Below are 57,671 nucleotides of genomic sequence, written 5' to 3' on the forward strand. Positions count from 1 at the left end.
GGAAGCGATTGCGTTGTGTGAGCAGATTTCGGGCAACAAGATGAACTACCAGTACTCGGAGACCAACCGGAGCGGGGACCACATCTGGTACATCTCGGACCTGAGCAAGTTCAAGGCGCACTATCCGGGCTGGGACTGGACTTTCGACTTGAAGGAGACCATGACCCAGATTCACGACAGCATGGTAGCCCGCTTAGCCGTTATCAGCTAGTCGCTATTCCGTTTATTGCGTGTGATGCCAAGTTCGCAAATCCGGCATCACACGCCTTACCATAGAACCCATAAAGTCGCCCGCTTTTTGGTGCTGAATGCCTGTCTGGCCATTTAGCACCGAAAAGCGGGCGACTTCTTTTTTACCTGGCCCTGTGCATCACATACGACTCACAATCAGTTTTTTATTGATAACCTGATTATCTTTTTTCAGCTGGAGAATGTATTCGCCGGTGCTCAGGGAAGAAACAGAAAGTGTAGACGAATCAACCGCGCAATCGGTGATCAGTTTTATTCGGCCGAGTGCATCAAAAACGGTTACGGCAGCCCCTTTTGCGCCATCGATGGTTACGAAATCGACGGATGGATTAGGGTAGATAGCCACTTTTACGTCCGAACTCTCACCGAAAGAATCGACAACTTTGGGCTTTATATCTACCGCAGCTACTTTGGTAAATAGAAACTTCTGATTATTTCCGTCACCGCAGGCACTTTGCTGTAGCAGTGCGCCATCGGCTGTTGAATTCGCCTGTACCTCAAGGCATCTGGTACTATTGCTGTTTACAACCTTGAAGTAGCCGTCTCCCGCATCAATCAACTTGAATTTCTGGTTAGCCTGCCCACTCAATGTCCACTGGCTGGCCGTAGCGCCATCGCTGGTCGAAGCACCTTCTATATCCAGTAATTTATTGCTGTGCACCGCGCTGATGGTGTATTCGTCATTGTCTACGGCGGTTAGCATCCACTGCTGGCTGGTACCGCTGGTGTAGGCCGTTTGAATGACAGAAGACCCATCCGCCCTTGATTGAGAAGCCACATCCAGGTACTTACCGCTGTGTTTTGCCTGCACATAATATTTCGTTCCGTTCATAACGCTGGCCGTTGTGGGCAGCGGGGTGGTGTCGGTATAGAACCGCAGGCTTTGAATATCAATTGTACGCTCGTAATTGATCCCGTTCGACCAGAAGAACAGCCGGACATACTTCGGACTTCTGAGGCTTGCGGTCTTGTCGTAGGCTGTAGACGAAACAGGAGCGAAGTTTCGGTATTTAATAGTCACAATGTCATTCGTCATCGATATTTCGAAAGGATCAGATGCGGTTACCGGCAGGGATGATGCGTTGAAATACTGCCCCTGCGCAATGACTTTATCATTGCCATACAGTTTAACTGGCGCATTGGTCTGTTCGAAGAAAACCTGTTGTTTAATACGGGCAATTACTTTTCCGTTGATGTCGATAATATCGAAGTAACAGCCACCGGTATTTGCCACACCAGATACCCCGTTGTTGGGATTGGTACCGTCGAATGTCATCGTTCCTTTTAAACTCCAGGAGGTTTTACCGACATTATTACCCAGATCACGGGCAACTGTATACGAGCTATTGGCTTTCGAAAAATTGACGTATAAATCCGGGCTTGCAAAACGGTCGTACGCCAGAACGCTCATCTTCGCAATCCATTTATCGTTGTAGGCGTTATCAAAATTAGTTGTCGGATTCCGGATCCATCCATAAGCTCCGTTTTGTAGCACACTTTTGCGAGCCAGCCCCTGCATAAGATCAACTCCACCAAGATCGGACGGGTCGGTGCTAATGGCATAGGTAGACAGGCTTTGCAAGGGTATAATCTGCTCCTGAATGGTATTGAGCCCATTGATTTTCCAACGGTGTATACCCGACCATCCCGCTTCTTCGGCGTGGTAGAGGTAGACGTTACCGTCCGTTCCTTTCACTACCGTACCATAGTAAACGTTTCCGGCCATGCCAGGAACAGGTCCGCCATCAACCGACTCCTGACGAGCCTCAGGGCCAGTTTTGCCAAAGCCCCCCACCAGCAGACCATTGTCATAAACATGCTGCCATTTGTTGGTCTGACTACCTTTCCAGAACTCACCATGGTAATTCCAGAAAATATTACGGTCGTAGACACTAACCCCGCCCCCGCCGTACACGACTCCGTTGCCTACATCGTAGGCACCATCCGATGGGTAAGGGCCTTTGTAGTCGACCAGGGTGGCACGGGCTGTTTTCCACAACCATTTGTTGGTATTGACTTTGATACCACCCAGGTGGTATCCTGCGCCCATGGCGCCATTTACTTTCCCGTCGTCGAACGTAATCATAACACCCGATGCGCTTGTTTCACCCGTTCGTCCCTGCCCGCCGTACCAGGTAACGGGCTCTTCACCCGTGCTGATCGGTGCCGAAGCGTAGTTAACGGGCGTTCCCCAGATCGGGTTATTACTGGCATCGAATCCGTTCAACGGCCGGCTTTCCCAGTCAATGGTACCCGTTGTTCCTGAGTAGTTATTGGCGGATTGTTTGAGCGACCCATCTGGAGTAATGTGGTAAGTATAGCGATTCTGGGCATCAAAGGTCTGATTAGTAATGCGTAAAGGGCCGCTGGCGGGCAGTTCTACCACAACCAGTTTATTATCGCTGAACCGTTTCAGGAAGCCGTAAACGCGCCCGTTGGGCATGGTCAGCACATCCCGGAATATGTTGGTGATGTACGTATGATTGATCGATAAAACCTCAAAATAATTGGCTGGGAGCGTAGCGCGCCAGTTTTTGACCAGCGTCCAGGAGCCGTTGTTGGCAGCCAGCGGTTTCGAATAATCAACCGAAAACTCTAGAAATTGGGCAAACACCCGGCTGGGGTTATTCTGGTCCACATAGCAGCTGTAGTTGTTCTGCATGTACTGAATCCGATCGATGAAGGTGCGGCTGGCCGAATAGTGCTGCGCCCGGTAGTTGCCCGAATCGCCCACCCAGAACGACCCATCAGCCTGAAAGGCCACGAACGTATCGTTGATCGTCCCGCTTATGTCCGAAAAGTAGAACTTATCGTTACTCACCGTAGGGTCCGTCATGTAGCCGCCCCGTTGGCCAAACGTCCACAGCGGCATTCCGGCTACATTACTGTACGCTTTTAGCTGCTGGCTTCCTCCGCCATCGGCCACGAGCACGGTGCCGTTGTCGGGCGAGACGGCCAGCGCCATCGGGCGTTCCAGACCGGAAAGAGCCATACCGGCATCAAGCAGGGTACCATCTGCCTGTACGGCATATTTACGGACGGTTACCCCGTTAATAACCCATAGCCGATCCTGCCCGTCTATGGCTAAACCGGCCGCATCGTTGAAGGCCAGTGTTTGAGCCAGCGCACCGGTTGTCTTGTTATAGACCCGAATCTGATGGAGGGCTTTATGTGATACGAACAGGTAGTTGCCGTTTTTTTGAACGGCAAGGCCCGTAACGGTGCCATCCGCTTGCGGAATTACGTCCAGACAGGAGGCATACGTTTTGCCGAGAGTCATTCTCAGCGACTGCCCGTTAGGGAAAACCTGTTCGGTATTATCGCTCGTTTTTGTACCGAAGACAAACCAGCTGTTGCCATTGCTGTAGCCATCGTATCCGGCCCAGTAAACGGTGGTTCCGTCGGTAGCCGTAAACAGCGTGGCCTGTGCCGTTTCACCTTTTGGAAAAAATTCGATCCGAGCCTGCGGGCTGCCTACAACGAACTTAGCCTGAGAGGGGTGCCCTTCGGCGTACCCTACGCCATAATAAGCGTTCGTACCACTAATGGCTAAACTTTGCATGCGCAGAAAAGCCCGCTGAACATTGTTATTCTGGCTAATGCCATAGGAAGAGTTACCAATTACACCCTCCCAGGTGTAGTTTACGTTGTTCGATAACACCCGTATGTCGTAGCTGTCAGTAGCGGTCGTCTGACCATCATCGTTAAGGCCATCCCAGCTCCTTGAATGCGAGCCTGCCGGCAAATTAACTCCGCTCCACAAGGTTCTAATTAGTGTACCGTCCTTTGCAAATACACCTGCGCTGGTACGTGCACCAGCCGCCAGATTGAATGAGAACGAAACAACACGTTTTGTTTGAGCAACTACAAGCTTAGGTAAACAAAAGCACAGCAATGCCATTAAGATTGGTAGAAATCTTCTGTAGATCATATTATGGTTCGTTACGATGGATAATCTTTTGCCGCTTTACCGAATCAAGTTTATCTATTAAGACGACAATACAAATAAACAATAAAGAATTATAATACACTTCATGTTTACTTTTTTTATTTATTATAAACTTATATGGTAATACTCATACCTGCCCAAGCCATAGGGCTTGACTATCAAGGACAAATTATAAAGTTGTAAAACCGGGAATAGTCGAAAGGTTGTGCAGACAGACAGGATCATGTAGCGGCCTGGATGAGCCTATTAGGATGAGCAAATACACCTTAAGCATAAATCCTCTTATCCGATAGACAAACGATTTACAAAACTCAACAGAAACACTGAGTGTTGTGCATCCTTAAAATAAATATATGTATATGAAATAATATATTTGAATCCAAAATAGAAGTTAAATGAATAATTTTATAACTAATTAATGCTATTAGATTTACGATATTTAAAATTTACATACATATATCTACTACTAAACTACCCACGTGATAACGGCAGTAATCGTCCACTATAGTGAATACCTAACGTGAATTCCAAATCCACGCTGCATAATACGCCCTTGCGTACTACCACTAGTTGGCATAATACGTTCAAAACAGCAATTGTTGGCCCTGAACTGGCTGCTAACGCATAAACCAGTTCAGGGCCAACAATTGCTATACATAAATAGCTTAAACGGCTTTTACAGTGGTTACTGACTAACCCTTCCCGGCTCGCGCACGTTAGCACCCATACGCTTTTGTAATTCATCACCCAGATCGGTGCGGGCTTCTTCAGCAATCTTTTCGAGTCGGGCTACAACCTCCGGATGCTGCTCCCGAACGTCGTAACGCTCACCGGGGTCGCGACGGAGATCATACAATCCGGCGGTAATCGGATGCGTTTCGGTGCTTGGTCCCGGCTTACCACCCTGCCCCGGCAAAAATCCTTCGTAGGTCCGGCCGGGGTGTGCGAATACAAGTTTCCAGTCGCCCTGCCGCACGGCCTCCAGACTATTTTTTCGATAGTAATAGTAAAACTTGTCGCGGGGGGTTACCGAGTCATCGCCTTTGAGCAGCGCCACCCAATCGACGCCGTCAATTCGTTGTTTGGGCAGTCGGGCACCGCAAACGTTGGCAACCGTTGGCAGAATATCCAGCGCGGTCAGCAGTTTGTTACTCACCCGACCAGCCGGTACGACACCCGGCCAGCGCACCAGGCAGGGCACCCGGTGGCCCCCTTCAAACGACGTCCCTTTCCCTTCCCGAAATCCGCCCGACGAACCGGCATGGTCGCCGTAGTTCAACCAGGGGCCGTTATCGCTGATGAAAATTACGAGGGTGTTCCTGTCAAGTCCCTGCTGCTTCAACTCGTTCATGATCTGCCCAACGGACCAGTCCAGTTCGGTCAGCACATCGCCAAAAATACCCCGGGCACTTTGTCCTTTGAACCGGGCCGATGTCGCCAGTGGCACGTGTGGCAGCGGGTGCGGTACATATAGGAAGAAGGGTTTCTTTTTGTGATTACGAATGAATGAAACGGCCTTTTCGGTAATGGTCCCGGTAATTTTTCCGGCATCGTTCAAATCTTTTATTTCCGGGCCGGGCTCGTTGCCGTCAATCCAGCGCAGGGGCGGGTACTTTGCCTGTGCCTGAGCGGGGTGCAGCGGCCACATATCGTGCGAGTACGGTACGCCATAATACTCATCGAAACCCTGCTGCATGGGCAGAAACTGCTTGTTATCGCCCAGATGCCATTTGCCGAACATACCGGTGGCATAGCCCCGTTCTTTCAGCAACTCGGCCAGGGTTTCTTCGTTCGGATTCAGGCCGATGGGCGAGTTTGGCCCCAAGGCACCGTACAAACCCAGCCGGTTAGGATAGCAACCCGTGAGCAGAGCCGCCCGCGACGCACTGCACACGGCCTGAGCCGCCAGGAAGTTGGTGAAACGGGTGCCTTCAGCCGCCATTTTATCCAGGTTCGGCGTAGTATAGTCCAGCGCACCGGTCACAGACAGATCGCCATAACCCAGGTCGTCCATAAAGAACAGAACAACGTTGGGCGGGGTTGCCGGAGCGGGTTTCTCGACCCAGGCACTAATGGATAACCCAAGCGCAATGAGTGTGATGGCACTTAGCACAAGGCGTGATAGTCGGATAGGTATGTGTTTCATAGTGGTTAGTCCCCGGATTGCATACGGGGTTATCTATAGTCAACCCCTTCGGGGTTGGGGAGTTGTTAGTTTGCTGGTTTGATTTTAGGGTTTATTATCTCCCACTCGTTGATGTGCGTAGGGACGTGCTCGCGGGCTACGATGGCGTTGGCCTGACGGATTATATCCGGGTGCTGAGCAGCCAGGTTGGTCGTTTCACTCACATCTTTGTTTAGGTTATATAGCTCCCAGGGTCCGCTTCGGACTTTCCGCACGTTGGTTTTGACGGCTTTCCAGTCTCCCATCCGAATGGCCAGTTGTCCGCCCTTTTCGGGGTATTCCCAATACAGGAACGGGTGCTGTTTCTGGCGGGAAGGCTGGTTCAGTAAAATCGGGAGGAATGAGATGCCGTCTGTCACGAAGGGTCGTTTATAGCCCACCAGCTCGGCCAGCGTAGCCAGCAGATCATACTGAACGGATACGTGATCGGTGGTCTGGTTCGGCTTGATCACGCCGGGCCATCGGGCCAGCATCGGCTCCCGAATGCCACCCTCGTACACATCCATTTTCAGACCGCGCAACTTGCCCACACTATTGAAATAAGCAGCTTCTACCCCACCGTTGAATGTAGCCCCGTTATCGCTGGAAAACATGACCAGGGTATTTTTATCAATCTTCAGCTCTTTCAGCAGTTGCATCAGTTGCCCGACCTGCGCGTCCATGTGCGTAATCATAGCCGCGTAGGTAGCGCGTGGATAAGGCGTCGACGCGTATCCCTGCTCCCCCAGATACGGCCGCTCGGCGGTCTGATTGTCAGCAAATTTGCCGATATACTCCTTTACGGCAGCTTCGGGTGCCTGCAACGACACGTGTGGCGCGGTGAACGGCAGGTATAGGAAAAACGGGCCGCTTTTATGCTGACGGATAAAGGCCTGTGCTTTCTGCGTCATCTTGTCAATAGCATAGTCGTTGCCGCGGTAATAAGCAAAAGCTTCGGGCGTGGCCGTTTCGGGAGTTAGCCGCCGATGTACGTCGATGACAGGATTATCGAGTTTGTCGGGTTTTCCGTTTTCCCAGAGGTGCGTCGGGTAGTAGTTATGCGCCTGTTTCTGATCGAGGTATCCGTAGAAATAATCGAAGCCCTGCTCGTTCGGGTTGCCGGTGGTATTGGCCATACCCATGCCCCATTTACCAACACAAGCCGTTCTGTAGCCCTGCTGCTGCAATAGCCGACCAATGGTGAAGGCGCCCGGATAAAGCGGCATCTGACCGCCTTCCAGCGAGTCAGGGAAGCCGCCCATCTCATAGTTACCCCGGATGTATGAATGGCCGCTGTGTTTGCCGGTCAGGAGCATACAGCGGGCAGGGGCGCAAACGGGCATGCTCGTGTAGTGCTGCGTAAAACGAATGCCTTCGCGGGCCAGCTTGTCCAGGTTCGGCGTGCGGATTTTCTGCTGGCCGTAGCATCCTAGTTCGGCATAACCCAAATCATCGGCATAGATATAGATAATATTGGGTGGTCCGGCGCCCCGGCCCGACGGCTCACGTAGAGTAAAGGAGCTGAATAACCCTGCCGCCAGTAGCAGAATCACTAGGCTGGGTATGATTAAACCTGACTTCATGCCTTCGTCATTAGATTATGACACAGAGATACACACAGATCACGAGAGATGCACAGAGATAAGCAAAGGTCTCAGCGTATCTCTGTGTCATTCCATTATTACCAGCCCGGATTTTGCGTGAGCGTGGGGGTTAGGTTTCGTTCTTTCTGCGGGATGGGCCAGAGGTAATGCCGCGACTTATCGAAGGTGCGGTTTACGGCTACCACCTGAATGGTTGTTAAGGCACCGTTAGCCGCTTTGTAGGTAATCCCGTAAATAGGGCCGGGCAGTACTGTTTCGGCGGTTTTCCAGCGCCGGATATCGAACAGGTGCTGCCCTTCGAACGCCAGCTCAACGATCCGTTCCCGACGTACAATACCCCGTAGCTCTGACTGACTGGCGGTGCTGCTGATAGACGGCTGTTTCACATCGGAACGGCCATTACGAACAGCATTTATGGCCAAAATAACACTGGCGTCCAATTGATTCAACTCTATTTTCGCTTCGGCATAGGTCAGTAAAACTTCGGCATATCGGAGCAGAATGATGTTGATGCCGTTGTTTCCAGGGTTGGCGTAATCCTCGGCGTTGATGTACTTCTTAATGTTAAAACCCGTTGTCGACGCAATGTAGGTGTTCCCCACAGCATCGGCCGTACCGCTGGTTGGCTCGGGGCGGAAGGTGATCCCGCTCGGCAGCACATCGCCCGTCAGAAATACCGAGAACTTAAGCCGAGGGTCACGATTGGCGTAGGGGTTCGCGGGGTCGTAGCCGCTGGTCGCATCGGTAATCAGCTTCCCGGCGGTTGTTTCGTACATATCGACCAGTGCTTTGGTGGGTACGTAGTTGCTGTTCGCACTCTTCTGGCTATAAGGAGCCATCAGCGCAAACACATTGACTGGATAGGTATCTTTAATGAACTGCCGGTCCAGCAACACTTCTTTGTTGTTCTCGGCGGCATAACTGAAAAGCTTTTCGTAACTGTCATTCAGTCCATAAACACCCAGTTTGATCACCTGATCGGCGGCATCGGCAGCCTGCTGGTAGCGCCCCGCCATCAGGTTGGCCCGCGCCCGAAGCCCCAGGGCTGCCCCTTTGGTAAACCGGCCTTTGTCGGCAGCAGCGTAGGTGGCAGGCAACAGGCCAGCGGCTTCGTTCAGCTCCTTGTCGACAAAATCCCAGACCTGAGCAATGGGTGCACGGGCCAGATTGCGACTTTCGTCCAGCGAAATAGCCGTTGTTACTAGTGGAACGTCGCCAAACAGACTCGCCAGTTTCAGGTATTGATACGCCCGGAGTGCTCTGGCTTCACCTTTGAACTGATTGATCAAAGCCGTATTCGTAGACGGCACTTTACTCACGTTTTCCAGAAAGTAATTACACGCCCGGATACCCTTGTACGCTTTGGCCCACTCAGCGAACACCTTGGCGCTGGTGGCGTCGTACTGCCCCTGTTCGACATACGATTGAATATCGAACGGCTGATTTACGTGGGCAATGTCCGTTAGCGCATCCCAGCTAAAAATGTTGGTACTGTCGAGGTCCGTGTAGAGGGAGTTGACAGCCAGTTTAGCATCATTCTCCGTTCTCCAGAAAAGGCTCTCCGACAGGCGGTCGTTGGGAACTGTATCAAGCAACTCCCGATCGCAGGCGGTAAATAACACCCCCGACACAGCCAGCAGAAAAGGCAGCAGTATATACGTTATTCGTTTCATGATCTTTGACAGATAAATGGGTGAATGCGCTTAGAATTGCAGGTTAAGACCGAGTGTATACAACGACGTTTGCGGATAATACACCCCCCGGCCGGAGCCTGCTTCGGGGTCGAGATTCCACTCATTCAATTTCGAGAAGGTAAGCACGTTGGTAGCCGACACGTACGTTCGAATCCGGCTCAGCCGCACTTTCGACGCCACAGCCGCTGGTAATGAATACGCCAGTTGGATGTTTTTCAACCGCACGTACGATCCGTCGATCACTAGCCGGTCGGAGGTGGCTACGTTACGTAAGTCGAACTTGATCGGGCGGGGGAAGCGGGCGCCGGTGTTGTCGGGCGTCCAGTAATTATTGGTATAGATCGAGTGTGTAAAACCCTCCTGATTACCCATTTCCGACAACGCCCCGGCCAGGCGGGTACTTACTTTAGCTGCTCCCTGAAAGAGCAGGTTCAGCTCGAAGTTGCGGTACGAGACATTCGAGTTAAGCCCAAACGTGAACTTGGGAAACGTATTACCGATGTTCGTCATGTCGTTGGCGTCGATCTTGCCGTCGCCATTGGCATCAATGTATTTCACGTCGCCCGGTTTGGTATTGGCAGCATAAGTGGCCTTGTATTCGGTGATCTGCTGCTGCGTCTGGAAAAGGCCATCTGTTTTATAGCCCCAGAGCGCATTGATGGGCAGGCCAACCGCAATGATGTAGCGGGGGTCAATATCAGACCCAATAATGTACGGGCCGGTGCCTTTCAGGTCGACGACTTTGTTCTCGTTGATGCTGAAGTTGGCTCCCAGGTTATACTGAAAACCCGATGGATTTTTGGCACCCCGGTAGTTCAGACTAAACTCCCAGCCTTTGTTCTCGACTGAGCCCGCATTTTGCGGAGGAGCAATCAACCCGATGGTGGCCGGAATATCCAGATTCAGCAAAATGTCGTTCGTGAGCTTTCGGTAGTAGTCGACCGTCAGGTTCAGGCGGCTCCGAAAAAAAGACGCATCCAATCCTAAATCCAGCTGGGTGGTCGACTCCCAACCCAGATCGGTATTAGCCAGCGTCGTTTGCCGATAGCCCTGCACGGCGGCCCCGTTGAAATTGTAACCACTACCGGTCAGGGAAGCGTAATAACTGTACAGATTCACCGACTGGTTACCGGTTATACCCCACGACCCACGCAGTTTGAAGTCGTTGACCGTTTTCTGCAAACCCTGCCAGAAGTTTTCTTTCGAAAGCCGCCAGCCCGCCGAGAAAGACGGGAAGAAACTGTACTGTTTCTGGCCCGTAAACTTCGAAGAGCCGTCGTACCGTCCGTTTACTTCAACCAGGTATTTGCCATCGTAGTCGTAATTTACCCGACCGAAGTACGACCGCAACCCGTAATCGGCATCATTACCATCATTGCTCTTTGTCCCGTCGTTAGCTCCCTGACCAATCGACTGAATGTCGTTGTTATAGAACCGTTCGCGGTAGGCCCTCAGGAACGTTTGCGTGTTGCCAATCTGCGAATAACCCAGTAAGCCTTTCAGATTGTGGCTACTGAACTTTCGTTCGTACGTCAGCAGGTTGATCAGCGTATATTCGCGAAGCGTGTTTCGAATTTCGCTCAGGGTGTTATTCGCGACCGTCTTGGTAATGTTGGTATTCTTGTCGACGTTCACGTAGGAGTTTGCGTAATTCTTGTCCTGGGTAAAAAAGCCTCGTCCGGCCAGTTGTGTCGAGAATGTCAGCCCGTCGAGGATCTCCCAGTCGGCTTTTACGTAGCCCGCCAGATAATCGGTCGAGCGTTTAGAGTTGCCCCCAATTTCGGCATACATCAGCGGGTTGTTGCCCTGCGTACTCAGTCCGTAGGTACCATCGGCATATTTTGGTACCGCCCAGAGGGTCCCGTGAAAAAGGAAATTGACGGGATCGATCGTTGGGGCCTGCGAATAGTTGTACCGGTAATTGATATCGCCACTAACGCGCAGTTTGGGCGAAATGGTGTAATCGGTATTCAGGCGAATCTCTCCGATTTTACTGTTATAGTTCGTGATGATACCGGCCTGATCCTGATAGCGAAGGCTCAACCGGGTTCGCAGGGATTCGGTGCCCCCCGCAACAGCAAGCGTGTGATTTTGCTGGGGGGCCGACTGAAGCATCGTTTGAAACCAGGTGTTTGGCATCGGGTACTTCTCGCGGTCGGTGGCCGTTACATAGGCCTGAATAGATGACTCTGTGAACCGGGCGGGCAGGGCCGCCCCTGCATTGGTATAAGCCACCACCTGTAACCGCATGTAGTCTTCGAGGCCCATCATGGTCGGTTTGTTAATGGAGTTCTGGATGGCGTAATAGCCGTTATACTCCACCTGTACCTTGCTGCCTTTAGCTCGTTTGGTCGTAACGAGCACTACGCCATTGGTTGCTCTCGACCCGTAGATGGCCGTTGAAGCCGCATCTTTCAGAATCGAAATGGTCTCAATATCGTCCGGGTTAATGTCTGAAAGCCGTTGCTCAATCCCATCCACGATCACCAGCGCATCATTCTTGCCCATGTCGTAGCCTCCGGTGCCGTTATTGGTACCGGCGGTGTTGCTGATGCCATTAATGTTAAATGTGGTAATTCCCCGAACGCGAATGGCGGTGTTGGAACGTCCCGGCGAGCCCCCCTGATCGAGCACCGTAACGCCCGGCAATTGGCCCTGCAACGACTGCTGGATGTTGGAAACCGGTCGGCGCGCAATTTCTTCGGCACCGATCTGCGCCACAGAATTGGTTAGGCTGTTGCGTTTTTGCGTGCCATAACCCACAACGACGACCTCCTCAAGTTGCTTGTTATCCGTTATTAACGACAGGTCGATGCGGGTACGTCCGTTGACGGCTACCTCCTGCGTAGCGAAGCCAATTCCTGAGAAAACAAGCGTGGCATTGGCGGGTGCCTCCAGGGTGAACCGACCGTTGGCATCCGTAGTGGTTCCTCTCGTTGTGTTCTTGATCACGACATTGACGCCGGGCAGCGTTTCGCCGGTTTCACTCCTGACGGTGCCAGTAATGGGCTGATCGGCGGCCAGCCGGGTATCCGTTCTGGCGGCCCATAAAGCCACTAAAGCTGGGCTTTTTACGGTAGATTCACTTTCCGAGACCGGGTTCTGATTAAGTATCTGAACCGGAAGCTGGGCCGATACAGGCGCTACTTTTTTTACTTTTCTGGCGGCAAGAATGAGATACGAGTTACGGTTTACTTTTTTGAACCGAAGCCCCAGCGGCTGTAAAATCGTTTCCAGGTTCCTATCCAGCGTAGCTTTCGCGTTCAGGGTCTCTGCTGCCACAGAAAGTCCCTCTACTGTCCGCATTTCAAACATAATATCGACGCTGTACTGGTTTTTAAGATCAGTGAGCACGTCTTTGAGCTGTCGCTTCACCATCGCTTCAACCGAGGCTACCCGCTTCTGCTGAACACTACTGGCCAGCACGACCGACTGCGACCAGCCGGGCTGAAACCCGACCAGTACTAACAAGGAAAGAATGCCTGCGCCACAGGCCCTTCGTAAATGATTTGCCATAAAAGAGAGGGGATTAAGGGTTAGTTGTCTGAAACTCACGACCAGTCAGCAAGTGCATGAACACGGGGCCGGGCAATAGAAAGCATACATCAGCATGAAAGAGAATCCGTCTGAAAATAGATTAGTCTTGTTAATTGGTGGGCAAAGTTGAATTGCTCAGATCTGTTTTCCAAGAAAAAACTAAAAATTTGATTATCAGTCAATTACCTAATAGTCTATCGAGAATTACTGTTATTCATGTCCGCAAAAATGGACTCAACCGCATTCCTGTGAGTATGAAACGATTATCCGTTACGTCGCTTAGTTATCCGTAATCTGAACACGCTGCCCCTGCCGAACCACGCTAACATCCAGAAGTTCAGAAATAGACTGAAGAAGCTGGTCGACGTTATCGGCCCGGAACGATCCCATGAGTACGCGCTCGGCCAGTTCGTGGTTTTTTATCTCCACCTGCAACCCATAGTTATCTTCGAGCAGGTACGCCACTTCTTCGAGGGTTGTCTCTTCAAAAACAAACCGCTTTTCTTCACTTACGGATCGAAACCGGGACTGCTTCACCGGATTCAGAGCTATGTGATTGCGGGTGTCGAGCGTAACCAGATCGCCGGGCTTCATCAGCACCTGCCTGGCCGTTTTGCCTTCCTGATATTGAAGCTGTACTTTTCCTTTGTTGAGGACTACACGCGCTCCACGTTTCCGCGCAAAAACAGTGAATTCTGTACCCAATACTATTATGTCCAGCTTTTTCGCCGTTCTGACGATAAACTTCCGGTCGTCGGGGGTGTGCGTTACGGAGAAGCTGGCTTCTCCGGCCAGAAACACTTCGCGGTTTGATTTACCAAACCCCCAGCGCGGCACCCGCAGGCTAGAGTTAGCATTGAGCGTAACCCGACTGCCATCGGCTAGGGTCAGGGCTTGCATTTCGCCAAATGCGGTTGTGTAGTTCTTGTATAAAATCTGGTTGCGAAACAGCCCTACGGCCGCTCCTAGGAGTAGTATGACAGAAGCGGCTGCCAGCCACTGCCCCCAGCGATTTGGCCGGACAATAGCGGGCTGAGGAATGGTGGCTTCCGTATCCGGCAGGTGTGGGTTGTCGGTTAAAAAAGCAGCGAATTGCTGAATGGCGCTATCCGTTTGCGTGCGGTATTGCGGGTTTCGATTCTCCCACTCTTCCAGCCATTCGTAATATTTCTCTTCATTGGCTTTGTCCTGGAGCCATTGGGCGATCAGTTCCCGCTGAATCGGAGAAACTTTTCGGGCAAAGTGATTGACCACTAACTCTTTCGTGATTTTTGTTTCCATAGCTTGGGGCCGTCTGGGTGTTGATGAGATAACGGTTGAGTAAACTCCGGAACCGGATAGACGATGTATCAAAAAGGCAGAAAACGCCAAACGACCAGCCCTATCAGCAGCCAATGCTCTTTGAGTCCTTTTCGGACGGCGCCCAGCGCTTTCCCAATGTGGACTTCAACGGTTTTGATAGAGATTCCCAATTCTGTGGCAATGTCCTGGTATTTCCTGCCTTCAAAACGACTCAGCAGAAAGACCTTCCGGCACTGTGGCGGGAGCGACTCAACCAGTTCCTCTACCCGGTGCAGTACTTCCTCAAACTGTAAAACCTGATCGGGACGCTGACCGGATGCGCTTTCCGGCACGGGTGCGGTATCAAGATCGTCGAGGATTTGAAATTCCAGCCGGAGGTAGTTGTACGCTTCGTTCCGAACACTTCGGAATAGATAATAGCGATAGGAGGACGTAATGTTTTCGTAGGCCTTTGTTCTCCAGAATTTGCAGAAAACATCGCTTACCAGATCTTCGGCCGTTTCTTTTGAGTACACAAATCGAACGGCATGACTGCACAGCGCCTGATGGTAACGCCGGAAAAGTAGCTCACAACCTTTTCGGGGATCTTCACAAAATATGGCCCTAATAAACAGTTCCGGATCGCTGCCAATGAGTTTCTCGCCGGGTGAAACAACGGCCTCATCAACCGAAACGGAAGGAATTAGGGGAACGGGTTGGCCAGGAGAATCCATCAGCCGATGTACTTGCATAGCCTGTCAGGTAAACGAATCAGCCTCCGTACGAGTCAGTCGTGTACCTGTAAAGACAACTTTTTTCGAAAAACCCCTTAGTGGATTCTTAATTTTTCTCAATAAAAATCAATAATCCACTTTCTTGCGTTTTTCCTTCACATCACCCTTCTGCTTCTTTCTGGTGATACGCTCCTCTACGGCGGCTTTGGACGGTTTGGTGGCTTTGCGGGGCTTAGGCTTCTCGAAAGCCTTTTCAATGAGCCGGTAAAACTTTTTCGTTACCTTCTCTCTATTGGCCAGTTGAGTCCGCTCGGTCTGGTGTGTTAGAACCAGCTCGCCCTCGGTGGTCAGCTTATTAGCCAGTTTTTCTTCCAGAATCGCCCGTTCTTCTTCGGAGAGCAACTGCGAGTTGCGTACATCGAAACGCAGTTCGGCCTTGGTGGCTACTTTATTAACGTTCTGTCCACCGGCTCCCCCACTCCGGGCAAATTGATACTGTACTTCGGGCTGTAAACGACGGGCATCCATATCGGGCTAGGTTATCCTAAGGGCTGAACATAACAATGTGCCCATGTGGCGAACAATCACTGAACGCACGGGTTAGTTCCAAAACTAATGGATTCAAGCGTATGGCTCATTATGATCAAAAAATAGCGACCATGCTGGACGATACCCTATCCGCTCTGGGTGGTGGCTCAACCACAACCGACACAACAAAACAACAAACTGAACCATGATTGCGAAAGACCAAAACCAGATCTCCCTGATTGAGGAGACGGTAAATACCTTCGACGGGAACATTGATGAAACGACCGCAACGGACGGCCTATCGATCATTGATAAATGGCTCAACCGACTCGATTCGGTAAGCGACGAAACCACCGACGACATTGCCGAAACCCTTGAACGGTTACGTCCGGAAATTGACACTGCCCAACGGTATAATCGAATCGACAACCAGCGCATTGCCTCGGTATTACAGGAATTGATCGAGCAAACCCGGGCGGTTGCGGCCACTCCCGAAGCAAGTGCCGAACAGGAAGAGCTTTCCCAACTGATTGCCGTACTCGAAAATCTTCATCGGCAGGCAGCCAGCCAAATCAGCTAACCCTAAACACAACATCTATGGCAATTGATCAACACGCAGCTAACTTAATTGGTCTGACCGCCAAGGCCTTTAATGGCGAAACGGCAGCTATATCACCAACGGATGGCATTTCACTCATCGACAGCTGGCTCAGCTTTTTACAATCGGAGGGTTCTGCGACGTCACCCCTTGTGGATGCCCTCGGCAATCTAAAAGCCGAACTCCAGAGCGGAAATCCCAACGGCGAACATATAGAGCGAATTATAAAGGCCCTGTCCGATCAGACGAAGAAAACGGCAGCTACCGCCGATGAGGACAGCCAACCTAAGTTAACTTTCCTGGCCGAAGCCATGCAGGGATTCAGCCAGCAGCTAACGGGTAAAGCCCGGCGGGATACGTCTGGTGAGCAGGCACCCATGACCAGTACGGTTGGGGGCGAATCGACGCATAGCGGGGCGGGGGCTTCTGCCTTCGGTACATCGACCGATGACCTGACAGACCGGAACGGCGGCACCGTTAGCAGCGGCCCAACGGTTATGATGGACGACGCGGCCGATAGCGACGGTCGTTCGACCACAACCCATACACCCGACGAATCCGACGACAAAGGAAGCTCCCGGGTTGGCCCCGGTGAGAACTCGGCCGCTTCGCAGGAATCCCGGAGCGATACCGGACGGGTAGCGGGTATGGGCGTTTCGGGTGGTGCCGGTGATACAGATTATAGCCAGTCGGGAGGCCGGTCGCAGTATTAAACTTAAAACAACGAACACGATTTCAATTACGGTATAAGACAAAACAAACCGTCGCAGACCGGGTTATTGAAAGACAACAAACACCAACCGGGCGGCCATGCATTTCAGTCATAAGCAAGCCCCAACCGGTTGTTAACCTGAACAATTTATGCCTTCTCACGCATTGGATCAGCGGCTGTTTGAGCGAACAAACAACCTTACCGACGATAACAACACCGTTTTAGCGTCGCCACAGGACGGTATCGAACTTATTAATAACTGGCTGCGGGTCATTGAGGGAAACACAGCGACCCAGCTTATTGAAGCAGACTTAAAGGAACTGCGGGATGAGCTAACTCTCGACCAACCCGATGCCGACCGCGTAAAAGGCCTGCTCCTGAATCTGGCCGATAATACGGCACTAGTAGCCCAGAGCCGAAATGTACAGGAACAAACGGAGGGCAAGCTGGACGACGTAGCTTTTACGCTACGCACACTGGCCGGTCTTTAATTGGTTATTAAGTTATTGGTTATTCGTTATTAAATCATTGCCCAAACCAATAGCGATTAACCGATAACTCAACAATCAATAACGATTAACCATCAACCACTAAGCAACATGCTGGGATCAAATATTTTAGAGGAGGGTATGCTCAATGATACCCTCACGGCGTTTCGGGATAACAGCAACAGCCAGACACCTATTTCGGCCACGCAGGGCGTTATGCTTCTCGACGGCTGGCTACAGGCGCTGGATGGCGATTCGAACATCGACCAGCTGAGAGGTATGCTCAACGAACTTCGGGAGGCTTTGCAGGCATCTCAGCCCGATGAATCGTATGTTCGGCAGTTGCTGGGCAGTCTGGCCGATCAGGCGCAGACCATAGCCGAAGCCCCAACCTCCGAAGGCACCTGGACAGGTGGCCTGGTAAGCCTGTCGAAAATACTACGAAAATTCAGTATCAATCAATAACACAGCATCAACCCGGCCGATGTCGGAGCAATGCTTTTTCACTACAACATCATGGAAGGAACAGGAACAACATTAGAGCATCGGATGCTTACCGATACCCTCGGAGCTTTTGGCGATGACAACATCACCATGCTCACGCCCGAACGTGGTATACTTTTACTCGAAGGCTGGTTAAATGCCCTACCGGGCGACGTAGGTGCCGAGCGAATTATGGCTGAAATCACTACCCTCCGCGATCATCTGAAAACCGGTGATTACGATCTGGAAATGATCCGTCACTTATTGCTCAGCATGGCCAGCCATACCGCAACCCTGTCGCAGGAGCCGGTTGTTGACGGGTCCACATCCCATCAACTTACGCAGTTAGCACACGCACTGCGCAACTTTAGTAACCGCTTTTAATATGTTTACGCACGAAGAATCGTCGACACTGCTCGACTCGACCATGGCCGTTGTGAAAGGCGATCAGGCCAGCACAACCCCACAAAGTGGTACGGGTGTTATTGACCAATGGCTGGCCGAACTCAATCAGGCGGAGAACGCAAAAGACATCGCCAGTACACTCGAACAGGTAAAGACGCAGCTGAAAAGTGATCAGATAAACACCGGGGAGCTGGTCGACCTGCTGGAGACACTGGCCACCCAAACGACGCAATTCAGCATTATGATGGGACCGGAAGGCGATATGAGCACTCGGCTCGAAGCACTTTCGTCTGGCCTCCGGGCGCTGGCCGGTCAGATTGGCAATAAAGAGTGAACCGAGTTGTAGTACCGACCGTCCCGGTCGGGTGGGTGTAATTCTATTTCTCGGCTGACCGGGACGGTCGGTACTACAACTCATCGGTTATTCCAGTAGATCAGCACATTCAGCGTGGCACGGCCAGAGGCTATCAAATCCAGATCGCCATCGCCGTCGAGGTCGGCGGCTTGCAGGTCTTCGCAGGCCATACGTACACTATCGTCCAGTAGATAACCGGTTACGCTGCCCCGCTCCTGAGGCTTAAAGAGACGGATACCCACTTTTTTATCGGCGTTGGGATTGCGCCAGCCCGCCACGATCTGGTCGCTGCCGATACCCAGGAAATCGCCACAAACGAGCGCATGACCCTGACTGAGCAGGTCGGAAAGCACACTAATCTCCTTACCGGCTTCTTTGCTTTTTACTTTTTTCAGCGAATAATTGCCGGTTTCTACCTGAAGCAGATTACCGTGCATGGGCTGGATGGTGGCAATACTTTTGCCGTTATCCAGACGCCTGATTTCGCCAATACCTGCTACCTCTTTGGTCAGCAGCGGCAGTGCATTGTTGGCGGATTCGCTATCGACGGAGCGCCATTTCTTTTTTCGCCACTGGAAAATATTCCCACCCTCCTTACTGGCGACAATCACGCCCGTAGCCGACCCATTGTCGCCGTCTTCCCAAATCTCGAAGTTATGCGTCAGGTGCATGGTTGAATCGACCAAATGCCGTTTCCAGGCTCCACGCGGGTCTTTCGGAAATTCATACCCCCAAATTCTGACACCCCGGCCTTCGCCGTTTTTGTTACCCAACCCGTGCAGCGGTACCACAATTAACTGATAACTGTCTTTGCCTACTCTGGCCCAGCGCATCCGGTGGGTAGTTACTTCGTGCGGCAACCGAACGGGCTCCCAGAGTTGGGTCGGGTCCTGCGGACGTACGAGGTAAAAAACGGCTCCGGATTTCGTACTGTCGCTGGTTTCGGCGGGATTCCAGCCAGCACCAACGGCTACTTCCACACGCCCGTCGCCGTCCAGATCGCGGGCGGCAATGCACACGTTATCCTGCGGAGTCAAATTGGCGGCCATCACGTGCCGTTGCCAGGTACTGGCCTTATTGCCAGGATTTTTGTACCAGACAATCTCTTTCTGGTCGGCCAGCAGAATATCGGGAAGCCGGTCGCCATCGACATCCCCAATGGCCAGCCCATACCCGATACTGATCTGGTTATCGACAACCTGAATCTTGAAATTAAGGCCATTAGCCGATGGTGTAGCCGTTTGGGCCAGCAGTGGCGAGGCCGTCAGTAAGCACAGCAACAAAGCGTTTTTCATAGCGGTTATGGGTATGCCTGACAAAGTCAGGTAAATAAGGGTTCTACCGGGCCAGACTGACTCGTTCGCCCAGTTGCATAACGCGGTACGGCGTCCCCTGCTGTTCACAGGCGTTTACAAAATCGGTCGGGTCGGCAGTGTTAAATTCAAACAGGTCGTAGTGGTGCGGGATCACCAGTTTAGCACCAATGCTGCGTCCGAGCCGGGCGGCTTCATCGGGGTTGAGGTTACCCGCCACGCGTCGTTCGGGTTTATTGCCGTTGATGGGCAAAAACGCCACATCGACCTGAAACGGGCGCAACACATCTTCCATACCGTCGTACCAGAGCGTATCGCCGGAATGATACACCCGATACCCACCAATTTCTATTACGAAGCCCATGTACCTGCAACGGCCCTCGGCATCGCGTTCGAGTTCGTTATGAGCCGCCGGAACGCCGTGGAACACAAACGGCCCTATGCTACCTGTTTGCCCGTCGTTCATGCCAATGGGCCAGTCCGGGCCGGTCTTGAGCCGGTCGGCAACAAACGCCCGATTTGCTTCAGGGATCACAAACGCAAGCGCCGGATTAGCGGCTATGAGGGGGAGCAGCGTTTCGGCATCGAGGTGATCGGTATGGTTATGGCTGGACGTTACTACATCAATCCCCTTCAGCCGTCCGGGCTCAATTACGCGTTCCGACAGCCGTACGTGCGGCTTATCGGTTTCGGCATATTTGCGGGATAGCGAATCGGACAGGTAGGGGTCAAACAGAAGCTGACGGCCTTTGTGCTGGAGCAAGAAACCACTCTGACCGAGCCACCAGATGGATAGCGTATCGGTTTGGTTCCTGGCCGATTCAATATCGGCGAGCAACGCATCGTCTTTTTGGAAAGCAGGTTTAAGCATAAGTATCGGTCTTACAACGTTTAAATCCGGGCAAGTACCCAGTCGAGCGTTCGGGCGGGTAACAGGCGCGAGATAATCCAGCCCATGAGTTTGCCGGGCACCAGCGCATAACGGATACGCGGACTGGGCGTTTCGTGAATGTCTACGATACGCTCACCCAGGTAATCAATGGAAAAGCCCCGATTTTCGGCGGCTTCAACCTGCTTCAAAAAGCGTTTCATGGCGGGATAATAAGGCGTGTCGGCATAGGGGCGTATGTCGGTCCCTTTACCCCAGATGGGTGTTTTGACCGCGCCGGGCCCCACAATGATCACTTTTATACCAAACAGCCTCACTTCCCGGCGCAGGCTATGCGAGAGTCCTTCCACCGCGTGTTTCGAGCCGACATACGCACCCATGAACGGAATGGCCACCTGCCCGTTTACCGAGCTAATGTTCTGAATCCGCCCCGGTTCGACGGGGTGATCATTACGGGCACCCAACAAGGGTAAAAAGGCCTGCGTTACCTGAATGAGACCCAGCACGTTTACCTCAAAATGCTGGCGGATCGTGTTTATTGGCTGATTTTGCAATGGTCCACCAATGGCGATCCCGGCATTATTGATAAGCCCGCCCAGGCCACTGCCGACCAGCCGTTCGGTGAGGAAACGGGCCGCAGCCACCACCGCATCGGCATCGGTTACGTCGAAGAGAAGTGGTACAAACAAGTCACCAAACTCAGCCTGCAACCGATCGGCGTCGGTTTGCGTTCGAACGCTGCCAAAAACGGTATAGCCACGCTCCACAAACTTCCGGGCGGCACCATAGCCAATGCCGGTTGAGACACCGGTAATCAGAATATTCTTGCTGACAGGTTTCATATCGTAAAGCTACACGGAATGACGGAGCGATTAGCGCATTCGGACGTTTCAGTCTGGCGAAAAAACAGTAACTGCTACTTCGGGTAAACATACTTGGACTGCCATCAACAAACGCAGGAAAATTGACGTTATGCAGTAAAAAAGCAAAAGACTGAACGAGAAAACAGGGCACTCATGCAGGACATAGAACCTTTCTACGGCTGGGAAAAATATTACAACGCATCGGAAGACGAGCGGTCTCCGTTTCACGAACGGGAGTATAACATGCAGCAGTACGAGAACAATATCTACGGCTATTATATTCACCCCTTATGGGATGAAATTGGCTCAGAAACGCTTTATTGCAAGATTTTATTCGCGAATTACGACCGCCAGTTTGTGGTAATCGAGCTGTTTGGCGAGTGGAATGACACGCTCCACAACGACATTATGTACCTGAAACGTCAGGTGATCGACCCGCTGGTGCACGAAAACATCAAGTACTTCATTCTCATCAGCGAGAACATCCTGAATTTTCATGGCTCGGATGATTCTTATTACGAAGAGTGGTTTGAAGATGTAGAAGACGGCTGGATTGCGGCCATTCACTCGCCGGAGTTCATTGAGCGGGAATGGAAAAAATACCACCTCGACTATTACATAAACTTTGGCGGGACGCTGGATATTGCCAACTGGCGAACGCTTAAACCCGCTGGTCTCTTCGAGCTGGTCAACAACCTGATTATACGCCGGATCGGGTAAGAGATTTATGTCCTTTCTTACGTTTCCTTTTGCTTTTACCCGGGCTTCTGAGCAATTTTAGCCTGTTACAAATCCCACAAGGTACTCTCATGGAAAACAACGAAAAACCAAAGGCGGCCGAAGCCGCAGAGGCTGCCAAAGCAACGGCAGCCGAGAAACTGGAAGCATTTAAAGTGGAAGCGGGTCAACACCTGGCGACAGCCGCAGCCCAACTCGACGAACTGAAAGACAAACTGGTAGCGCAGGCCCAGGAATTTGGAAAGGACATTGATATTGACGGATTGAAAGCAAAGGCTACTGAGCACTTCGAAGCCGCCAAGGCCTCTACCGCCGAAAATCTGGCAACGCTACAGGCTCAGGCTGAAACGGCGTTTGCTGCGGCATCGGCCAAAGCAGAGGAGTTGTCGGATGTGGCCGAGGATAAGTTTGACGAAGTGAAAGCAGAAGCCGCCGTCCAGTTGGAAGCAGCCCAACTTAAGCTGGATCAGTTGAAGGCAGAAGCCGCCCTACAAATTGAAGAGGCAAAGGAAAAAGCAAAAAGCGTTTGGCATCAGCTTTTCGGTGAGTAGACTGCACGGTAAGGGTACAAAAAAACGGAGCCTATTCTAACGAGTGGACTCCGTTTTTTATACGCTTACCCTTATTTCGGACCATGTCCACGCGGATGACCACCTGGCCCACCCGTCCCATTCATTGGTGGCGTAGCCGTACCGCTGTGCGGTGGCCCCGGAGGAGGAGTGCCAGGCCTGCCAGTTCCGCTGTGAGGTGATGTAGCCGTACCATTAAACGGTTTACCAGGTCGGCCAGTACCACTGTGCGGACCCGTTGCTGTACCGGATTCTACCGCACCCGATCGGGCCGATGCGCTGGCGTCATCGGCGGGAGTAAGGTCGTTGCTGTTTGTACAGGCGTACCCGATTAGTAAGGTAGCTGCCACGCAGCCGGCTGCAATAAATTTCTTCATTAGAAGATTGTTTAGGAAAGAATAAGCACTGATATAAGTCTGTGCAAGGGATACGCAGTCGGCCGAAAAAGCGTGGCAACGACTTTGTAAATTTTACTCCTTCCTATATTGATAACAAGCTGGCATTTAGAGCGGGCTTATCCTCTACCTATCGTAATACTACTCAATGTATGTTTTGTTGAATGATCTGTCTCTTCGTAGCAGACTCATGGAGAGCATGGAGCCTTCTAATGCATATAATACACTGGCATTTGGCACAGTTCCCAAACTTACTTGCGGGAGCGTTTCAGTCGCATCTATACGGCGCTCTCCTTCAGGTTTAACTGACTACCGATCTGGCTCACGAGCAAACCGTCTTCGTACTTCAATTTCAGCATCAGGGCGTCTTTCGGCTTAATGGCATTGAGTACACTGGAAAGTTGCTGCAATTGATAGTCTATCTTTTCAGAATCGTCCGTACTGGTGTAATAGTAGTCAATATGTTCGTCCAGCGCTACGGTTGCCATCCGCCTGGCGTGTTTAAGCTGATCGAGACAATGCTGGTTAGCCAGGTGGCAAAGGATGATCACCCCTGAAACCCATTCAGACCAGCGAACACCCGAATAAATATATCGTGGATAAAGTCCTGAGCCTGTTCCGGGTTCTTCGTGATGGCAAGACACTGTTTATAAACTTTTTTCTGGTATCGCTTGTAAAGGCTCTCGTAACAGTTGGTAACGCCGGACTGTACACATTGATTTAGTAGCTCTTCATCGCTTAGATTAAGTTTCATAACCCAGTCAAGTTTTGTCTATTTTGGCATAAGCGCGTTATATATAATATTAAAACTTGTCAAAAAATACAATTTAAAATCCAAATTTTCGACAAAACGTTAATTTCACCAGCTTTTTGGTAGAGTATTCATATTTTTGGTAATTTTAAGTTATAAACAATGTTTATCAGCGGAATACTTTGTTACTATATTGCAGACTAGAATCACATATTATACATCCATATACGTACTCACCTATTACTTTTCAGGCTTCTACCTTAATGAAAGGAATCGTTTTCACCGAATTTCTAGAAATGATCGAAGACAAGTTCGGTTATGCGTTGGTTGACCAATTGCTGGAGGAGAGTGACCTCCCGTCAGGAGGGATATACACCGCTATCGGAACCTATAACCATGCCGAAATTATTACGTTGGTTAAACTTCTGAGCCAGAAGACAAATGTGGACGAATCGGATTTACTGCGCTCGTATGGCCAGTACATGTTTTCGGCCTTTACCCGAAGCTATCGCCCGTTTGTTGATCGATCCGCTTCAGCCTTCGACTTGCTTAGTTCAGTTCAGCACTATATCCATGTTGAAGTAAGAAAATTATACCCAGACGCAGAACTCCCCCATTTTGCCATCGACCAACCGTCGGTCAACCACCTTCGTATGCATTACACATCGGAGCGCAAGCTATCTGATTTTGCCCACGGATTGATTGAAGGCTGTCTGGCAAACTTTGGTGAACGGGCCACAATCGTTAAAACGAATCTTATTGAAGACGGAAGTCAGGTTTTATTTGACATTGTGAAAGCGTAATTATGGAGGAAGAGATCGAGCTGCTAAAAAGGAGACTTGTTCGCGAAAAAACGGCCCGTCTGCAAGCTGAAGCCATTCTGGAGAAAAAGGCATTGGCGCTCTACAACGCCAATGAGCAGCTATTGCACCTGAATGAAAATCTGGAGCAGCAGATTCGGGACAAACTGGCCGAACTCCGGGAAAGTGAGCAACGCTATCGCCAGCTTATTGAATCCGTTCAGGATATAATCTATAAAGTTTCACCCAATGGCTTCTTTACGTTTGTCAGCCCCGTTGTTGAAAAACTGCTGGGCTATACGGAAGAGGAGTTTCTAAACAGTCATTTCACATCGGTTGTCAAGCCGGGCTACCGGAAAGTGCTCATCGACTTTTACCGGACCATGATGTCCGAGCGGCAGGACAGCACCTATATTGAGTTTCCGGTGTTGGCTAAAGATGGCCGCACGGTTTGGATTGGACAGACAGTCAGGCTCATCGAAACGTATGGCCAGATTGAAGAACTGGTAGCAGTAGCCAGGGATATTTCGGACCGCAAACTCGCCGAAATGGAGCTGGAAACTACCCAAACCCGGCTTTCTACACTCATCACCAATTTACAGTCGGGGGTAATGGTGGAGGACGAACGAGGGCGGGTTATCCTGGCCAACGCGCTCTTCTGCGATATTTTTCAGCTTCCGCTCACCCCCGATCAACTCGTAGGATACGACTGCACGGAAGCCCGCCAGCAGGTAAAGCAACTCTTCGCTCAGCCGGAACAGTTTATCAGCCGGATGGACGAACTTCTCACCGGCCGACAGGCGTGTGTTGGTGAAGAAATCAGCATGGCCAATGGCCGTATTCTGGAACTCGATTACATCCCGATCTTCCTGGATGCCAGCCAGTACATGGGGCATCTGTGGAAATATACCGATGTCACGGAGAAGTACATGGCCCGTGAGCTTATCCGGCGTAGTGAAGAAAAATACCGGGGAATTATGAACAACATGGAGTTGGGGCTCTTTGAAGTTGATAATGACCAGATCATTGTGCGGTCTTATGAGCGCTGCTGTCAAATGCTGGGTTACTCGGAAGCCGAAATGGTGGGCAAGAATGCAATCGATCTTCTGGTACCCGCCGAATTCGTGGGAATTGTTGAGCGGCAGCAGCAGGAACGGCAGCAGGGCATCGCCGGATCGTACGAACTCCAGCTCACCAAAAAAGATGGCAGCCGCATCTGGGTGCTGGTTAGTGGCGTACCAATTCAGGATGAACACGGTACGGTAGTGGGCTCCATGAGCATTCACTACGACATGAACGAGCGAAAGCAGCTGGAACATGAGCTGGCCCGCGCCAAACAGTATGCCGAAGAAGCGCAGCAGGCAGAGAAGCAATTCTTTGCCAACATGAGCCACGAAATCAGAACCCCGCTCAACGCCATCATCGGCATGTCGCACCTGTTGTACGACACCCAGCCCAGTACGCAGCAACGCGAGTACATCAATATTCTGAAAACCTCCGCCGACTTTTTGCACAGCCTCATCTCCGACCTGCTGGACATGACCAAAATAGAGGCTGGCCAGATTGAGGTTCACGCCCGGCCGTTCGATCTGGCAGGTTTGCTCCGAAGTACCCAGAAAGTATTCGAGATGAAACTTCAGGGTCGGCCCATTTCGATTGATGTCCTGCTGGACACCCGTATCACCAATGCCTTTATCGGCGATGATGTGATGCTGAACCAGATCATAATGAACCTGGTTGGCAACGCCGAGAAGTTTACGGAAGAGGGGCAGATCCAGATTATAGGCAAAGTCAAAAAGGAGGAAGCCGATAAAAGCTGGATCGAATTTACCGTCTCAGACACGGGTGTGGGCATTCCGGCCGATAAGATTGATCTCGTCTTTCAAAAGTTCAAACAGGTTAACTCCCAGGGATATAAACATAAAGGTACGGGACTGGGGCTGGCCATTACCAAAGAACTCGTTGAGCTTCAGGGCGGAACCATATCGGTGAGAAGTCAGGAAGGCGTCGGCAGCTCATTTACATTTATTATCCCTTATACGAAATCGAAAGTTCAGGTCGAGCAGAAAAACAATGTCGACAAGCAGCTTGTTATGGCTGAGGAGTTAAAAACATGCTCCGTACTGGTTGTTGAGGATAACCTCATGAACCAAACTTACATTGGCAATTTGCTTACGAAATGGAATGTCCCTCATATAATGGCTTCGGATGGGAAGCAGGCGGTTGAACAGGCCAAAAAACAGCCATTCGATATTATTCTGATGGATATTCAGATGCCCATCATGAATGGGTACGAAGCCACAGTTGCCATTCGTAGTACCCAGAACCCCAATCAACATGCGCCCATTATTGCGCTTACCGCATCAGCCATGCTCGATCATAAGAGTATAGCGATGGAAGCCGGTATGAGCGACTTTCTGACCAAACCTTTTGAACCGGCTCAGCTCCTGTCCATTTTACAGCGTTTTGCCCCATCGGCAACGATTGACAGCGAAGGGTGTATTCTGTTCCATAAAGCACTGGACCGGAAACGTTTATCGGACCTGTATGGTACGGATGCCGCTTATGCGTCGGAAATGTTCTCCCTCTTTTTGACCGACGTGGTACCCGACATACGCACGTTGCCGGGCTTGTGCGCAGCACAAAACTGGCCGGTTCTGGCAAATGCCACCCACCGGCTGAAACCAACATTGGCTATGGTAGGGCTTTCGACGCTGGAAGAGAGAATGAGGCAACTGGAGAAGAAAGCCCGGCAGGATGAAGACAAAAGCAGGCTGGAGGCCGACTGCCATAGTTTTGTTGATGAACTAGATAAGATGATACCCATTCTGGAAACAGAATTACAAATGCTTTCCCAGCTATGAGGCTCAATTGTATAATTGTGGAAGATGAGGCTATGTCTCGCAAAGCGCTTCAGCGGCTTTGCGAGCAGCATAACTCACTACACCTGTCAGGCGTATTTGATAATGCAAGGAGTGCGCTCGACTATCTGGCAGACCAGACTGTCGATCTAATCTGGCTGGACGTTGAAATGCCCGGATTGTCGGGGTTTGATTTACTGGAGCAGCTTCCTTCCATTCCGTATGTTATTCTGACAACCGGCAAAATAGAATATGCTTTCGAAGCTTTTCAGTATAACGTAACGGACTACCTCAAAAAACCACTCACTTTACCCAGGTTTAACCTGGCCGTTGAGAAAGTGCTGGAATTAAACGCACGCTCAAGAATGGGCGATAGTCGCAAAGAGATTTACATCAAAACAGATGGCCGTTATATTCGGCTGCCCTTCGAGACTATAACATATATTGAAAACATCGGTGATTATGTGAAGATTTTCACTGCCACCCAAACTCATATCGTTTACACAACCATGAAATACCTGGAAGAAAAGCTGGGTAAGCAATTTCTGCGTGTGCATCGCTCCTATATCGTTCATCTCGACAAGATTGTAGATATTGAGGATAATACATTGGTCATCAACAACAAAGTAATCCCGATTAGCCGTGCCAATAAACCAGAACTAATGAATCGCCTGAATCTACTTTAGTCGGATTTTCACTGCATCAGTTTACGGTTTCCGGCTCCTTAGCAAACGCCTTTCACCCCGTAATCAAGGAGAAAAAAGCCTTATATTAAATTTACATCTACTTTATTTCAATTAATCATATATTTATTATAAATTATTATTAATAACGCGCACTAACTAAAAAAGGCCTTTCTACGCTACTACGGTTTACTTTAGTAGATAAGTAGTAAATTATCTGCGGTGAGCGTAAATTGAGTTCTTCCTATCCAGCACTTTTTCCTGATTTATACGATACCGGATACATAAAGCCGTTCATACTACTGTGCCAACCTCTACCAGAAAGTACGCTGAAGACGCCATATCTGACCCAGTACATACCATCCGAATCACGGAAGTAGTCGCTACCGGCTACCCCGAAAATGGCTATGTATATCGCGGAACGATTCAGGCGCTAAATACAACCGGAACAAGTTTAGGCGAACAACTCCTACAGACAAGGCGCAAACCCGAATGGCTCGTCAATGGACGGCATCGGGGAGAGGGCACCCTTTGGCTGAGCCTGCAATACCGGCATGAAGATGAACACCACTGGCAATCGATGGCTCCGGTGGCAATTACGCTGCCTGCCCCAAACGATGACCAAAGTAGCACGGATACTTACTTACCTTTGCAGGGCTGGAATGAAGCTCCTCATATGCAGGTACGCATCCGGCTCACGAAAGAGCAAGCCGACGACCGCGTCGAGACTCCATTAATGTATTCAACAAACGATACAGCGCAGCCCTCCGTAACAGGCTGTCCTTTTTTTGCGCCTAAAACGACACCGGCTCCTCCGGTGCCCTACCCGGTAACCAGCGAGAGCCAACCAGCCGGGAAGCCGGACGATAGTACGTTCACTGGTCAGCTGACGGCACCTGAGCAGGTGCTCGTAAAAGACATCTGGAACAAGTTCATGGCTTATCAGGATATGCTCATCGAACTGTTTGTTGAGCGGCTTCTGCACGAAGAACCGGAACTTATCAACCACTTTGGCGACGCCATTGACCTGGTACCCGCCTATTTTGCCAGCCTTTTCGATGTAAGCGTTCGGCAGCTTCTGCCGCGTACGGAGCAGATGCCGCACACAAGCACACGGGGTATCTACCCTAAGCCGACAGAGGACTCCAAACCAGTCGACGAGTACGTAGCTCTCCTGACCGACCTTGGCATGAGACCCAGTCATTGGCTCACCGCCCGCCGGGTCTGGTCCTGGACGCTGGTACAGATACCGCACCTGGAGGAGTATGACCTGGAAAACCTCAGCAAGGGAAGCGGTTCGGCCATGTACCGTTTCTTCACGGGGGCCATTCTTACCCCCGCGCTGGACGCAACCCGGCGGTATGCAGAAGCGCTTACCCCGGACATGATTCGCCAGATGCGTCAGGTTGGTGATCAACTGTCGGAAAACGCCCGCGTGATAGGAACGGACTTCTACCATGCCCTCTTCCAGACCCATCCGGAAATCATTCCGTACTTTAACCGGACCGACCTGGATAGCCTGACGGAGCATTTAATGCTGGCTGTTGGCTTCCTGGTGCGGTCGCTGGATAATGGCCTCGACATTACACACGAGTTACGCGAGTTAAGCCAGATTCATACCAACTTCTCGGTGCCGCCCGATGCCTATCCCAAGCTGGTTGGCCCCCTGCTTACCATCCTGCGGAAGCATATACCCGGTTTCAGTACAGAACAGGAAGAGGCTTGGGTCATTCTGCTCAACCGGGTGACCAACGTACTTCGCCAGCCAATGATCAACCAGCAGCGGGTTTTGACGCAGGCGAAGGAATACATAGACCAGATCAGCGTTGAACTGGCCTGGGACACGGCCGACTACGAACGCCGGTGGGAGGAGATTGAACGGGAAGTGCTGGCCACCGGGAGCTATACGCATACCTACGAAGAACTGGCCTATGGTGCCCAGCTCGCCTGGCGTAATGCATCCAAATGTATCGGTCGAATCTCATGGCGCAACATGGTGGTACGTGACTTACGACACGTTACCGACCCCGACGAGATGTTTCGCGAATGCGCCGAACATCTGCGCATGGCCACCAACGGGGGAAATGTGCAGATTGTCATGAATGTGTTCCGCCCCAAAAAGCCAATGGAGCGCTGGGGACCACGCATCTGGAACAGCCAGTATATCCGATTTGCCAGCTATGAACAGCCCGACGGTACGGTACTCGGCGATAGAGCCAACCTTAAGCTAACGAAAACCCTCATCCGGCAGGGATGGGTACCGCCCACCGAAAAGACAGCCTACGACACCCTGCCTCTTGTGATCGATGTACCCGGCCAGCCCCCCCGCATGTATCAGTTCGCCGACGACGACGTACTGAAGGTACCCATCGAACACCCCAACTACCCCGCCATGACTGCGCTGGATCTGCAATGGTGCGCTATTCCCGCCATTTCTAACTTCCGGATGAACATCGGCGGGATTCAGTACGGGTGCATTCCGTTCAATGGCTGGTTCATGGAAACCGAAATTGCCCGGAATCTATGGGAAGAGGGCCGGTACGAAAAAGCGGAAGCCATTGCCAAAGCCATTGGGCTGGATACATCCAGCGAACAAACCCTGTGGCGGGATCGGGCTTTTCTGGAACTGAACATAGCCATACTACACTCTTTTTCGAAAGCGAAAGTAACGCTGGTCGATCACCAGACGGCATCGCGGCAGTTTCTGACCCACGACCAGCGCGAAAAGCGGGCTGGTCGCGAATGCCCCGCTCAATGGTCGTGGGTAGTCCCGTCGGCGGGAGGAAGCATAACGCCGGTCTGGCATCACGAAATGCGCGACTTTCACCTCAGCCCAAGCTATCACTATGCCGCCGACCGCTGGGTTGTTCTTGACGATGAATCGGCAGGTGTGGACGATGAAATGGACGTATCGGACGCGAACCGGACGGGTCAAACCCACTTTCCCGACCGAACCACCGCTCCGGCACACCGATCGCGCCGAGTTCTTATCCTGTACGGGTCGGAAACCGGAACGGCCGAGCATTTTGCCTATAGAACAGCCCGGCGGCTCAACCGCTTCCAGCCACGGGTGATGGCCCTCGATGACTATGCTATCGAGCAACTGGCTCAGGAAGACCTGCTGCTGGTCATTACCTCAACATTCAGAGAAGGGCATCTGCCGGGCAATGCCCAGAAGTTCTACGCCCGCATTCAATCCCTGCCGCAGGGTGTGTGCAGTGGCGTGAGCTTTTCCGTCATGGCTCTGGGCAGCACCGTTTACCCGCATTTCTGTGCAGCAGGCATTACGCTGGACCGCGAACTGGCCCGGGTAGGCGGCAACCGGGTGATTATGATGCATAAAGGGGATGAAATTAAAGGCCAGGCCGATACCTTTCGGCAATGGCTGGACCTCGTCGCCCGCTTACTGGGCGAAGACCTGACCAGTGCCGACCTGTCTGTCGCGGCTGAGCCCGCCCTCACGGTGTCCTTTATCGCACCCGACCAAGTGCCCCAAACGGCCCTTAAAGATCGGGCTAACGAGCAGCCCGGCTACACCGTTCCCGTAACAGCTAACCGCGAACTGCTAAAAGAAGTGATTGTCGGTAGTCGATCAACCCGGTTTATTTCCCTCGATATCAGCGGCATAGATGCAACCTACGAAACCGGCGATCATGTGGCGGTCTATCCGCTCAATTCGCCCGCTGTTGTAAACCGACTAATTACTCGACTGGACATTGATGCCAATGCCTGGTTCATAACCCCGATCATTGATGGAAACGGGGCCCCTATTCCGGGAAATCATGCGTACCCAACGCCAGTGAAGGTATGGCAGGTGCTTAGTGAAGATGTCGATCTTGCCATTCATGAGCCTTTCGATGAATTACTCGGTGCACTGCTGAAAACAGCCACCTCCGCTGTTGAGAAAGACCAGTTGGAAGTATGGCTGGCGACGCTCAAACAGCCACAGGAAGTCAACGAGATTGCCGTTACTCTAAAAAAATATATTGCCGATACCTTCCCAACGATAGCGGATCTGCTGGATGCTTTTCCGTCGGCCCGGTTGTCGTTCGCCCAGTTACTCGACGTACTGCCCCGGCAAAAACCACGATTATATTCCATTTCTTCCTGTTCGCTGGTTCACCCGAACGAAATACACCTTACGGTTGGCGTAGTTCAGGTAACGACCGATACGGGCAAGACCGTTGCCGGTTTGTGTTCCAATTATTTGGCCCGGCTGGACCCCGAACAGGGAGCCACCGTCCGAATCGCCATCCGTTCGTCGGGCTTCCGTCCGCCCCAAGTACCCCAGGCGCCTATGCTCATGGTTGGGGCGGGGACGGGTTTATCGCCCCTCGTCGGATTTTTACAGCATCGCGAAGTGCAACTTCGGGCTATGCACGAAGCCAGCTATAAACAGCGTGCCGACGATGATACCATTATTCCACTGCCAACGCACATTGGCCATGCCCGCCTGTTTTTCGGCTGCCGTAATCTGAATGATTACCTGTACCAACAAGAGTTGGAAACCTGGCACGAAGCGGGGGTGCTCACCCATCTGGACGTTGCCTTTTCGCGGCTCGACGACGAAAAAATTTACGTGCAGGACCTCATCGGGCAGCGTAGTAAGGACCTGTGGGATGTGCTGTCGCAACCCGATTGTCACTACTACATCTGTGGTGATGGCCGAATGGCGGATGCTGTATTTGAGGTATTGATGACCATCGCCAAAACAGCGGGCGGCCTTTCGCATGCCGAAGCCGTCAACTTCTTCCGGCACATGCAGGCCGAAAACCGGTTTGTGATGGATGTATGGGGAGTGCTGCTCAACGCTCGAAAATCCCTTCTGGAACTTCAGGAAACGAAGTACACGCAGGGAGAACGCTGGCTGGAACGGGTATCGGTATAAAGCGATCTAGCCCACGGCTGAGCTGGTTCGCCAGCATCCGACCGTGGGCTAGATCGCTTTATACCCCTTATTCGGGCGTATAGCCGTATTTTTCCTGACGAATTTTAAGCCACTCTTTTGCGGTTCCGCCCTTCGTAAAGTGGTCATCTTCATCCTGAATTTCCTGATCCCATTCGTAGTCGACGGCAAACCGTCCCTGCGCTGATATGGTCATCTGCAAACTGTTGGTCGGCGGGTTTCCGTCGTTGGCCCGATTAACGAAGAGGAACGGAAGAGCGTCGAGTACTTCGTCGGGGAAATCGGTCGACAATACCTGCGCTTCGCCGGATGCATCGAGGTACGTTCCATCGCATTCGGCTTCATGGCTCGATGCCAGATAACGGATGTTGAGTTCGGCAATCGTCCAGGGTTCGGTAATAAGCTCCTGAACAGCCGTTACTACCAGTTCGTAAATTGTTTCGGTCTTCATTGATTGTATGGGCGTGCGGCTGCCAGAAAAGCAACGTTTACTGCATCGTTCTGTCGAACGGAGGTCACACGCCTGCCCTGGTAACACCATTTTCAGCTAAAGTATTCTACCAATGTACCCACGGGCTTCAGCCCGTGATTTTGACTTTATGAAATCAGGGGCTGAAGCCGAACGCGGCCCGGACTGCGTGTACGTTTAATTTGACTTTGCCCGGTCAAAGTACTGCCGCATAAACAGCATCTGGTAGGTTACGGCGTTGGTCCAGTAGTTCCAGTTATGCCCACCGGGGCGGGTAATGTAGTCATGGGCAATGTTCCGCTCCAGCAGTTTGTCGTGAAGGTTATTATTGACCCGAAAGAAAAAATCCTCGGTGCCGCAGTCGACAATCAGCGACAGCGCCCCCGGCGTGAGCAAATGCAGCATATTAATAACCGTATTCTGTTCCCAGCGCTCCGGAAACTGCGCGTAAGTACCGAGTCGCTTGGCCATATCCCAGTTGTTGGGAAACGGCCGAATATCGACCCCACCGCTCATACTCCCGGCGGCTCCAAAAACAGACTGGTGCCGGAAGGCCAGATACAGTGCCCCATGACCGCCCATGCTTAGGCCCGTAATGGCTCGCCCCGACCGGTTCTTGATGGTTTTGTAATGTCCATCGACCCAGTTTACGAGTTCGTCGGCCACGTAGGTTTCGTATTTGAAGGTCGGATCGGCGGGGCTGTCGAAATACCAGCTTCCATAATTTCCATCAGGGCAAACGATAATAACCTTGTGCAAATCGGCTTCTTTGCCAATACCGGGTGCTTTTTTAGCCCAGTCGCTGTAGTTGCCGCTATAGCCATGCAGGAGATAAACAACAGGAAACGCCTGCCCCGCCGAATACGAATCGGGCGTGACGACCACCGCTTTGATAGTCTTTTTCATGGATGGGCTGTACGTGGCAACGGTATCCACGGTAGCCGCCTGAACAGAAAAATGGAGAAAGGCCAGCAGGCCTGCAAGGAAAAAGGTACGCAGCAAATTCATGAGAATATAGGGTAATACAATGTCAATGTTGCTCTAAGGTATTCCTAAGGAGAGTTTAAAGCTTCTCTACTAACGCAGACGGGCAGATCGCTGGCTGCTACCAAAACAAATTTGCCATAAGAGAAGATATATACAGGAGTATCGGACTCATTAATCAAAAGTAGTAAGTATATATCAAGCAGACATGGCTCAACAGGAGGAAGAAAAGGAAAAAGTGATTAACCAGATTGCCCATTATGATGAGCTAATGGCTTCTTATATCGATCTGATCGAACGCATTAACAAGCCTGCTGCGTCTGATGAAACCAACGTATTGATTAATCTGGCCAATGAAAGCTTACAGCATTGTCAGGACAAGCGGGCCATTTTAGTCAGTCATTTGAATACGCTTAACGCCTAGATGGGAATGTTGAAACGAAAAAGCCCTGCACAATATGTGTCAGGGCTTTTTCAATTAGTGGTAGTCCCGACGGGACCAACACCTTTTTTTCTTTGCTTGCTTTGTTTTTCCTTATTAGTACTGTATATCAGTTAATTATGTGAATGACTAAAGAAAAATAGACAAAGCAAAAGAAAGGTAAAGAAAAAAATACCGTCAACAAATACGTCAACAAATATTATATTTGTCATACCTCAAATCAGTAAAGAGAAAGCATAGGTATGGCAACAACTTCGTTTGTCCTGCGTGAACCCGACGCAGACGAGGAAACGAAAGTTCATCTTATTGTTCGTTTCAACAATCAACGGCTGGTATATCCAACCGAAAAGAAAATCCATCCGCTCTATTGGAATCCCAATAACCAGCGAGTGCGAGAAACTAAACAATTTCCCAAATACAGAGAATATAATAACCGGTTTGACGAGATCGAACGGGCTGGTAAAGATGCTGTTGATACTTTGGTTGAAAGTGGGATTAAACGACCAACTGTTGAACAGGTACGTGAAAAGCTTCTGTCTATTCTGTTTCCCAGAGAAAAAAACGAGTCTATTTCACTGCTTAGATTCTTTGATAAGCATATCGAAACAAACCGGAGCATACAGAAGCTAAATACGTTAAAGGTGAAGCAGACAACGCTCAACCACCTCAACAACTATGCGAAAGCTCGCAAGAAGCGTGTTGATTTTGATACTATAGATTTAGATTTCTACCACGACTTCACAAACTACTTGATTGCAGATTGTGGTCTTTTCAACAACTCAGTAGGTAAGTACGTCAAGACGTTGAAAGTTGTTTTGAATGATGCCGCTGAGAAAGACATACATCAGAACCTTACTTTTAAGAAAAAATCATTCCGAACATTAGTTGACGACACGGATAGCATTTATTTAACCGAGGAGGAAATCAGCCGAATCTATGGGCTGGACCTAACCAAAAACTCACGTTTGGAACGTGTACGTGATATGTTTGTCGTAGGTTGTTGGGTTGGTTTACGGTATTCCGATTTAGCGGAATTACGTTCTGAACACTTTGTAAAAGAAGAGGGAAACAGCTACATTAAGATTCGTACTCAGAAGGTTTATGATGATGTTTATGTACCACTTCACCCCGTTGTTGAATCAATTATTGAAAAGTATAAAGGGCAATTACCCAGGGTACTTAGTAACCAAAAAGCAAACGAGTATTTGAAGGAGATTGCTAAGGCCGCAGAATTGAATAGCTCAGTTGTTATTAACCGAAAACGAGGTAGTGAGCGCGTTTCTGAGGTTTTTGAGAAATGGGAATTAGTCAGTACCCACACTCAACGCCGTAGTTTCGCTACCAATCTTTATCTGCAAGGCGTTCCAACTATCACAATTCGAGCAATAACAGGTCATCGAACGGAAAGAGCTTTTCTCAGCTACATTAAAGTAGATTCCAAGCAACACGCCAAGTTGCTTAAGACGCATTGGAATAACCAACTAATTTCTAAAACCTGCTAATCCCTGCTTGATCATGGAAAATGAATTGCCCCAAGGCTATTTGGATGATGCCCAATATCTTGGTAATGACTTTGGACAAGGTCAATTGAGTAAAAGTGATTATAATAAACTTGATGACACTATTTCAGAGTTAACTGATACACAGGCAATAAAATTTCTGGAGCTTGTCAGGGATGGAGTTGTAAAAACCTTAGAAGACCATAAAAAACGTTGCCAAGACCCTACTAACTGTCATCAGTTAAAAGAAGGTGACAAAACTATAAATTCACTTGAAAGGCGGATAAATGAGCGTAGAAAATACTTGCCTTCAATCCCAGTATCTCAACCTGAAACGCCCAATCATCCGCCCGATCATACAACAGCCCGACAGGTACTGGCAATGAAGTTTCTTTTGGAATATGCCAAAATTAACGTTACCAATGATAAAGCGGCTGAGAGGTTCCTACATTTTCTAACAGGCAAGAGTAAGGAAAATTTATATAAACTTTGGCGAAATCCATATAATAAAGATCTTTTCACCGCTGAGGTTGACGATTTACGGTTTATAAGAAAGTTTTTTGAAGAGTTGGGAGCGGTAGAAATAGTCAAAGCTATTAATAATGAGATAGATAAGCCTTAAAGATAACGAAGTTGGGTAACTCAGTTGGGTTACCCAACTTCGTTTTTGGGGTAAATATTTGGCTCAACGAAATCACACAAAATCGTTGAGCCAATGGAAAACCTTGTTTTCACACAATTATCAATTCCCGAAGTTCGGCAACTGTTCCGGCAAGAACTGGAGCAATTCTTTACGACCCGCCCGTCTACCCCGCCGACCTCAGCAGTCAACGCTGAGAACTTATCTACCCGTCAGAAGACGGCCAAGAAGTTAAACATTAGCCTACCAACGCTGGATGATTACACCCGACGCGGAATTATTCGCGGCTATCGGGTAGGCCGTCGTGTGCTGTACCGCTGCGAAGATGTTGAAGCCGCTTTGACTGAGATTAACTCAGTAAAGTACCAACGGGCTTAAACCCGACCGTACCTAAAACAAAACCGGGCTTATCCCCACAAGCCCGGTTTATGAAAGAACCTCAAATTAAAGCAAGGCTATGACAAACGATGCTTCACAGCGCAAAGATACGACGCTGAAACGTACTCCCGATATTGGCCCCGTGTTCGACTTCAATACATGGACAGCCAACCAGCCCGAAACGGTTATTCCTATTGAAGATTTACAACAGGAAACCGAACCCCAACCGACCGAAGGTTCAAACGTTCCGCCACAAGGCAGTTTCCAAACGGAAACGGAAACGCCAGAAACCGAATATTTTACCCAGGCTATTTTTAACAATTTACCCGACACACTAAAAAATGGTTGTTCAATCCTTACTGACCGTATCGAGAAAGAAGTTTTCTTGGTGGGTGCATTGGGCGTTGTTAGTGGTTTGTTACCCAACGTCCGAGGTTTCTATGATACCCGGTATTACAGTACTAATCTGTACTGTTATGTCTTAGCCCGGTATGGTTCCGGCAAAGGGGCTTTAAGCCTTTCGTATTTATTAGGGGCTGTTGTACACCGACGAAAAAAAGAACAATATCAGCAAGCCTTGACGGAGTACAAAGCAGACCTTGCCCGGTATAAGAAAGACCTGAAAGCGTTTCAAGCCGATAAAAAAGGTCTGGTTGAAGAGCCAACCGAACCCGCAGAACCGCCGTTGACAGTCCTATTTATTCCAGCCAATAACAGCCGGACCGGAGCCTTTGAATTACTCAATAATAATGAGGGCCGGGGAATCATCTTTGAGACTGAGGGCGATACATTGGCGGATTCTGTAAAGCAGGATTATGGCAATTACAGCGATGGTTTACGGAAAGCGTTTCACCACGAATCAATAACTTATTACCGACGAACTGGCAAAGAATACTGCGAGATTGAAAATCCAGAAATGTCGGTTGTCCTCAGCAGTACATTCGACCAACTGCTAAATCTCATGCCAACCGCTGAAAACGGTTTATTCAGTAGGTTCCTGTTCTACAACCTGACACCAAACCCGAACTTTAAAAACGTATTCGATTCGTGTAAGAGCTCTTACCCGGCTCATTTTGGGAGGATAGGCGAACAACTTGCCGAAATATACGACCACTTGGTAAGCCTTGCGGAGCCGCTGACCATTCGGTTAACACCCGATCAGGAAGGACGGTTTATTCGACTGTTTCAACACTGGAAAGACGAAATACGCGAGTTTGTCAGCGAGGATTTAGATGGTTCCGTCAATCGGTTGGGTTTGATTGCTTTTCGTATTGCTATGATGTTTACGACGCTCAGAGCCTTTGATACAGGTGAAATTACCGACATGTTGACCTGTTCAGATTTAGATTTCGATAACGCCCTGAAAATTGTAGAAATGCTGAAACGCCATGTTTTGCGACTTTACAACCAGATACCAAAGCCAAAGAAAAGTCAGGATACTAACAAGTTTTCAACAAAATCTGAGCAGTTAGAAAAAGCCCGAAAATTGTACAGCCAGGGCAAAAACTACGCTGAGATAGCGGCTGATGTATTAGGTGATGCAAAGAGGAAAGGGACTATTTGGAAATGGCTAAACGCATGAGGTTAGGTTTCCCCGTTTCCGGTTTCCAAATGGAAACGGGGGCTTTCTACGCAAAAACATGAACCAGTACCGTTATACACTGCAACCCTACAAAGGTATGAGTACCCGTTACACTTGCCCGGCTTGCGAAAAGCCAAAGCAACTTAGCCGGTATTTGGATAAGGAAACGGGTGAACTATTACCGGACCATGTTGGCCGCTGTAATCGGGAATCTGACTGCGGCTATCACTACACGCCCCGCCAATACTTTGAGGATAACAAAATATGGATGAACGATGAAATAGCCTCGAAAACCCGAACGGCTTCCCAATCGCCTAAATCCGCCCGTCCGGTCCCGCAACCGTCGTATATTCCGTTCAACCTGTTCCGGCAAAGTCTGAATCAGTACGACCGGAACGAATTTGTCAACGGCTTACACGGATTGTTCAATAATGAGATTACAAATGATCTGATTAGCCGGTTCTATATAGGTACTTCTAAACACTGGCCAGGGGCAACTGTGTTTTGGCAGATCGATAAGAGCGGCCAAATTCGAACGGGTAAGATTATGCTGTACAATCCGCTGACGTTGAAAAGGGTTAAACAGCCTTTCAGTCACATTCATTGGGTGCATAGTGTTCTGACTAAACAGGGCCGGTTAGCTGAGTTTGAGTTAAGTCAATGTTTGTTTGGGTTGCACCAATTGAGGGGCCAACCCGATAGCCGCCCGGTGGCCATTGTTGAAAGCGAAAAGACAGCCATTCTTGCAACGGTCTATTTACCAAAATACATTTGGTTGGCTTGCGGTAGTTTGAGCAACCTATCAACAGAGAAGCTACTACCTGTAGCCGGACGGCCTGTTACTCTGTTTCCTGACCTGAACGGCTTTGAGAAATGGAACCAAAAGGCTGAGGAATTAAGGCCCGTTATTGGTCATCGGCTTACGGTTTCGGACGTATTAGAAAAACGGGCTACTGATGCTGACCGAAAGAAAGGGTATGATTTAGCGGATTACCTGATTCGTAACCGTGATCCGTTAGCAGGTTGGGCGTTGACCGATTCCGGTTATCCATTGTTTTGGGACTATAATCCGCTGGCTGTTCCGGCTCAGTCGCTTAGCACTTCGGCTGCATGTGTTAACAGTGACCAAAATATTACACTCTTGCCGTTAACGCTTCTTGAACAGACATTGCAACGAATGAATCAGCGAAACCCAGTTTTACAGGAATTGATAAATCAGTTTGATTTAGTGAACCCAAAAACTGGCCAACCCTTCCGGTTGTCGAATCAATAACAGGCTATTAACAGGCTATTCGTTACAGACTATGCGAGACGATATTTATTTAGAGGGTAAAGAAACCCGTTTTCGGAATGGACAAAGTGGAAATCCCAAAGGAAGGCCAAAAGGGAGCAAGGGAAAGGCCAAACGGATACGGCAAGTTTTGGGAGTAACTACAAAAGCTGACAATCAGCTAAACAAAGAGACAACATTGAGCATTGAAGAACTGATTACCATTGCCGTAGTAGCCAAAGCCCTGAAAGGAAACACAGCCGCTTATCGGGCTATTATGGATTCTGCTTATGGAAAACACTAGCAACAATGACACCAACCACTCAGCCCTTAACCGCCCGTTAACGCCAATTTGTTGAGGTATTTTGCGATTGCCTGAATGCAACCAAAACAGCCAGGGTAACGGCTTATGCCTACGTTAACGCCCATATTATTGGCCGACATAACTTAACTAAACTTAACATTGCAGCCGCTGTAGAGCAACGATTAGCCCAATCCACAATGACACCCCAAGAAGCCACTTACCAGCTTACCCTTGTAGGAAGAAATACGTTTGCTGATTTTTGATAATTGACTCGTTGACTAAATTCGTTACTATAGACCTTAACATGTTAAATGTCCAGGAAACTTACCGGTAATAAAAAGGTAAAGCAACGCCGAAGGATACAGCACACTAATGAAGGGCCGGTTGAAACAGTTTATACAGAGATAGAAGTATATGATGCTTTAGACGTAATTTGGAAGATTACGTAATTACATGCCCGCTACCAGACCAGCCTGATAAACTAACCGCAGTCGGCTAACATTGCGATTTATTAATTGTCAGACGACCATAATTTTACATCCTAGTAAGGAACTTAACGGGTAGAACCGGCCCGATTCTTGCCTTTCTTCTCTAAAGATTTAGGTTTGTACGCTGTATCTTGCGGCCCATTTTGCCCAAAATTCCTACATGAACGGCCTTTCCCTCAACATAGCCCAAGACAAACTTAGCCAGCTAAGGCAACTATTCCCCGAAGTATTCCGAGAAGATCAAGTTGATTTCGACGCCCTGAAAAACATTTTGGGCGAACGGGTGGCCCCGCCAACTCAGGAGCGTTACGGCCTTACGTGGCCGGGTAAATACGATGCTTACAGAGAGATTCAGAAACAAACGACCGCTACGCTAACACCCGACCGGGCTAATAGCATCAACTTTGACACTTCAGAAAATATCTTTATTGAAGGCGAAAACTTAGAAGTTCTCAGAGTGCTGCAAAAAAGCTATTACGGTAAGGTGAAAATGATCTATATCGATCCACCTTATAATACTGGCAATGACAGCTTTATATATCCGGATGATTACAGCGAAAGACGAGAAGATTATAGAAAAAGAACGGGTATTACGGATGATGAGGGCTTTTTAAATAAACAAGATCTATACAGAAAGAACAGCCGCGAAAATGGTCAGTTTCATAGCGCTTGGTTATCTATGATGTATCCACGCTTATATCAAGCTCGTAACTTACTACATGAAGAAGGAGTAATATTTATTTCAATTGATGATAATGAACAAGCAAACCTCAAACAATTGATGAATGAGGTTTTCGGAGAAGAAAACTTTATTAGTCAATTAGTTTGGCAGAAATCTAAAAAAGGAGATGCTAAACTAATTGCAAAAAATCATGAATACGTATTAGTATATGGCCGAAATGTTTCCAAAATTATTGAAAAAGGAGTCTGGCGCGTAAAAAAAGAAGGAGCAGATGAGGTATTAGCTCAGTATACAAAATTTACTGATCAGTTTAGCCAAAACCATGATGCTATTTCAGAGGCAATGCGTCATTGGTACGCTAAATTATCTAAGGATGATCCTCGTAAGGCGCATGCTCATTATCGAAATTCCGATGCAAACGGGTTATACTTTGCCGATAATTTTGCTGGTCCAGATGATGGCCGTACGTCACGACCTCGATATGATATTTTGCATCCTATAACGGGTAAACCTTGTAAGAAGCCCTCAACGGGTTGGCGTTGGGACGAAGAGCGAACCAAACGAGCGTTAGAATCAAATCCGCAACTTATTCACTTTGGATCTGATGAAACTACAATACCCTGCCGCAAAAGCTATTTGTTTGAAATAGATAGTGAGCCTTTTGCATCTGTTTTTTACAAAGATGGAAGGGGGGGGACGTTAGCCGTCGAACAATTAGTAGGAAAGGGAATATTTGACTTTCCAAAAGATGCTGATGTGTTATCAAATTTTATAAAATTGACTACTGAGCCAGGAGACTTAATCTGTGATTTTTTTGCTGGATCGGCTACGACGGCACAAGCCGTTTTAGACTTAAATGCTGAAGGGAAAGGTAATCGTTATTTCATCTGTGTTCAAATACCAGAAGTGATTGAACATGATCATAACGCATATATAGCTGGGTTCAGAACTATTTCTGATATAAGCCGTACAAGAATACGAAATGTGATTGATAGACAAAACCAGAAGCAAGACGGACAAATATCATTTTCAAAAAAAACTTCTATCGGGTTTCGCGCTTATAAACTAACCCAAACTCATTTTAAAGTTTGGCGTTCGAATCTTTCAAACCCGGCTGATATTCTAGAACAATTAGACGTTTTTCAACATCCACTGACAGACGACTATCAAACCGAAGCCCTGTTCACAGAACTACTTTTAAAAGCTGGGTATTCGCTTACAATTCCAGTCGAGCGACAAGAACTGGCCGCAATTCCCGTTTACAGAGTCAACAATGGCACTACTTATATAGCTTTGGATGCTATAAACCGCCTGCTAATTGAAGCTATTACCGAGCAACAGCCTCAGCGACTTATTACGTTAGATAAACTATTCAATCAAGATAATGAACTATTGAGCAACGCCCGCTTACAGCTACGAGAAAATGGAATTGAGTTTACTGTTATATAATTATTATGAATAAATCAATGGGCATTTTTGAAAAGGAAAATCATATTAATTTTTTTCTGCTAGCCGGAAGTAAGTCTAATTTAGCAACTTTAGACTTTAGCCATTTGAACATTAGGATACTTGCTTTAAATTCAGATGAGTTCGATAGTATATTAAAAGATTCTTCATTTGAAGAAGACTGGTATCCCAGAAATAGAGAATTACTTTTTGCGGACATAAAAAAAGATTTAATCGAAGATTATATGATAGAATCTTTGTATGTCCTAATGCCAATAGATCTTTCCGTAATTGTTGAGACAAAATATTATTATGAGTGTTGGACGATTCTTTTAATAATGTTCCCATCAGTATTATCCATATACGCAGATTTTATGTATCAAATTTTTGATAATAGGTACTTATGGCAAATTGGCTCTACTCAATACCGATTTTATCAAAAAAACCAGTTTGAAGACTATCTTCATTTCGAAGAATCAAATATTACTAGTATAAATAAGTTTATTGTACTTTACTTCAGTAGAATTAGTAATTTAAAATATGTAAAATCTGCAATTGACAGCTACAAACTTAGTTTTCATTCTAACCTATATTCAATGTCATATATTAGTTTATGTATATGCTTGGAAACACTTGTTGAAGGGAGTATTGAACTTTCGTATAGAATCAAAAGAACCGTAGCTGTGTTGTGCTCTAAAAATGAAAATATTGGACTAATAATTTTTAAAAATATAGATAATATATACAAATTAAGATCAAAGATTGTTCACGGAGCAGAAGTAAACTCTAATAAGATTGATGAATATAGACCTTATTTGAGAATGATCGTTTCTAAGATAATTGTTGAATTGATAATTCATAATATATCAACATTAATAGACCTAAATTATAAAATAACCAGTATTGGGTTCGGAGACAGACAAAAGCTATCGACGGCTTACTCATCGCTTGTCTTAAGTACTATAATGGATGAAGTTATAGACACTAAAAAATTATCCGCTATCAAGTAATTACCAACTATTCGCATTATGAAATTACAATTCGATAGCAATCAATCCTATCAACGTATAGCTATAAACTCAGTTGTTAACCTGTTTCAAGGCCAGCCCTTGCAACAAAGCGCTTTTGAAGTGTTGATTTCGGACTTTGGCAGTGGGCTAAAACTTACTCAAAATGGAGTAGCCAATAATCTAGTCTTAACAGACGAACAATTACGCATCAACTTGAAAGCCATTCAGGAAACCAATCAACTAAAAAATGGTAAAGATTGGCAAGGCCGTAACTTCACGGTAGAAATGGAGACTGGAACGGGTAAGACATACACCTATCTAAGGACTATCTATGAATTAAATCAACAGTATGGCTTTAAAAAGTTTGTTATTGTAGTTCCCAGCGTAGCTATACGAGAAGGAACATTAAAAAATCTGACAATTACACGGCAGCATTTCAAAAATCTGTATAATAATCCATCTTTAGATTACTCCGTTTATGATAGTAAAAAACTTTCAGCTTTACGGAGTTTTGCAACTGCAAACAGCTTGCAAATTCTGGTACTAAACATTGACAGTTTCACCCGTGATGATAATGTAATCAATCAGTTACGGGAAACAGGTATCCGTCCAATTGAGTATGTGACGAGTACGAATCCGATTGTTATTATTGACGAACCGCAAAACATGGAAACAGAGGTACGACGTAAAGCGATTACAGACCTCTTACCCATGAAAACTTTACGCTATTCAGCCACCCATAAAAATTATTATAATCTGGTTTACAGACTTTCGCCTGTTAAAGCATATGAGTTAGGCTTGGTCAAACAAATTGAAATAGACGGTGTGCAGGCTGAACAGAATTATAATGCAGCCTTTATTCAGTTAGAAGGCATACAGACCGCAAAACGCAATATTCGGGCAAAACTAAAAATCTATGTTAATGATACTACAGGCGTTAGAACAAAGACCGTAACAGCTGAGGTAGGTTCTGATTTATTCGAGTTATCAAACAGCAGGGCAATGTATCAGGATGGCTTTATTATTAACAGCATTAATGCCGGTGAGGGTTTTTTAGAGTTTTCAAACGGGTTAGTACTCAACGTAGGCCAGTCACAAGGGGGATTAAACGACGATGTTCTAAAGTTCATGGTAAAACGAACTATCGAACGGCACTTTGAGAAGGAGCGACGGTTATCTAAAAAGGGTATTAAAGTATTGTCTTTGTTTTTCATTGACAGGGTAGCCAATTATCGAGACTATGACGCCGGGGGCAACGTCATATCGGGCAAGTTTGCCCGTTGGTTTGAGGAGCTATACACTGAGATTGCCAATCGCCCAATTAACCAGCATGTTATACCATTCAATGTAGCCGACGTACATAACGGCTACTTTTCAACCGATAAAGGACGGGTAAAGGATACCAATGGAGCTACTAAAGCCGATGATGATACGTATAACTTGATAATGAAAGATAAGGAACGACTACTTAGTAATGAAGAGCCGTTACGCTTCATATTCTCACACAGTGCATTGCGGGAAGGTTGGGACAACCCAAACGTTTTTCAGATATGTACGCTTAATGAAAGCCGGTCTGAACTCAAAAAGCGGCAGGAAATAGGCCGGGGTTTAAGGCTATGCGTCGATAGTGAGGGTGCAAGGGTTCAAGATAAAACTATTAATGTACTGACTGTTATAGCTAACGAAACATACCAGGATTTTGCTAATACCTTGCAAAAAGAAATTGAAGAGGATACAGGCGAACCATTTAAAGGTAAAATCAGGGATGCCAACGAAAAAGCCCAAATTAAACTCACCAAACAGCTAATACCAGATAACTACCCAGAATTTTTTGAGTTGTGGGATAAGATTAAAAACCGGACTCGCTACAGAGTCTCATACGATACCGCCGTACTAACGAAACGGGCTATTGAAGAAGTCCGCAAAATGCCACCAACCGTAAGGCCACAAATTGTATCGGAAACGGCTTTATTGGAAATGGAAGAGGAAAGGGGCTTAAAGGCTCAGTTAGTAGGACGTAGACAGGACAAAACCCGCCCAACGTCTCAGCCCGTACCTGATGTTTACGCTTACATACAAGGTAAGGTTGATCTAACCCGGCAAACGATTTTTGAAATCTTGAAAGGGTCGGAGCGGTTGGCGGAGATTACAAGTAATCCTCAGCAATTCCTAGATAACGTAGTATCCTGTATTCAGCGAACACTAAACCGGCTAATGGTCAACGGCATTAAATATGAGCGCATACAGGGGCAGGAATACGCTATGCAGTTGTTTCAGGATGAAGAAATAGAAACCTACCTTAACAACTTATTCAAGGTCAGCAGAAGCCAGAAAACGCTATTTAATTACGTTCCGATAGATAGCGATGTAGAAAGTAAGTTTGCCCGCGAATGTGAAGCAGACGAAAACGTAACGTTTTATTTCAAACTACCCAGGGGCTTTAAGATTCCGACACCGATTGGTAACTATATACCAGATTGGGCCGTGTTGTTTGAGGGTAGCCAGCGTATCTATTTCGTCGCTGAAACTAAATCAACGCTTGACACCCAACTACTACGGGAAATCGAAAAGCTAAAAATTGATTGTGGTAAGGCTCACTTTGCAGAATTTGAAAGTGATGGCGTTAAATTTTGGCACGTTGACAGTTTAAAAAGGCTAATTGAAAAGGAGGGTAGAGAAGATTAAAATTTCATCTTCTCTAAGAATTTAGGTTTGCCAAATAGATATTTTAAATACAAGTGAAATTTATGAATCTGTTTACAAATAGTAATGGTCAACTTAGTACATTAGAAGAGCTGCCTTTTAAATTCGAAAAAGAAATCCAGGCTTTGTTTGAAGCGAACTTGCCTAATTTAACGTCTTTAGAGTTTGTAAAGTCTGAGTTTACCATAAAGAACAAAAGAATTGATACGCTTGCATTTGATAATTCATCAATGGCCTTTGTGATTATCGAATATAAACGTGATAGAAATATTAGTGTTATAGATCAGGGGTTTACTTATCTGAGTTTAATGCTGGAGAATAGAGCTGATTTTATTGTAGAATACAATGAGAGCTTAAAGAGACTCCTTAAACGTAATGACGTCGATTGGTCTCAAACAAGAGTGGTTTTTGTTTCACCAAGTTTTACTGAAAATCAAATACAGGCAACTAATTTTAAAGATATTGCGATTGAGCTGTGGGAGATAAAGCGGTACCAGAATGATATTATTGTCGTTAATCAAATAAAAAAGACACCATCAGCAGAAAGTGTGAAAACCTTATCTCAACGCGATCAGTCTTTAAAGAAAATCACTGATGAAATTAAGGTGTTTACGGAGCAAGATCACACAAGTCAAGCATCGTATACTATTGCAGAATTATATGAAAGTTATAAGAACTCAATATTAAACCTTAGCGAAAGTATTGAGGTGAATCCACAAAAATGGTATGTAGCGTTCAAAAAGACTAATAACTTTGCATACGTCGAAATTTTAAAGAAATCAATCAGAATTATTATAAATCTCAAAATAGGGCAACTTGATGATCCTAAGAACGTTGCGAAGAATGTATCGAATATTGGCCATAGAGGTTATGGGGACTATCTAATTCAAGTAGAAAATGATAGTCAAATTGAATACATAATGAGCTTAATCAAGCAAGCATTATAAAAACAATATTTTAACATAGCTCTCAAAATGGCAGATCGGAAAAGAAGAACAAGAGAACATATTATTGCTGATCTTAGCGTTAACAATTTTGAAAGAATAGCTTTGCTAACTGGATATTCTGTTGAAAGGACAGTTCATGATTATGGTTATGACGTCCTTCTATACACATACAACAATATAGGTGAAATAGAGAACGGTTACGTCTCGGTCCAATTAAAAGCATCTGATAGTTTATCATTCATTGATTCTGGAACTGCTATTTCTTTTCCTGTATCAAAAAAAGATCTTAATTTGTGGTTGGCTGAATACAACCCTGTTATTCTGGTTATATATGATTCAATAGGCGACGTAGGCTATTGGCTTTATATCCAGAAATATTTAGAGGATATTAAAGGTTTTTCTCTGTCTAATGTTAAAAAGTGGTTAAATGTGCGCATTCCAATAAAGCAAAAGATTGAAGAAAATAATATGAGGACCTTTGCTAAATATAAGGCAAATTTATATTCTCAAATTCATGTAAAACACAGCATCTGATGAAAACGTCTATAACATATAGCGAGCTAATAAATAAATTGGTTGATCTGGGGTTTACAAAGAAAACAGTAGGATCTCATGTGTTATTATCATATAAAGAATATGATTCGACTATTGTAATGCCATCATTCAAAGGTAAAATTATTGCTCAAACATATTTCCTTCAAGCTGTAAGAAAAAATCTTGTAGAAAAAGGAGTATTAACAGCTGATCAATTCGACACAATGTTGGAGTATTGAAATATATACCATGGGACGAATTCCAGCCTTTAAGAATAACTTTAACGACTTACTAAGATTCAGCTTAGCCGATCTAAAAAGACATGGCTATTTGATTGGTTGGTACTCAGCCCCTTTGACATGGACACGAAATGGCTATAAAAGAGGTTCAATAAACATTGGCGTTAATCTTGATTGTCTATGGCCAGGGAACTACGTTCAGTTAGACTACATTGTAGACGGACGCTCAATGAGTTATAGAATTGAATTAGCACAGTTACCAAGTAACTTAGGTAAAGGTAATGTGTGGTATTTTGTTTGTCCATTAACGGGCGAACATTGCCGAACCTTGTACAAGGTTGGTGACTATTTCGCATCTCGTAAAGCGCAAAAGGGGACGTTGTATGAAAGCCAAACATACTCCAAGCATTACAGATGGTTAGATAAGACATTCGGACCAGAACTAAAATTAGATGGCGTTTATGATGAAGTGTATAAACGATACGCTAAGAAATATTATCGAGGTAAACCAACTCCGAAAATGAGAAAGGCTCTTGCATTAGAGCGGGCGTGTGATTTATCTAAAGATCTCATATGTAAAAGTTTAAATTAATACCATCAAGATAATTTTAAGTAAGATATAATTCTGTCAACAAAATAGTCAACACGACTACAATAAAATAGGGCTAATTAACTGAATTTCAGCTAATTAGCCCTATTTTATTGTAGTCCCGACGGGAATCGAACCCATATCAAGCGTTTAGGAAACGCTTATTCTATCCGTTGAACTACGGGACCAAAAAAGGAGCGGTCAGGTCGACCGCTCGCTTTAGATTGCAAAATTGTCAAAAAACCGTCAACCGGCCAAACCGTCGCCAAACTCCTCGGCCGATTCGGTGAGGGGGACGTTGACCCAATTGGGGTAAATGAAAAAGTGTTTTTCTTTTACCAGCGTGTACAGCAGCTCACGCAGTTCGCCAACGTTCTCGCCCGTTTCGGCCGAGATGAAGGCTACGTAATCCGCTTTTTGGGACAAATACGTCTTCTTGAGGTATTCCAGGGCCGTTTTTCGCTGCACGGCCATCGGTATCAGCACCTCTTCTCCGCCGTTAAACACCTCATCCTCTTCCGGTAACTCAGCTTTTTCGGTCCAGGAGGCTTTGGGCGAAAACCGGTCCATTTTATTAAAAACCAGCACCATCGGCTTATCGGCCGCTTTGATGTCGGCAAGCGTTGAATTGACGACTTCAATCTGCTCCTCAAAATTAGGGTGCGATACGTCGACAACGTGAATCAGAATATCGGCTTCGCGTACCTCATCGAGCGTCGATTTGAACGATTCGATGAGCGTAGTGGGCAGCTTACGAATAAACCCGACGGTATCGGTCAGCAGAAACGGGATATTGCCCAGCGTCACTTTCCGTACCGTTGAATCGACCGTGGCAAACAGCTTGTTTTCGGCAAATACATCGCTCTTGGCCAGCGTCCGCATCAGCGTCGACTTGCCCACGTTAGTGTATCCAACCAGCGCTACGCGCACCAGGCGGTCGCGTTCTTTCCGGCGGGTCATGCTTTGCTTGTCGATCTTGGCAAGCTTCTCCTTCAAGAACGCGATCCGGTCTTTCACAATCCGGCGGTCGGTTTCAAGCTCTTTCTCACCAGGACCACGCATGCCAACGCCCCCTTTCTGGCTGGTCAAGTGACTCCACATGCGGGTCAGGCGGGGGTACATGTACTGGTATTGGGCCAGTTCGACCTGAACGCGCGATTGAGCCGTTTGGGCCCGCATCGAGAAAATGTTCAGGATGAGCAGACTCCGGTCCAGCACTTTAATATCCTTGAAGCTATCTTCCAGATTCCGCACCTGCGCCGGGCTCAGGTCATCATCAAAGATGACACAGTCGACCGGGTTGTCGAGGATAAATGTCTGTATTTCCTCCAGCTTACCCTTACCAACAAACGTCCGGTTGTCCGGATGTTCTAGTTTCTGGGTAAACGCTTTTATCGTTTTAACACCCGACGTTTCGGCCAGAAAGGCTAACTCGGCCAGGTATTCTTTCGTTTGGTCGGCAGTTTGCTTTTGCGTAATCAGCGCGACCAACACAGCGGTTTCGGGTGGTTTATGGGTATCGATCATGTATTGTCTATAGTGAGTTTAGGCGATTACTGCCTACGGTTGGCAACTAAATCAGGCACCGCCGGGCAGTTGGCCTGTAAGTAATAACGGGTCCTATTCGGTAAAAGTTTCGGCAACGAATCGACCTGATCTATGGCCTGAAGTAGTATTAGGATACGGACCCGGACTTGCTGCCGGATAACGATGATACCCTTCAGGAATGGGCTTTTTCAGCGGTTATCTAACACGCGACGGAAGCATAATTCAGAACAGCTTCGCGTTTACGGCGCGTAATCCGTCCGAACTGATTAAATTTAACCACATTAGTTGCTTTAGTGGGGTAGCACCCACGAATTGCGCAATTACCACTTACTGTTAACACGCATGTTTAAGATTTCGCTAAGCTTCCTTTCCGCCTTTCTGTTCAGTTTTGGATTAGATGGAAACCTTGGATTACTCAAAAAGCCAGACGTTACCCCAACCATTGTTCATGCCCCCGATTACCCGCCCGATTTGCAGGTAACGAACTTCACCGGTCCTGATCTGACACCCAGCCCGGCCTGTCTGGCGGTAGCGCCAACCGGCGAGGTATACGTTGGCGTCGACAAGCAGGGGTCGCTGGGTAAAAAGCCGAACATGGGCGCTATCGTTCGGCTGGTGGACCAGGATAACGATGGAAAAGTAGATGGGCATACCACCTTTGCCAGCGTAGACAACCCACGCGGTATCATCGTGCTGGGCGATCAGGTATTTGTGCTGCACGCTGTATTCTCGCCCGAAACCGGTAAGGCAACGGGGATGAATCTGGTGGTCTTTGACGATAAAAACGGGGATGGCGTGGCAGATGGCCCCTCCAAACCGCTGGTCGAACACATAAGCAATGTCAAGTTCATTCAGGAACGGGGTGTCGATCATGCCACTAATGGTATCCGGATGGGTATCGACGGCTGGATATACATTGCCGTGGGCGACTTTGGTTTCCACGATGCGGTAGACCGGTCGGGCAGCAAGCTCACCATGCTGGGGGGCGGCATTGTACGGGTACGGCCCGATGGGACCGAAATGGAGATTTTCTCCCACGGTACGCGTAACATCTACGACGTAGCCATCGACCCTTACATGAACATCTTCACCCGCGACAACACCAACGATGGCGGGGGCTGGAATATCCGCTTCAGCCATCAGCTGCAATCGGCCGAATACGGCTACCCGGTGCTGTTCAAGCATTTCACCGACGAAATCCTACCCGCCCTGGTCGATGTAGGGGGCGGTTCGGGTACGGGAGCCTTGTTTATGGACGAACCCAGCTGGCCACAGAAATACAACCAGGTGCCGATGATGGCCGACTGGGGTCGGAATCAGCTGTACATCCACCGCGTAACGCCCGACAAAGGCACCTTCACCCAGCAGGAGGAAGCGTTCATTAAACTACCCCAAATTACGGATGTAGACGTAGACGGGTCGGGTCGGCTGTATCTGGCGGCCTGGAATGGCGCAGGTTACTCGGGAAATCCGGACAAAGGCTACGTGGTTCGGGCGGTGCCCCAAAACTGGACCTATCAGGCGTTCCCGAATCTTAAAAAAGCGTCGGTTAAAAAGCTGGGCACGCTACTTGCCTCGCAAAGCGCCGTAGCACGCTTGTATGCCTCGCAGGAGCTGCTTGTCCGTTCTGGAAAGCAGGCGGCTAAAGTTGCCTGGAAACTAGCTTCCGATCAGAAGATGCCGTTAGCGAACCGGGTGGCCGGTATCTTTACCTATGCCCAGGCCACCGGCGAGCAGGGCATCGATAAACTCGTTCAGCTTACCCAGGATGCCGCCGTTCGGGAATTTGCCCTCCGTGCTCTGGCCGACCGGAAGCCGCTTGTCAAAAAAGTACCTCTGGAGCCTTTCCTCCAGGGCGTGAAAGACCCGTCGGATCGGGTGCAGGTGGCCGCACTCATCGGCTTGGGCCGACTGGAGCGGAAAGAAGCAGCCGCTACCTTACTACAGGTCAGCGTACCCAATTCATTCGTTGCGCCGGGCAAAGACGTCGAAGGTCCGCACGCCACCCCCAATGCCGCCATTGTACCGGCCCATCTTGCCGTTCGGTCGCTGGTGAAGCTCAATGCCGTAACGGCCTGCGTGCAAGCCCTTAACTCGCCTAACAGTACGCTGGCGCTGTGGGCCTTACGCTATATGCACACGCCGGAAGCGGCAGAGGGGTTGATGAGTGCCTACCGGCAGGCGAAAGATGCCAACCTCAAAAGCCAGCTATTGACCACCCTCGGACGTTTATACAAGCAGGAAGCGCCTTACGATGCCTCGTGGTGGTGGAGTACCCGCCCCGATACGCACGGTCCCTATTACAAATCGATCGTTTGGGAATCCTCCCCTGCCATCAAAGCCCTGTTACTGGCCGAATGGCAGCAAGCTGCCGACAAGCAGTTTTTTACCGATATGAACAGTCGGCTTCGGCTGGACATCCCCGAACTTGGCGTGGAGGAGCCGGTAGTAGTTCAGCAGGAAAACAAGGTCGATCTGGAGAAAATCCGGAGTAAGAAGGGACAAGTGGGCGAAGCGTCCATCGAAGACGTTATGCTGGCGATGGCTAAACTACCGGGCGATGCCGCACTGGGTAAGACCCTGTTCACGCAGCAGGGGTGCGTGGCCTGCCACAGTCTCTCTAAGAGTGAAACGATGAAAGGTCCGTTTATGGGACAGATCGGGTCGATCATGAACCGGGAACAGATTGCCGAATCCATTCTCAAACCAAACGCATCCATATCGCAGGGCTTTGCCTCCGTGTCCGTCACGGCGAAAGGCAACAAGAGCTATACAGGATTCGTGACGGAAGAATCGGCCACCCGACTGGTTATGCGCGACATTACGGGCCAGGTATACACCATCAAAAAGGCCGACGTGCTGAGCCGCAAAGAACTGGACTCGTCCATGATGCCGACGGGCCTGGCCAATGCCTTGTCTTACGATGAATTTGCTTCGCTGATCACGTTCCTGTCTCAGCAGAAATAAACCGGAACAATCCGTGGCAGGCAAGACATTCGCTTGCCACGGATTGTTATTTTACCACCTTCCACGCTAAACCTTTACGGTTTTCCAGCGCCCCCGACGGAACACCCAGATCGCCACACCCGCCAGCAGCGTTTCGCTAATGGCTACCGACCAGAATACGCCCGGAGGCCCCCAGTTCAGGGTATGCGCCAGTATGTATGCCAGCGGGATTTCAACGACCCAAAAACACACGATGTTAATAAGGGTAGGCGTGCGGGTGTCGCCAGCCCCGTTGAGTGACTGGCTGAGTACCATGCCATAGGCCATGAACAGGTAACCCAGGCAAAACACCCGCAAACACTCGACGGCTACCTCGACCACGCGAACGTTGTTGTCGAACAGACCGACAATGGGTGTTGCAGCCAGAAAAAAGCCTGCGCCAACGGCCGCCAAAAAGAGCATGTTGCAGAAAGCCGCCCGCCAGGCCGACGTTTCGGCACGTTCGGGCTGACCGGCCCCCAGATTTTGTCCCACCAGGGTAGCAGCGGCATTGGCCAGTCCCCACGAAGGCAGAATCGTAAACACAATGATGCGGATGGCAATGGTATACCCGGCCACAACATCGCTCCCGAACGTAGACAGGATACGCGTCAGGAAAATCCAGCTTGCCGACCCGACCAGAAACTGGCTGGTTCCTCCAACAGCTATACCCAGTAGGTTACGAATAATGCTCGTGTCCGGTGCCATATCAGCCCGTAGCACCTGAATAACGCCTTTCTCCCGCGTCAGGGTGTAGAGCTGGTACAGTACACCAACGGTCCGGCCAATGGTCGTTGCCACCGCCGAACCCATTACCCCCAATTCAGGAACGGGTCCCAGGCCGAAAATAAAGACCGGACAGAGTACGATGTTTACCCCGTTGGCCAGCCACAGCGACCGCATGGCAATGGATGCATCGCCCGACCCGCGTAAGCAGCCGCTCATTGTATAGAGCAGCACAATGGCCGGAGCGCTGGCAAAAATCATGCGCGTAAACCCAACCCCGTTGGCAATGAGCCGCGCATCGCCACCCATCAGCCGCAGTATGTCTTCGGCAAAGAAAAAGCCGACTCCGCCCATCAGAATCCCCAGCGTCAGGGATACCAGCATAACTTGGCCCACCGCCGTACCGGCTCCGCGTGGATTGTTCTCCCCCACCCGCCGGGATACCAGCGCCGTGGCGGCCGTACTGAGGCCAATGGCAATGGAATAAACGATGGTCAGCACCGACTCGGTAAGCCCTACCGTAGCGATGGCCTCCGTACCGATTTTGGCAACGAAAAAGACGTCGACAACGGCAAACAGCGACTCCATCACCATTTCCAGAACCATGGGAACGGATAGCAGGAAGATAGCCCGATTGATGCTGCCGGTTGTAAAATTGGTTTCTGTACCGCGCAATGCGGCCAGGAATAACCGAAAGAATTTGGTCATTGAAACAAAAGGAAAGGGCAACAGACCAGGCCTGTTGACAGCGTATGAATGAGGTAAAAGTGAGATCAGCTGCCCAATGCACCAATGACGTCGTAGGCGACGTATGGGCTGATGGCAGAATCCAGAGAAGAAGTAAAAACCCGTAGGTTTTTAAGCGAGGAAAATCATCGGCTTTATTGAACCGCCAGCGCGGCTACTGTTAAGGCTGTAAACTTACGATTTTCCGGTTCAGAAAACCAGACTGTTTGAGTTAACGGTCAGTTGTATAAGCTAATTACCTCCGGAGTATGAGTTTCCGTGTGGCAAACTAAACCGCGCATTTATAGTTAGACAGAAATGAATTCCACGACGCATACAATCAATGAACTAGCCGATTTACTAAACGATGCGCTGTCAGTTCAGCATTACCCGGCAGACGAACAGGGGGGCGTTTATCATCCGTCCACACAGCCTGTTCAACGGATTGGCCTGGCGTTGGAGCCGTTTCCGGGTCTGGCAAAATGGGTGACGGATATGGACCTCGACGCTCTTTGGTTACACCGCCCCTGGCAATTGGATCTGAGCCATTTGCCCACCAATGTGGGTGTGCTGTACCATCATCTTCCCTTCGACGAAACCCTCACCATCGGGTACAATACCCGGCTGGCCAGCCAGCTGGAAGCAATTAACCTACCGCAACCACTGGGGTATAAAGCCGACCCTGTCAATACCAAAACCACCTTACCCAAACGTCCGATCGGGATGCTCATTGATGTTCCCGAACAGGAGTTTGATTATTGGCTGTCTGTCGTTAAGCACCAGTTTGGAGGCTACGACCGCGCCGAAGCGGGGCATGGTTCGACGGGCTGGCATCCCGACAGTTCACGCATTGCCGTAGTGGGTGCCATGACCGATGCGCTCGTTCGGGAAGCGGCTGAACGTGGCGCTCATTTGTATCTGACAGGAGCCTATCGCAAACCGGGCCAGCAGGCCGTCGATGAAACCGGTATTGCAGTGATTGCCGTTGGTCACCGTCGGTGTGAAGAGTGGGGGCTGGATGCACTGGCAACGTTACTAACCGAACAGGGTTCCGTTGACTGCGTAGTACACCACCAACCCCAGGTTATCCGAGGCTGAAGGACCTGACCGCTGAGTTTACAAAATATCGCGCGGGTCGTCGGCAATACGCGTATTGTCGTAAAACGTATTCATCAACGCCATATCCTCATCCGAAATCGCAAAATCCAGCACGTCGAAATTCTCCTGAATGCGCTCGCGTTTAACCGACTTCGGAATGGTAACCACCCCGTGTTGCAAAGACCAGCGGATCAGAAGCTGATACGTCGACTTACCGTATTTTTCAGCCAGTTCAACCAGCTTCGGGTCATCGGCTTTTTGGCCCCGCACAAGGGGAGCATACCCTTCGGCCTGGATATTTTTCCGGCGACAGTAGTCCATCACCTCCGGCAGGTAGCAGTACGGACTGAACTCAATTTGATTGATGGCCGGGGTAATGTGCGCTTCGGTGAGCAGCTCGTCAATATGATTCGGGTAATGGTTCGACAGGCCAATGGCTCTGGCACGGCCTTCTGAATAAATTTTTTCGAGCGCCCGCCAGGTCTCGTGCCGGTGCTCTTTCACCGGCCAGTGAATCAGGTACAGGTCAACAACGTCTATGCCTAACCGGTCGAGGCTTCGGTTGAAAGCCCGCAGGGTACGGTTATAGCCCTGGTCTTCGTTCCAGACTTTGGTGGTAATGAAAATATCGTTTCGGGGAATGCCGCTGGAGCGTATGGCATCAGCCACTTCGCGCTCATTGCCGTAGGCAGCCGCCGTATCTATTAAACGGCACCCCACTTCAAGCGCGCACTCAATGGCCGACTGCACTTCATCGTTCTGTCTGGGCGCGTATACACCCAGCCCCAGAAGAGGCATTTCAACTCCGTTATTAAGCGTAGTATAAGGTATAG

47 protein-coding genes, 1 tRNA gene and 2 pseudogenes (1 of these 50 running past the window's edge) are annotated in these 57,671 nt (G+C 48.8%); 30 read left to right on the forward strand and 20 right to left on the reverse strand.

Annotated features, from left to right (window positions below; genetic code table 11):
• A pseudogene (locus tag NT073_RS08885) lies at window positions 1-211 on the forward strand (NAD-dependent epimerase); the annotation flags it as partial.
• 159 nt (window positions 212-370) lie between these two features.
• On the opposite strand, the gene NT073_RS08890 reads toward NT073_RS08885, so the two are convergent.
• From NT073_RS08890 to arfB, 8 genes are all read right to left on the reverse strand, one after another.
• Complete coding sequence (locus tag NT073_RS08890; protein WP_297371949.1) at window positions 371-4,150, reverse strand: RICIN domain-containing protein; 3,780 nt, start codon at window positions 4,148-4,150, stop codon at window positions 371-373.
• 733 nt (window positions 4,151-4,883) lie between these two features.
• Complete coding sequence (locus NT073_RS08895; protein ID WP_297371952.1) at window positions 4,884-6,344, reverse strand: sulfatase; 1,461 nt, start codon at window positions 6,342-6,344, stop codon at window positions 4,884-4,886.
• A 65-nt stretch (window positions 6,345-6,409) separates the two neighbouring features.
• The gene (locus NT073_RS08900; protein WP_297371955.1) at window positions 6,410-7,945 is read right to left on the reverse strand and encodes an arylsulfatase; all 1,536 of its coding nucleotides are present in this window, start codon (window positions 7,943-7,945) and stop codon (window positions 6,410-6,412) included.
• A gap of 98 nt (window positions 7,946-8,043) precedes the next feature.
• Window positions 8,044-9,639 carry a RagB/SusD family nutrient uptake outer membrane protein gene (locus NT073_RS08905; protein ID WP_297371958.1) on the reverse strand — a complete coding sequence of 532 codons (1,596 nt, stop codon included), beginning with the start codon at window positions 9,637-9,639 and terminating at the stop codon, window positions 8,044-8,046.
• 30 nt (window positions 9,640-9,669) lie between these two features.
• Window positions 9,670-13,176 carry a TonB-dependent receptor gene (locus NT073_RS08910; RefSeq protein ID WP_297371961.1) on the reverse strand — a complete coding sequence of 1,169 codons (3,507 nt, stop codon included), beginning with the start codon at window positions 13,174-13,176 and terminating at the stop codon, window positions 9,670-9,672.
• A 300-nt stretch (window positions 13,177-13,476) separates the two neighbouring features.
• Window positions 13,477-14,478: a FecR domain-containing protein gene (locus tag NT073_RS08915; RefSeq protein ID WP_297371964.1), complete on the reverse strand. Its 1,002-nt coding sequence runs from the start codon at window positions 14,476-14,478 to the stop codon at window positions 13,477-13,479.
• 68 nt (window positions 14,479-14,546) lie between these two features.
• Window positions 14,547-15,230 carry an RNA polymerase sigma-70 factor gene (locus NT073_RS08920; protein WP_297371966.1) on the reverse strand — a complete coding sequence of 228 codons (684 nt, stop codon included), beginning with the start codon at window positions 15,228-15,230 and terminating at the stop codon, window positions 14,547-14,549.
• A gap of 108 nt (window positions 15,231-15,338) precedes the next feature.
• Complete coding sequence (gene arfB, locus NT073_RS08925; protein ID WP_297371969.1) at window positions 15,339-15,740, reverse strand: alternative ribosome rescue aminoacyl-tRNA hydrolase ArfB; 402 nt, start codon at window positions 15,738-15,740, stop codon at window positions 15,339-15,341.
• A gap of 205 nt (window positions 15,741-15,945) precedes the next feature.
• Between arfB and NT073_RS08930 the strand changes: the two genes are divergently transcribed.
• The 6 genes from NT073_RS08930 (at window position 15,946) to NT073_RS08955 (ending at window position 18,760) form a co-directional block, all read left to right on the forward strand.
• Window positions 15,946-16,320, forward strand: a complete 375-nt coding sequence (locus NT073_RS08930) for a hypothetical protein (protein ID WP_297371972.1) — start codon at window positions 15,946-15,948, stop codon at window positions 16,318-16,320.
• 17 nt (window positions 16,321-16,337) lie between these two features.
• Complete coding sequence (locus NT073_RS08935) at window positions 16,338-17,051, forward strand: hypothetical protein (protein WP_297371975.1); 714 nt, start codon at window positions 16,338-16,340, stop codon at window positions 17,049-17,051.
• Window positions 17,052-17,199: 148 nt separating this feature from the next.
• Complete coding sequence (locus tag NT073_RS08940; RefSeq protein WP_297371977.1) at window positions 17,200-17,541, forward strand: hypothetical protein; 342 nt, start codon at window positions 17,200-17,202, stop codon at window positions 17,539-17,541.
• Between the two features lie 108 nt (window positions 17,542-17,649).
• Window positions 17,650-18,003 carry a hypothetical protein gene (locus NT073_RS08945; protein WP_297371980.1) on the forward strand — a complete coding sequence of 118 codons (354 nt, stop codon included), beginning with the start codon at window positions 17,650-17,652 and terminating at the stop codon, window positions 18,001-18,003.
• Window positions 18,004-18,054: 51 nt separating this feature from the next.
• The gene (locus NT073_RS08950) at window positions 18,055-18,405 is read left to right on the forward strand and encodes a hypothetical protein (protein ID WP_297371983.1); all 351 of its coding nucleotides are present in this window, start codon (window positions 18,055-18,057) and stop codon (window positions 18,403-18,405) included.
• A gap of 1 nt (window position 18,406) precedes the next feature.
• Window positions 18,407-18,760: a hypothetical protein gene (locus NT073_RS08955; RefSeq protein WP_297371986.1), complete on the forward strand. Its 354-nt coding sequence runs from the start codon at window positions 18,407-18,409 to the stop codon at window positions 18,758-18,760.
• A gap of 80 nt (window positions 18,761-18,840) precedes the next feature.
• Here NT073_RS08955 and NT073_RS08960 read toward each other — a convergent pair whose 3' ends face one another.
• From NT073_RS08960 to NT073_RS08970, 3 genes are read right to left on the reverse strand one after another with little or no spacing between them, the layout of a single operon-like run.
• Window positions 18,841-20,076, reverse strand: coding sequence for a VCBS repeat-containing protein (locus NT073_RS08960; protein WP_297371990.1), 1,236 nt, complete (start codon window positions 20,074-20,076; stop codon window positions 18,841-18,843).
• 43 nt (window positions 20,077-20,119) lie between these two features.
• Entirely contained in the window at window positions 20,120-20,965 is an 846-nt protein-coding gene (locus NT073_RS08965; RefSeq protein ID WP_297371993.1) for an MBL fold metallo-hydrolase, read from the reverse strand.
• A gap of 20 nt (window positions 20,966-20,985) precedes the next feature.
• Window positions 20,986-21,825, reverse strand: a complete 840-nt coding sequence (locus tag NT073_RS08970) for an SDR family NAD(P)-dependent oxidoreductase (RefSeq protein ID WP_297371996.1) — start codon at window positions 21,823-21,825, stop codon at window positions 20,986-20,988.
• A gap of 174 nt (window positions 21,826-21,999) precedes the next feature.
• On the opposite strand from NT073_RS08970, the gene NT073_RS08975 reads away from it, so the two are divergent.
• Together NT073_RS08975 and NT073_RS08980 are read left to right on the forward strand one after the other, a co-directional pair.
• On the forward strand, window positions 22,000-22,566 hold the full coding sequence (locus NT073_RS08975) for a hypothetical protein (RefSeq protein ID WP_297371999.1): 567 nt from the start codon (window positions 22,000-22,002) through the stop codon (window positions 22,564-22,566).
• Window positions 22,567-22,655: 89 nt separating this feature from the next.
• Complete coding sequence (locus NT073_RS08980) at window positions 22,656-23,135, forward strand: hypothetical protein (protein ID WP_297372002.1); 480 nt, start codon at window positions 22,656-22,658, stop codon at window positions 23,133-23,135.
• A 71-nt stretch (window positions 23,136-23,206) separates the two neighbouring features.
• On the opposite strand, the gene NT073_RS08985 is transcribed toward NT073_RS08980, so the two are convergent.
• From NT073_RS08985 to NT073_RS08995, 3 genes are all read right to left on the reverse strand, one after another.
• Window positions 23,207-23,530: a hypothetical protein gene (locus NT073_RS08985; protein ID WP_297372005.1), complete on the reverse strand. Its 324-nt coding sequence runs from the start codon at window positions 23,528-23,530 to the stop codon at window positions 23,207-23,209.
• A gap of 296 nt (window positions 23,531-23,826) precedes the next feature.
• Window positions 23,827-24,036 (reverse strand): hypothetical protein, encoded by a 210-nt coding sequence (locus tag NT073_RS08990; protein WP_297372010.1) that lies wholly within the window; start codon window positions 24,034-24,036, stop codon window positions 23,827-23,829.
• 59 nt (window positions 24,037-24,095) lie between these two features.
• Window positions 24,096-24,302 (reverse strand): sigma factor, encoded by a 207-nt coding sequence (locus tag NT073_RS08995; RefSeq protein WP_297372014.1) that lies wholly within the window; start codon window positions 24,300-24,302, stop codon window positions 24,096-24,098.
• A gap of 260 nt (window positions 24,303-24,562) precedes the next feature.
• Here NT073_RS08995 and NT073_RS09000 point away from each other — a divergent pair, with 260 nt between their 5' ends.
• From NT073_RS09000 to NT073_RS09015, 4 genes are all read left to right on the forward strand, one after another.
• Window positions 24,563-25,102, forward strand: coding sequence for a heme NO-binding domain-containing protein (locus tag NT073_RS09000; protein WP_297372017.1), 540 nt, complete (start codon window positions 24,563-24,565; stop codon window positions 25,100-25,102).
• Window positions 25,103-25,104: 2 nt separating this feature from the next.
• Window positions 25,105-27,963 carry a PAS domain S-box protein gene (locus NT073_RS09005; protein ID WP_297372021.1) on the forward strand — a complete coding sequence of 953 codons (2,859 nt, stop codon included), beginning with the start codon at window positions 25,105-25,107 and terminating at the stop codon, window positions 27,961-27,963.
• A complete protein-coding gene (locus NT073_RS09010; protein ID WP_297372024.1) occupies window positions 27,960-28,646 on the forward strand; it encodes a LytTR family DNA-binding domain-containing protein in 687 nt (228 codons plus the stop codon). Before NT073_RS09005 ends, NT073_RS09010 begins: the two co-directional genes overlap by 4 nt.
• A 301-nt stretch (window positions 28,647-28,947) precedes the next feature.
• Window positions 28,948-33,531: a nitric oxide synthase oxygenase gene (locus NT073_RS09015; protein ID WP_297372026.1), complete on the forward strand. Its 4,584-nt coding sequence runs from the start codon at window positions 28,948-28,950 to the stop codon at window positions 33,529-33,531.
• 67 nt (window positions 33,532-33,598) lie between these two features.
• Here the strand turns inward: NT073_RS09015 and NT073_RS09020 are convergent, their stop codons facing one another.
• Together NT073_RS09020 and NT073_RS09025 are read right to left on the reverse strand one after the other, a co-directional pair.
• Entirely contained in the window at window positions 33,599-34,000 is a 402-nt protein-coding gene (locus NT073_RS09020) for a hypothetical protein (RefSeq protein ID WP_297372028.1), read from the reverse strand.
• Between the two features lie 195 nt (window positions 34,001-34,195).
• Window positions 34,196-35,026: an alpha/beta hydrolase family protein gene (locus NT073_RS09025; RefSeq protein ID WP_297372030.1), complete on the reverse strand. Its 831-nt coding sequence runs from the start codon at window positions 35,024-35,026 to the stop codon at window positions 34,196-34,198.
• Between the two features lie 184 nt (window positions 35,027-35,210).
• Between NT073_RS09025 and NT073_RS09030 the strand changes: the two genes are divergently transcribed.
• The 15 genes and pseudogenes from NT073_RS09030 to NT073_RS09095 all read left to right on the forward strand — a co-directional run bounded on the left by NT073_RS09030 (window position 35,211) and on the right by NT073_RS09095 (window position 49,758).
• Window positions 35,211-35,426, forward strand: a complete 216-nt coding sequence (locus tag NT073_RS09030) for a hypothetical protein (protein ID WP_297372032.1) — start codon at window positions 35,211-35,213, stop codon at window positions 35,424-35,426.
• 260 nt (window positions 35,427-35,686) lie between these two features.
• Window positions 35,687-36,946, forward strand: a complete 1,260-nt coding sequence (locus tag NT073_RS09035) for a site-specific integrase (RefSeq protein ID WP_297372035.1) — start codon at window positions 35,687-35,689, stop codon at window positions 36,944-36,946.
• A 13-nt stretch (window positions 36,947-36,959) separates the two neighbouring features.
• Window positions 36,960-37,565 (forward strand): hypothetical protein, encoded by a 606-nt coding sequence (locus tag NT073_RS09040; RefSeq protein WP_297372038.1) that lies wholly within the window; start codon window positions 36,960-36,962, stop codon window positions 37,563-37,565.
• A gap of 93 nt (window positions 37,566-37,658) precedes the next feature.
• Window positions 37,659-37,961, forward strand: coding sequence for a helix-turn-helix domain-containing protein (locus tag NT073_RS09045; protein ID WP_297372041.1), 303 nt, complete (start codon window positions 37,659-37,661; stop codon window positions 37,959-37,961).
• Window positions 37,962-38,040: 79 nt separating this feature from the next.
• Window positions 38,041-39,543, forward strand: a complete 1,503-nt coding sequence (locus NT073_RS09050) for a DUF3987 domain-containing protein (RefSeq protein WP_297372044.1) — start codon at window positions 38,041-38,043, stop codon at window positions 39,541-39,543.
• 58 nt (window positions 39,544-39,601) lie between these two features.
• Window positions 39,602-40,816, forward strand: a complete 1,215-nt coding sequence (locus NT073_RS09055; protein WP_297372046.1) for a DUF6371 domain-containing protein — start codon at window positions 39,602-39,604, stop codon at window positions 40,814-40,816.
• 31 nt (window positions 40,817-40,847) lie between these two features.
• Complete coding sequence (locus tag NT073_RS09060) at window positions 40,848-41,117, forward strand: DUF5681 domain-containing protein (protein ID WP_297372049.1); 270 nt, start codon at window positions 40,848-40,850, stop codon at window positions 41,115-41,117.
• A gap of 53 nt (window positions 41,118-41,170) precedes the next feature.
• Window positions 41,171-41,380, forward strand: a pseudogene (locus NT073_RS33350) (hypothetical protein); the annotation flags it as partial.
• Between the two features lie 385 nt (window positions 41,381-41,765).
• On the forward strand, window positions 41,766-43,736 hold the full coding sequence (locus NT073_RS09065; RefSeq protein ID WP_297372052.1) for a site-specific DNA-methyltransferase: 1,971 nt from the start codon (window positions 41,766-41,768) through the stop codon (window positions 43,734-43,736).
• Window positions 43,737-43,741: 5 nt separating this feature from the next.
• On the forward strand, window positions 43,742-44,743 hold the full coding sequence (locus tag NT073_RS09070; protein ID WP_297372055.1) for a HEPN domain-containing protein: 1,002 nt from the start codon (window positions 43,742-43,744) through the stop codon (window positions 44,741-44,743).
• An 18-nt stretch (window positions 44,744-44,761) separates the two neighbouring features.
• Window positions 44,762-47,428 carry a DEAD/DEAH box helicase family protein gene (locus tag NT073_RS09075; protein WP_297372058.1) on the forward strand — a complete coding sequence of 889 codons (2,667 nt, stop codon included), beginning with the start codon at window positions 44,762-44,764 and terminating at the stop codon, window positions 47,426-47,428.
• 62 nt (window positions 47,429-47,490) lie between these two features.
• Window positions 47,491-48,393, forward strand: a complete 903-nt coding sequence (locus NT073_RS09080) for a DUF5655 domain-containing protein (protein WP_297372061.1) — start codon at window positions 47,491-47,493, stop codon at window positions 48,391-48,393.
• A 27-nt stretch (window positions 48,394-48,420) separates the two neighbouring features.
• The gene (locus NT073_RS09085; protein ID WP_297372064.1) at window positions 48,421-48,927 is read left to right on the forward strand and encodes a DUF4365 domain-containing protein; all 507 of its coding nucleotides are present in this window, start codon (window positions 48,421-48,423) and stop codon (window positions 48,925-48,927) included.
• On the forward strand, window positions 48,927-49,166 hold the full coding sequence (locus tag NT073_RS09090; protein WP_297372067.1) for a hypothetical protein: 240 nt from the start codon (window positions 48,927-48,929) through the stop codon (window positions 49,164-49,166). Before NT073_RS09085 ends, NT073_RS09090 begins: the two co-directional genes overlap by 1 nt.
• Before the next feature lie 10 nt (window positions 49,167-49,176).
• Complete coding sequence (locus tag NT073_RS09095; protein WP_297372069.1) at window positions 49,177-49,758, forward strand: hypothetical protein; 582 nt, start codon at window positions 49,177-49,179, stop codon at window positions 49,756-49,758.
• 113 nt (window positions 49,759-49,871) lie between these two features.
• Here NT073_RS09095 and NT073_RS09100 read toward each other — a convergent pair.
• Window positions 49,872-49,943: transfer RNA gene (locus tag NT073_RS09100), tRNA-Arg, on the reverse strand.
• A gap of 58 nt (window positions 49,944-50,001) precedes the next feature.
• Window positions 50,002-51,282, reverse strand: a complete 1,281-nt coding sequence (gene hflX / locus NT073_RS09105; protein ID WP_297372072.1) for a GTPase HflX — start codon at window positions 51,280-51,282, stop codon at window positions 50,002-50,004.
• Window positions 51,283-51,645: 363 nt separating this feature from the next.
• Between hflX and NT073_RS09110 the strand changes: the two genes are divergently transcribed.
• Window positions 51,646-54,270, forward strand: a complete 2,625-nt coding sequence (locus NT073_RS09110) for a c-type cytochrome (protein ID WP_297372075.1) — start codon at window positions 51,646-51,648, stop codon at window positions 54,268-54,270.
• Window positions 54,271-54,336: 66 nt separating this feature from the next.
• Here NT073_RS09110 and NT073_RS09115 read toward each other — a convergent pair whose 3' ends face one another.
• The gene (locus tag NT073_RS09115) at window positions 54,337-55,722 is read right to left on the reverse strand and encodes an MATE family efflux transporter (RefSeq protein WP_297372078.1); all 1,386 of its coding nucleotides are present in this window, start codon (window positions 55,720-55,722) and stop codon (window positions 54,337-54,339) included.
• Window positions 55,723-56,058: 336 nt separating this feature from the next.
• Here NT073_RS09115 and NT073_RS09120 point away from each other — a divergent pair, with 336 nt between their 5' ends.
• Window positions 56,059-56,838, forward strand: coding sequence for a Nif3-like dinuclear metal center hexameric protein (locus NT073_RS09120; protein WP_297372080.1), 780 nt, complete (start codon window positions 56,059-56,061; stop codon window positions 56,836-56,838).
• Between the two features lie 18 nt (window positions 56,839-56,856).
• Here the strand turns inward: NT073_RS09120 and NT073_RS09125 are convergent, their stop codons facing one another.
• Window positions 56,857-57,671: the 3' portion of an aldo/keto reductase gene (locus NT073_RS09125; RefSeq protein WP_297372084.1), read on the reverse strand. Its footprint extends 22 nt past the window's final position; the window shows 815 of its 837 coding nt (coding positions 23-837); its start codon lies off the right edge, out of view — the gene reads right to left on this strand; its stop codon occupies window positions 56,857-56,859.

The sequence above is a fragment of the Spirosoma sp. genome (assembly GCF_026391055.1).
Lineage (GTDB): Bacteria > Bacteroidota > Bacteroidia > Cytophagales > Spirosomataceae > Spirosoma.

Coding starts and splice junctions, on each gene's coding strand:
- NT073_RS09055 (WP_297372046.1), top strand. CDS start 39,602: ATGAACCAGTACCGTTATACACTGCAACCCTACAAAGGTATGAGTACC.
- NT073_RS09060 (WP_297372049.1), top strand. CDS start 40,848: ATGCGAGACGATATTTATTTAGAGGGTAAAGAAACCCGTTTTCGGAAT.
- NT073_RS09040 (WP_297372038.1), top strand. CDS start 36,960: ATGGAAAATGAATTGCCCCAAGGCTATTTGGATGATGCCCAATATCTT.
- NT073_RS08935 (WP_297371975.1), top strand. CDS start 16,338: ATGGCAATTGATCAACACGCAGCTAACTTAATTGGTCTGACCGCCAAG.
- hflX (WP_297372072.1), bottom strand. CDS start 51,282: ATGATCGATACCCATAAACCACCCGAAACCGCTGTGTTGGTCGCGCTG.
- arfB (WP_297371969.1), bottom strand. CDS start 15,740: ATGGATGCCCGTCGTTTACAGCCCGAAGTACAGTATCAATTTGCCCGG.
- NT073_RS08985 (WP_297372005.1), bottom strand. CDS start 23,530: ATGAAGAAATTTATTGCAGCCGGCTGCGTGGCAGCTACCTTACTAATC.
- NT073_RS09065 (WP_297372052.1), top strand. CDS start 41,766: ATGAACGGCCTTTCCCTCAACATAGCCCAAGACAAACTTAGCCAGCTA.
- NT073_RS09075 (WP_297372058.1), top strand. CDS start 44,762: ATGAAATTACAATTCGATAGCAATCAATCCTATCAACGTATAGCTATA.
- NT073_RS08895 (WP_297371952.1), bottom strand. CDS start 6,344: ATGAAACACATACCTATCCGACTATCACGCCTTGTGCTAAGTGCCATC.
- NT073_RS09050 (WP_297372044.1), top strand. CDS start 38,041: ATGACAAACGATGCTTCACAGCGCAAAGATACGACGCTGAAACGTACT.
- NT073_RS08955 (WP_297371986.1), top strand. CDS start 18,407: ATGTTTACGCACGAAGAATCGTCGACACTGCTCGACTCGACCATGGCC.
- NT073_RS09035 (WP_297372035.1), top strand. CDS start 35,687: ATGGCAACAACTTCGTTTGTCCTGCGTGAACCCGACGCAGACGAGGAA.
- NT073_RS09110 (WP_297372075.1), top strand. CDS start 51,646: ATGTTTAAGATTTCGCTAAGCTTCCTTTCCGCCTTTCTGTTCAGTTTT.
- NT073_RS09000 (WP_297372017.1), top strand. CDS start 24,563: ATGAAAGGAATCGTTTTCACCGAATTTCTAGAAATGATCGAAGACAAG.
- NT073_RS09070 (WP_297372055.1), top strand. CDS start 43,742: ATGAATAAATCAATGGGCATTTTTGAAAAGGAAAATCATATTAATTTT.
- NT073_RS09010 (WP_297372024.1), top strand. CDS start 27,960: ATGAGGCTCAATTGTATAATTGTGGAAGATGAGGCTATGTCTCGCAAA.
- NT073_RS09115 (WP_297372078.1), bottom strand. CDS start 55,722: ATGACCAAATTCTTTCGGTTATTCCTGGCCGCATTGCGCGGTACAGAA.
- NT073_RS09025 (WP_297372030.1), bottom strand. CDS start 35,026: ATGAATTTGCTGCGTACCTTTTTCCTTGCAGGCCTGCTGGCCTTTCTC.
- NT073_RS09095 (WP_297372069.1), top strand. CDS start 49,177: ATGGGACGAATTCCAGCCTTTAAGAATAACTTTAACGACTTACTAAGA.
- NT073_RS08980 (WP_297372002.1), top strand. CDS start 22,656: ATGGAAAACAACGAAAAACCAAAGGCGGCCGAAGCCGCAGAGGCTGCC.
- NT073_RS08970 (WP_297371996.1), bottom strand. CDS start 21,825: ATGAAACCTGTCAGCAAGAATATTCTGATTACCGGTGTCTCAACCGGC.
- NT073_RS08995 (WP_297372014.1), bottom strand. CDS start 24,302: ATGAAACTTAATCTAAGCGATGAAGAGCTACTAAATCAATGTGTACAG.
- NT073_RS08960 (WP_297371990.1), bottom strand. CDS start 20,076: ATGAAAAACGCTTTGTTGCTGTGCTTACTGACGGCCTCGCCACTGCTG.
- NT073_RS09085 (WP_297372064.1), top strand. CDS start 48,421: ATGGCAGATCGGAAAAGAAGAACAAGAGAACATATTATTGCTGATCTT.
- NT073_RS08975 (WP_297371999.1), top strand. CDS start 22,000: ATGCAGGACATAGAACCTTTCTACGGCTGGGAAAAATATTACAACGCA.
- NT073_RS09030 (WP_297372032.1), top strand. CDS start 35,211: ATGGCTCAACAGGAGGAAGAAAAGGAAAAAGTGATTAACCAGATTGCC.
- NT073_RS09080 (WP_297372061.1), top strand. CDS start 47,491: ATGAATCTGTTTACAAATAGTAATGGTCAACTTAGTACATTAGAAGAG.
- NT073_RS08965 (WP_297371993.1), bottom strand. CDS start 20,965: ATGCTTAAACCTGCTTTCCAAAAAGACGATGCGTTGCTCGCCGATATT.
- NT073_RS09005 (WP_297372021.1), top strand. CDS start 25,105: ATGGAGGAAGAGATCGAGCTGCTAAAAAGGAGACTTGTTCGCGAAAAA.
- NT073_RS08920 (WP_297371966.1), bottom strand. CDS start 15,230: ATGCAAGTACATCGGCTGATGGATTCTCCTGGCCAACCCGTTCCCCTA.
- NT073_RS09120 (WP_297372080.1), top strand. CDS start 56,059: ATGAATTCCACGACGCATACAATCAATGAACTAGCCGATTTACTAAAC.
- NT073_RS08910 (WP_297371961.1), bottom strand. CDS start 13,176: ATGGCAAATCATTTACGAAGGGCCTGTGGCGCAGGCATTCTTTCCTTG.
- NT073_RS09090 (WP_297372067.1), top strand. CDS start 48,927: ATGAAAACGTCTATAACATATAGCGAGCTAATAAATAAATTGGTTGAT.
- NT073_RS08945 (WP_297371980.1), top strand. CDS start 17,650: ATGCTGGGATCAAATATTTTAGAGGAGGGTATGCTCAATGATACCCTC.
- NT073_RS09045 (WP_297372041.1), top strand. CDS start 37,659: ATGGAAAACCTTGTTTTCACACAATTATCAATTCCCGAAGTTCGGCAA.
- NT073_RS08930 (WP_297371972.1), top strand. CDS start 15,946: ATGATTGCGAAAGACCAAAACCAGATCTCCCTGATTGAGGAGACGGTA.
- NT073_RS08915 (WP_297371964.1), bottom strand. CDS start 14,478: ATGGAAACAAAAATCACGAAAGAGTTAGTGGTCAATCACTTTGCCCGA.
- NT073_RS08950 (WP_297371983.1), top strand. CDS start 18,055: ATGGAAGGAACAGGAACAACATTAGAGCATCGGATGCTTACCGATACC.
- NT073_RS08940 (WP_297371977.1), top strand. CDS start 17,200: ATGCCTTCTCACGCATTGGATCAGCGGCTGTTTGAGCGAACAAACAAC.
- NT073_RS08990 (WP_297372010.1), bottom strand. CDS start 24,036: ATGGCAACCGTAGCGCTGGACGAACATATTGACTACTATTACACCAGT.
- NT073_RS08905 (WP_297371958.1), bottom strand. CDS start 9,639: ATGAAACGAATAACGTATATACTGCTGCCTTTTCTGCTGGCTGTGTCG.
- NT073_RS09020 (WP_297372028.1), bottom strand. CDS start 34,000: ATGAAGACCGAAACAATTTACGAACTGGTAGTAACGGCTGTTCAGGAG.
- NT073_RS08890 (WP_297371949.1), bottom strand. CDS start 4,150: ATGGCATTGCTGTGCTTTTGTTTACCTAAGCTTGTAGTTGCTCAAACA.
- NT073_RS08900 (WP_297371955.1), bottom strand. CDS start 7,945: ATGAAGTCAGGTTTAATCATACCCAGCCTAGTGATTCTGCTACTGGCG.